We start from the raw sequence: 44930 nt of genomic DNA on the forward strand, positions 1-44930 counted from the left end.
CTGTTCTGGTGTGAGTCGGATAAAAGGAGTTCATCGGTTAATTCATAAAGAAAGCAATAGGGCAGAAGCGATTTATGAAATGCTGAAGAAATTAGGTTTAAAAGTTGAATTTGAAGGAGATGAAATGCTTATTGAAGGAGGAAAAGTAAGGGGCGGAACTGTTTCTTCATTTCACGATCATAGGATGGCGATGATGGCTGCTTTGTTAGGCTTAACGGCAAAAGATGCGATACAAATAACAGAAGCTGAAAGTATCAATAAATCCTATCCTCAGTTTTATGAGGATATGCAGAGCATTGGGCTTCAAATTAAGACAATTACATAAAAATATCAATGCCGAATTTTGTTGTTGTTTTTTAAGCCTTAGCTTTGTGTCTCCGTGACTCTGTGGTTATTTGTTTTACCACGAAGGCACAAAGACACAGAGAATGTTTAAAGTGAACCTAGATTATTCACTTTTACATTTATCCAAAACGTCTTTCAGAAATTCAGAAGTAAAGCCTTTGTTCGATTGGCAAACTTCTTCAGGTGTTCCACTGGCTAAAATCATTCCGCCACCAGCACCACCTTCTGGACCGAGATCAATAATATGATCGGCTGTTTTTATTACCTCCATATTGTGTTCAATTACAATAATGGTATTGCCTTTATGCATCAGTTTATTCAATACATCCAATAATACTTTTACATCTTCAAAATGGAGTCCAGTGGTAGGTTCATCAAGAATATACAGCGTATTTCCAGTTGATTTTTTTGAAAGTTCAGCCGCTAGTTTTACTCTTTGTGCTTCGCCACCCGATAGAGTTGTAGATTGTTGTCCAAGTGTAATATAACCTAGTCCAACTTCTTGCAATGTTTTAATTTTACGAATGATAAATGGAATGTTCTCAAAAAATTCTACGGCTTGATTGATGGTCATATTTAGCACATCATTTATTGATTTTCCTTTGTAACGAACTTCCAGAGTTTCTCGGTTGTATCGTTTCCCTTGACATTCTTCGCATTCTACCGAAACATCGGGTAAAAAATTCATTTCAATAACCCGAATACCGCCACCTCTGCAACTTTCGCAACGTCCTCCCTTAACATTAAAACTAAACCGACCAGCTTGATACCCTCTTATTTTGGCTTCGGGTAAGTCGCTATATAATTTCCGTATATCATCAAATACTTTTGTATAAGTAGCAGGATTAGAGCGTGGTGTCCTGCCGATTGGTGATTGATCGATTTCTATAATCTTATCAATATGTTTTAAGCCTTCTATGCTTTTGTAAGGCAAAGGCTTTTTTACACCTTGATAAAAATATTGGTTTAAAATAGGGTAGAGGGTGCCGTTAATCAAACTCGATTTTCCACTCCCAGAAACGCCAGTAACACAAATAAATTTTCCTAATGGGATATGTAAATTTACATTTTTCAGATTGTTTCCTGTTGCTCCTTTGAGAACTATTTCCAGATTATTTCCTTCACGGCGTTTTTGGGGAATTGGAATGCTTTTGCGTCCACTAATGTATTCGCAAGTCAGACTATTGCAATTTTTCATTTCTTCCGGACTGCCTTGTGCAACAATTTTTCCGCCATGAACACCGGCTCCGGGTCCTATATCTAAAACTTCATCGGCAGATAAAATCATTTCCTGATCGTGTTCAACAACAATTACCGAATTCCCAATATCTCGTAAATTTTGTAGCGATTTGATTAAACGTTGATTATCTCTCTGGTGTAGTCCAATACTTGGTTCGTCTAAAATATATAAAACTCCAATAAGCTGAGATCCGATTTGAGTTGCTAAGCGAATACGTTGCGATTCGCCACCGGAGAGGGTTTTACTTGTTCTGTTGAGGCTAAGATAACCGAGTCCCACATCCAAAAGAAAGCCCAATCTGTTTTTAATTTCTCTTAAAACTTCTTTGGAAATTACTGCGTTTTTCTCGCTCTCAGGAAAGTCGAGTTTATCAATCCAATCGTAAAGACTGATAAGATCCAATTTGGCAATATCGGAAATGGATTTTCCAGCAATACGAAAATGCAGTGCTTCTGTTTTAAGACGATCGCCATTACAGGTCGGACAGTCTTTAAAATTCATAAAGCTTGAAGCCCAACGTTTAATTCCTTTAGAATTACCGTTGCTGTCTTGGTTCTGAATAAAATTGATAATGCCTTCAAAGTTCAGAGTGTATTCCGAGGTAACACCTAAATATTCCTTTTTTACGCGAATAGTTTCGCTAGAACCGTATAAAATGGTTTGTATCGCTGCATCGGGAAGCTCTTCAATAGCAGAATCTAAGGTGAAATTATATTTCTCTCCAATGGCTTGCAATTGATTAAAAATCCAATTGTTCTTGTATTTCCCCATTGGAGCAATACCACCTTTACGGATACTTATTTTTTTGTCTGGAAATATTTTGTTGATATCAATTTCCGAAATTGTTCCTAAGCCATTACAGCTTGGGCAGGCACCGTAAGGCGAGTTGAATGAAAATGTATTAGGTTCGGGTAAAGCGTAGGCAATACCACTCGTTGGACACATCAATTGCTTGCTAAAGAAGTGTGTTTCATTGCTTTCAATATCCAATACAGATAAACTTCCTTTTCCGTGTTTTAAAGTTGTTTCGATAGATTTTGCTATCCGCTCTTCGTATTTTTCTTCAACTTTTAGTTTATCGACTACAATTTCAATATCGTGAACTTTATACCTATCGAGTTGCATACCACGATACACATCTTCAATCTTTCCATCTATACGAGCTGTTATAAATCCTAGTCGAGCAATTTGATCAAAAAGTTCGCGATAATGCCCTTTTCTTCCACTTACAACGGGAGCCAAAAGCATTATTTTTCGATTGGCAAATTTGTTATAGATAAGCTCCAGAATTTGCTTTTCGGTGTACTGCACCATCGCTTCTCCAGTGTTGTATGAATAGGCAGTAGCGGTTCGAGCATAAAGTAGCCGTAAGAAATCATAAATTTCAGTTACCGTTCCCACTGTTGAACGCGGGTTTTTGTTGGTTGTTTTTTGTTCGATAGAAATTACGGGACTCAGCCCTTTTATTTCATCCACATCAGGCCGTTCAAGGTTTCCGATAAACTGACGGGCGTATGCCGAAAAGGTTTCCATATAGCGGCGCTGACCTTCGGCATAAATGGTATCAAAAGCTAATGAAGATTTTCCGCTTCCGCTTAAGCCCGTGATAACCACCAATTTATTGCGTGGAATCTTAACGTTCATATTCTGGAGATTATGAACTCTTGCTCCGTAGATTTCAATAAAATCTTCTTGAGTACTTGTCGTATTATTCTCTTCCACTTCTTAATCCATCAAACCGTAAAAAATTAATCTGCAAAGGTGCGAAAAATATAAGTTAAAAGTAAGAGGTGTTTGAAAAGAAAACTTGAAAAGAGCAAAGTTGTTGTTTTTTCTTTTAAGTACTCACATTTAGAACTATTTCTATTACCTTTGCCATCACAAAAATTTAAAGATTTATGGATCGGAATACAATAACGGGAATAGCACTTATTATAGTGATTTTTGTTTTCTTTAGTTGGTGGAATGCACCTACTGAAGAAGAAAAAGCCAAAATGCTACATGAGCGTGATTCAATTGCTCAAGTAATTAAGGAGCAACGTGCTACCGACTCTCTTCGGAATGTTGTACAAGCAAAGTTGACAAGTCTTAAGACAGATAATGTTGAATCTTCTAAGGTTTATACTGAAGAAGTTACTGCTATTGATGAGCAATCAATAAAAGATAAATTTGGTGTTTTTGCAAACTCTTCAGTAGGAGAAGAAAAACTTATTACTGTTGAAAGTGATGTGCTAAAATTAAAGTTTAGCAATAAGGGAGCTAGGATATATAGCGCAGAATTAAAGAATTTTCAGACTAATGATTCTATGCCTCTAATCCTTTTTCAAGGAGATACGGCTCGTTTTGGATTTGTTTTTAATGCTGCTAATCGTTTAATAAATACACAAGATCATTACTATAAAGTATTTATAAACGGAAGAGAGTCTGATGCTCAGAATAATATATCTATAAGTGACCAAGATAGTATTAATATAGCATACCGTCTTTATAGTGACTTAGAGTCAGGCTTTAATCCTAATCAATATATTGAATTTACTTATAGCTTAAAGGCAGATTCTTATATGTTCGATTTTGATATTAGCTTTGTAGGTCTTGAAAATATTATTGATAATCGATCATCTTTTATCGAGTTTAACTGGTTAGAAAACCTAAGAACTCAGGAGCAGATTGTGGATAGATACAATGGTTCGGGTATTTATTATAAGTATATTAATAATGATATTGATAATCTTTCTGAGAATAAAGATGAGGAAGAATCTTTAAAAGGAAAATTATCTTGGGTTTCATTCAAACAACGCTTCTTTACTTCAACACTTATAGCAGATGACTATTTTGTAGGAGCCAATATTGAGCAAGTTCATGGCTTATCAAAGGATCCTAAATATCAGATTACAATGTCGACAGATATAGGTTTGCCTGTTGATAACATGAGAAATTATACTATTGGGATGCGAATGTATTTGGGTCCAAATGAATTTAAGCGTTTGAAATCTTTTGATTTGGATTTAGAGCGTCAGATTCCTATTGGTTGGGGATTCTTCCTTTTGGCTTGGATTAACGAATATATAGTAATTAATGTTTTTAATTTCTTAGGTGGAATGGGTTGGAATTACGGAATTGTAATTTTGGTTCTAACCGTTTTATTAAAATTATTTCTATTTCCAATTGCATATAAAACATATCAGTCGAGTGCAAAAATGCGAGTATTAAAGCCTGAGATTGACGAAATAAACGAAAAATTTAAGAATAAAGATGCGGCTAAAAAGCAGCAAGCCACTATGGATTTATACCGAAAAGCCGGTGTAAACCCAATGGCAGGTTGTATTCCTATGCTTCTGCAAATGCCTATTTTATTTGCAATGTTCCGTTTTTTCCCTTCCTCTATTGAGCTTAGACAAAAAGCATTTCTTTGGGCACACGATTTATCTACTTACGATTCGATATGGCAATTTCCTAATGGTTTTGAAATCCCATTTTATGGCGATCATGTAAGTTTATTTACTCTGTTAATGACGGTTTCTACCATTATGTATACCAAGATAAATAATGATATGATGGGTAGCGGTTCTCAGCAGATGCCGGGAATGAAAACAATGATGTATCTGATGCCTATTATGTTTCTTGGTATTTTTAACAATTATGCCGCCGGATTAAGTTATTATTACTTTTTAGCAAATGTTATTACTTTCGGACAGATGTTTTTTATTCGTAGATCAATTAATGAGGAAAAGATTCATGCTCAGATTGAAGCAAATAAAAAGAAACCGGCAAAGAAAAAGTCTGGTTTCCAGAAACGTTTAGAGGAAATGCAAAAGCAACAACAAGGAAAGAAGAAATAATATTTCTACTGTGTTCAATGTTGATGCTCAGTAAAAAATAGATTTATAAGATTAAACTAAGGCTCGGTTGAATTTCAATCGAGCCTTTTTAGGATATGTGGAAATAGTATTGAAAAAAATGTTAGAATTATAATATTTTTAGAATCTCAAGCAAGCTATTCACTTCGTGAAGTGGTTTTTCCGTATGTGGCTTTTTTTCAAAGTTGACATAGATTTGATCTAAACCAACATTTTTGGCTCCTAAAATATCGGCTTCCAAATCGTCACCTATCATCAGGGTTTCTTCCTTTTTAGCTCCTGTTTTTTCTAATGTGTATTGAAATATTTTAGGATCTGGTTTTTGTGCTCCAGCCATTTCGGATGTGATAATGGTGCTAATATACGGTGCTAATCCGGAATTCTCTACTTTGATAAATTGGACTTCAGAAAATCCATTAGTAAGAATGTGTAATTTATATTTTTTGCTCAATTTGGCGATTACTTCAACAGCATTGGGGTAGAGTTTTGTTTTGGTTGGACTGATTCTGATATATTCGGAAGCTATAGCTTTTGCCAAATTAAGATCGTTAATTCCAAAGTTTTTTAAACTGCCATTAAAACGCTCGACACTTAAAAAATCTTTTTCTATTTTCCCTTTTCGGTATTTTTGCCAAAGGGAATGGTTATATGCTTTATAGTAGGTTAAAAAACAATCGAAACTATTTATTCCTTTTTCCTGTAGATGATTGGCATCAAAAATTTCTTTGAGAGTGATAATAGCATTGGAGTCGAAATCCCATAATGTTCTGTCAAGATCGATAAAAAGGTGTTTATATTTAGTCATTAGTTTCTAGTTTTTCTTTGTGTATCCTTTTGTTTCTCCTTGCTTAGTACATTTAGAATAGAATTTGATTATTAATAACTAAAAGGTTTTCACAAAGTATATTACTAAGATTTGCATTATTTGTTTTTACGATATTATGAAATAAAGGCTGTTTTATTCTTTTTAATAGTAAGACTAAATGTTTTTAGCATTTTTAATTAGAGCAATTGCTTCGGTTGGATTTTTGGCTGAAAATACGGCATTTCCGGCTACTAATATATCAGCACCAGCCTGATAAAGAGCTTTAGCATTGTCTGTATTTATTCCACCATCCACCTGAATAAGTGCTTCCGATCTACTTTTGTTGATTAGTTTTTTGAGTTGTTTGGTTTTTTTATAGCTGCGTTCAATGAATTTTTGTCCGCCATAACCCGGATTAACTGACATCAATAAAACATAATCTAAGTCTTCAATAATATCTTCTAAAAGAGAGACTGAGGTGTGAGGATTAAGTACAACACCTGCTTTAACACCTAACTTTTTCAGTAGTTGTACGGAGCGATGAAGGTGAGTAGATGCTTCTATATGAAAACTAATATAATCGGCACCGGCTTTAGCAAAAGCTTCAAAATAATTTTCGGGTTTAACAATCATTAAATGTACATCCAATGGTTTGTTGCTAAGCTTTTTTACCGCAGAAACAATTGGTAAGCCAAAAGAAATATTAGGGACAAAAACGCCATCCATAACATCTAAATGAAGCCAATCCGCTTCACTATTATTGAGCATCTTAATATCTTTTTCCAGATTGGCAAAATTGGCTGAAAGTAGGGAAGGTGCTATCATTGTTTTTGTTTTAGAGTGTAAAGATATTCAAATATTACGGTAAATAAAAAAGGGTAGCCAATTGACCACCCTTTTTATATTATCCCAGATAGGTTTTTAATATTTTGCTTCGCGAAGTATGCTTGAGTCGGCGAATGGCTTTTTCTTTAATTTGGCGAACACGTTCGCGAGTTAAATCAAATTTTTCACCAATTTCTTCTAAGGTCATTGGGTGACTATTCCCTAAACCAAAGTAGAAACGAACAACGTCGGCTTCGCGAGGAGTGAGAGTAGAAACAGCTCTGTCGATTTCTTTTCGTAAAGAATCGTATAATAATTCCGTTTCCGGAGTTATGTTTTCATCATTACGTAAAACGTCGTAGAGGTTGTTATCTTCATCCTGAATTAGTGGAGCATCCATAGAAACATGGCGCCCCGTATTTTTCTGCGATTCTTTTACTTCAGCAAGTGTAATTTCAAGATAATTTGCAATTTCTTCAGGTTTAGGCTCACGCTCTAACTCTTGCTCTAAAGCAGCATAAGCTTTGTTAATCTTGTTTATAGATCCAATTTTATTTAATGGTAAACGAACAATTCTTGATTGCTCTGCTAATGCTTGTAGGATTGATTGACGAATCCACCAAACCGCATAAGAAATAAATTTAAATCCCCTTGTTTCATCAAAACGTTGTGCGGCTTTTATAAGCCCCATATTTCCTTCGTTAATCAAATCGGGCAAACTAAGTCCCTGATTTTGATATTGTTTTGAAACAGATACTACAAAACGGAGATTGGCTTTTGTCAATTTTTCCAAAGCAAGTTTATCCCCTTGCTTAATTTTTTTTGCCAACTCAACTTCCTCATCAGCAGTAATTAAATCAACTTTTCCAATTTCTTGAAGATATTTATCCAGAGATGCTGTTTCGCGATTTGTAACCTGTTTAGTAATTTTCAGTTGCCTCATATTCTATTTCCTCACTAATGGCTATTATACGTACAATTAATTTTCTTGTTTCAAAATATGTTAATTCCTATCACGATTTGAAGGTCTGCGATGATTGTCGTTGCGATTATCACGTCCGCGATTACGATCATTACGAGATCTATCTCTTGGTGGACGTTCAACATAACCTTCAGGTTTTGGTAATAAAGCTTTTCTCGATAGTTTTAATTTACCTGTTGTTGAATCAACTTCTAAAAGTTTTACTTCTATTTCTTCACCAACTTTTAAAACGTCTTCTACATTCTGAACGCGTTCCCAAGCAATTTCTGAAACATGTAATAAACCTTCTTTACCTGGCATTATCTCAACAAAAGCACCAAAAGTGGTGATTGATTTGATAAGACCTTTATAGGTTGCTCCGGCATCAGGAACGGCAGTAATATTTTTAATGCGTTCAACAGCTGCATCAAGTGCGGCTTTGTCAACGGCCATAATATCTATAACTCCTGTTTCTCCAACTTCTTCAATAACAATAGTTGAGTTAGTTGTTTTTTGAATTTCTTGAATAATTTTTCCGCCAGGACCAATAACAGCACCGATAAACTCTTTAGCTATGATCATTTGAACGATACGAGGAACGTGAGGTTTATAATCTTCGCGAGGCTCAGAAATAGTTTTCATCATTTCTCCTAAGATGTGTAAACGTCCGGCTTTTGCTTGTGCTAAAGCTTCTTCAAGAATTTTGTATGAAAGGCCGTCAACTTTAATATCCATCTGACAAGCAGTAATACCATCCTCAGTTCCGGTTACTTTAAAGTCCATATCTCCTAAATGATCCTCATCGCCTAAAATATCAGAAAGAACTGCATATTTTCCGGTTTCAGTATCGGCAATTAAACCCATAGCTATGCCAGAAACGGGTTTTTTAATTTTTACTCCGGCATCCATTAACGCAAGTGTACCTCCACAAACAGAAGCCATAGACGAGGATCCGTTTGATTCTAAGATATCGGAAACAATACGAATGGTATAAGGAAGAACGTCTTTTCCGGGAAGAACTTCTTTTAGGGCACGCATAGCCAAGTTACCGTGACCAATTTCGCGGCGACTGGTTCCTCTTAAAAAGCGAGCTTCACCAACGGAGAAAGGAGGAAAGTTATAATGTAATAAGAAATCGTTATTGGCATCATAAACGGCACCATCAATTCTTTGTTCATCGAGTTTAGAACCTAAAGTAACGCTGACCATTGCTTGAGTTTCACCACGTGTGAAAATTGCTGAACCATGAGCCATTGGTAAATAGCCAACTTCTGACCAGATAGGACGTATTTGATCTAAATTACGACCGTCTAAGCGTTTACGCTCATCTAAAACGAAATTTCTAACCGCTTTTTTCTCAACATCGTGAAAATAACGATTAAACATTCCTGCTTTTGATGCTTGATCTTCTTCAGATAAAGTAGCTAAAAATTCTGCTTTTATATCGGCAAATTTCTCACTACGTTCGTGTTTTGCAGATGCGGAAGAAGCTACGGCATATAATTTGTCGTAAGTTGCTTCATAAACAGCTTTCTCTAAATCTTCGTCGTTAGATTCATGATTGTATTCTCTTTTTGGATTTGCTTTCTCTACCATTTCTGCTAATTCCAATTGTGCTTGACATTGGATTTTAATGGCATTATGAGCAAATTTCATAGCGTCTAGCATTTCAGCTTCAGAAATTTCTTTCATTTCACCTTCAACCATCATAATATTGTCAGCAGAAGCTGCAACCATTAAATCAATATCCGATTCTTCCAACTGTTCAGCTGTAGGGTTTAGAATAAACTCTCCATTTATACGTCCGACTTTTACTTCTGAAATAGGACCTCCGAAAGGGATATCAGATGCTGTTAATGCTGCCGATGCTGCAAGAGCTGCAAGTGTATCCGGCATAGTTGTTTTGTCAGAAGATATTAGGCTTATAATAACTTGAGTTTCAGCATGATAATTTTCAGGAAATAAAGGACGTAATGCACGGTCAACAAGACGAGCGATTAGTATTTCATATTCTGACGGGCGAGCTTCGCGCTTGAAAAATCCACCTGGAAATTTTCCGGTAGCGAAGTATTTTTCCTGATAATCTACCGATAATGGCATAAAGTCAACATCTTCTCTAGCTTCTTTACTGGAAACTACAGTAGCCATCAGCATGGTGTTTCCTTGTTTAACGACAACGGCTCCGTCTGCTTGTTTGGCAAGTTTTCCGGTCTCTAAAGTAATTTCTGAACCATCAGCCATCGTAAACGTTTTGGTAATACCAATTTTTGACATAATTTTTTTGTTTTAATTAGATAAACAGTAATATTTTGTGTGGTATATAAATACCAAAAAAGGCAATTGTACGAATTGCCTTTTTCTTAGGGTCTTTCAAAAAATCAAAATGATTATTTACGAAGACCTAATTTTTTAATAAGCGCTCTGTAACGCTCAATATCTTTTGCTTTTAAATAATCAAGCAATTTTCTTCTTTTACCAACCATAAGAACCAAAGAACGTTGAGTTGCTTTGTCTTTTTTATTTTGCTTCAAATGCTCCGTTAAATGGGCAATACGAAAAGTAAACAATGCTACTTGACCTTCGGTTGATCCGCTATCAAGTTCTGATTTGCCGTGATCTTTAAAAATTTCTTTTTTCTTGTCAGTTGTTAAGTACATATTCTATGTATTAAATAATTTTCTTTTTTCGGGCTGCAAAAGTAATGTAATCTTTTGTTTTACCAAAATTTTTCAATGCTTTTGTTGCTCAATTTTTTTTTCTTTTTCGTGTTAATTTGGCGGCAAAATTACAACAATTATTTTTGCGTTTTACTTTTAGGTAAAAAAAATATAAAAAATGTTTTATTTGTCATAATCGTTTAAACATCCTTGGGCTAACCATTCGGCTAAAACTTGTCTATTGCTACTTTTTATAAATCTTAATTGATCTTTGGTGTTTTGAATATTTCCCAGCTCTAAGTAGGCAGTTACCGGATGAGTATATTTTAGCATATACAATCCATCTCGGCTTTTTGAAATGCCATCAAACATGCGCTTAGGTTGATATTTTTTGTAGTTTGTTTTTAGTGATGAAATTAGTCTTTCGGTAAATAATTTCCCCGATTTGCTCTTTGAGTTATAATATCCAAAAACGTCTACTCTTTCGTTTATGGAACGGGAATCAATATGTAAAACCATTAAGCGTTGATAACGACCTTTGTTTTTTCTGTAAAGTTGATTTATAACTTGAGTTCGTTGACGTAGTTTCTTATTAAGGTTTAATGGGATTTTTTTGTCTTTCCAAACGGTTTCGTGTTTATCATTTTTCAGGTAAGCATTGTCACGTATACCGTCATCAGAATCACGAACAATAATATATACCGTAGCTCCATGTTTGATTAATTCTCTAGCCAATCTTAGGCTAATATCGTAAGCATATTCGTCTTCGGTAAGTATATGTCCGTTTCTTTTACCTACAGCTCCGGGATCTGGACCTCCATGACCGCTTACAACGTAATAAACAGCTCCTTTTAGACGGTTGTCAGTAGGGTTGATTTTACCATATTTTTCTCCGAAGATGGTATAATAATTAGTTTTTTTGTTCTTCTTTTTCTGTGGTAATGTGTATGTTTTCCCTATAACTAATTGGTTTCCTTTTATCAATTTCCCTTTGTTTAACTGTATAAATGCTTTATAATATTCATTGGTATTTATATTGTGTTTTTGTAAAATCCGATGAATACCATCTCCGGATTTGGCTGTAAACTCTATAAGCTGCTGAGCTTGAAGTTGAGAATTTAGAGTAAGAACAAGTAAAATTAGTACGTAAGAGAAATTTAGTTTAATCAATTTTTTATGGTATTTCAAAATCAGGCTCAAAAATAAATAAATTCAGGAGCTTTTACACCAAACTATTTCATATATTTGTAAGAATATTATGTGATTTGTTACATTTGTTTTTTATGAGAACTCAGAATTTAACCCATATTCATTGTTAATCGTATGAAAAGAAATAATTTCAGCTTTATTTTAACAGCACTAATAGTTTTAAGTAGTCTATATTTATTTGGTCAAAGAAACTCTTTTGATAGGTGGTATGTAGATATTAATGTCGGACCTACAGTTTTTATTGGTGATATTCGTTCTGCTGATTATTTTCCATCATTTGAAAGTCCCGTAGAGATTGGATATGCATTTGGTGGTATTTTTGGAAGAGAAATGGGTGATTATTTTAATGTACGTTCACAATTTTTATACGGAAGGGTAAATGGTGTAAAACCTGCCGGAGATTATGATTTTAAGACTAATTTTTTTAGTGCCGGACTTGGTTTGGAGTTAAATCTTAATCAGTTATTTATGAATGATAATCGCTCTGATTTACGTGTTTTTGGAACATTTGGGGCAAGTTATTTAATGTGGGATGCAGATTTATCAAAAGCATCAACATCAACTCTTATTACTAACGATAAGGAGGGAGCAATATCTATTCCTTTGGGTTTAAAACTTACTTATGAATTATCACCTAAATTGTTTTTAAATCTTGAAGGGGCTCTGTTTATTGTTACTTCAGATATGGTTGATGCTAAATCTGGAGGAATTGCTCATGATGATATTAATTATAATTATATAGGTTTAACATATAAGTTTGACAAAAAGCGTAAAAGGCGTAAGCCAATAACTCGTTCAAGAGTTGTTCAATCTACGGCTTCAGAAAAAGTTGATGTAAAAGAGGAAGAGGCGGCAAAAGTAGAGGTGGCTGAAGAAGAGCAAGCAGGAACAATTGCTCAGGAAGAGGAGGCTATTGAGTTAAAAGAAGAATTAAAAGAGGATACTGAAACTAGGACTGAAAATAAGGTTGAAGAAACTATTATATCTAAGGTGATTGAAAAGGAACGTACTGCCGAAATCATTGGTATTAAGGGCGTAAGTGTAGATTATAGGGTAAGCGTTTATTCCAGTAAAACAAAGACTAATCCAGTTGCGCTTAAAAAGCAGTTAGATATTCCTGAAACTATTGTCGAAAAACAATCTTCTGATGGGACATATTGTTATTTGGTTGGTAATTTCAACAAAATGTGGAAAGCCAAAGAGCTTAGAAACAAGTTGATTACCATAAATAATGTGAAGACAGCAAAGGTGGTTTTGTGTAAAGGTGATAAAGCCATGCATTTAGTTGATGCTTATAATTTTGCTGTAGCTGCTCAACGAGAAACTATAGATGAAAAATTATTTGAAAATACTATTTATAAGCCTATTAAACTTGAAAATACTGTTCCTGAAAAGGGGTTAGTATTTGGAGTTCAGATATTATCTGTGAAAAAAGAGACTTATCCTGTACAAGTTATTATCGATTTATACGATATTCAACATAATGTTATGATCGATCGTAAAACAAGTTGGTCTAAATTTATTGTTGATGGGTACAATTCACTCGATGAAGCTATTAAAGCTAAGTTTGAGTTACGTAAGAAAGGATTTACAGATGCCTTTATTGTAGCTTATTATGATGGAAGAAGAATTCCTCCTTCAAAAATTAAAGAGTATATGAAAAAATAAATTGAAAAAAGGCTATCTGTAATTTACAGATAGCCTTTTTTATGTTAGTGATTATGATGTAGATTTTAAATCCCAAGCGATATACCTAAGCCATTACAAGTTTTTACCATAGCATTATCCAAAGTTACCAAATTAGGTCTCCCTATGGCTTCTTTAAGAGAAACGGAAGTAATCTCCGGATGTTGGTAGGATACCATACGTCCAAATTCTTTTTTAAGAACCATCTCGAAAGCTTTAACTCCAAACTGAGACGCTAGTACCCGATCGTAGGCAATTGGAATACCGCCGCGTTGAAGATGACCAAGCATAACGTTACGCATATCGGCTTCACATCCAGCTGCTTTTAGCTCTCTTAATACTTGTGATGAAATACCGCCTAATTTAAGATTTTCGTAGCCGACTTCTTCGTTTTTAGTAAAAGCCATTTTACCGTTTTTAGGGCGAGCGCCTTCAGAAACGACCATAACTGCAAAGCCACGATCTTTTACAAAACGACTTTGTACTTTTTCAAGTACTTTTTCAATATCGTAAGGTATTTCAGGGATTAGGCAAACATCGGCTCCTCCTGCAACTGCTGCATTTAGTGCAATCCAACCCGCATATCTTCCCATTACTTCCATAGAAAAAACTCTATTGTGAGAAGCAGCCGTCGTTACTAATTTATCTACAGCATCAGTAGCAATTTCTACTGCAGTTTGATATCCGAAAGTAGAATCTGTTGCCGAAAGGTCATTATCAATAGTTTTAGGAACGCCAATAATATTCATTCCTTTTTCATAAAGCCGTTGCGAAATTTTTTGAGATCCATCTCCGCCAATATTAATTACAGCGTCAATTCCCATAAATTGTAATTTTCGCATCAACTCATCAGAGCGATCAACTTCAGACCAGCTACCGTCTTTATTCTTTACCGGCCAAGCAAAAGGGCCTCCTTTATTTGTTGTTTCTATAATTGTTCCGCCTTGGTAGTGAATGCCGGATACGGCTTTATTATCAAGTATCTTAATTTCGGCAGGTTCCCAAAGTACTCCGTTAAAGGCTTGGATACTACCTACTACTTCCCATTCTTTCTCTTGGGAAGCACGTTTAACAATTGCACGTATTACCGCATTTAATCCGGGACAATCGCCCCCTCCGGTTAAAACTAAAACTCTTTTCATATTTTTTTTCCGATTGAAACCAATCTGTATTTTAATTCCTAAATTTAAAGTATTACCCAAGCCTTTTACAGCAATATTTTTGAAGCAGCAAAATTACAAATATTATCTGCTATTTTCTCTTTTTAACTAGGTTTATTCACGCTATCGTTTGCGGAAAAAATAAAATTTAAGCCCTGTTTTTTTTATAATTAAGAAATTAAAACGGCTAAATAGCTTATAATCAGAATGATTTGTGAGTCTGTATATATTGATAAATTGAACTATAATCTTAATTCAATATGTAAAATCATTGTATGATTTTAGCTAGTAAGTTGAGGTAAATATTTTGCTTTATATTGATTGTATGCTTTTATTGAGCAATTATTATTCTATATCCTTTTCCCCCACCCGGATATTGAATCCATCTATTTCCATTGTGATAATAGATCCCATTATCGCTACCAATAACCCAAGGATTACCAAAAGTATCAATAGCAATATCTTTACCAATACCTCCTCCGGGTTGTTCTACCCATTTTGTGCCTGTGCCGCGATAAATATGATTGTCCATTCCAATTACCCAAGGAGTTCCATCTTGACTAATACTTATAGCCAAAGCTCGTCCGTTACCCGGATATTCAACCCATTTTACACCATTATGATAGTAGATTCCATTATCGCTACCAATAACCCAAGGATTGCCAAAAGCATCAATAGCAATATCTTTGCCAATACCTCCTCCGGGTTGTTCTACCCATTTTGTGCCTGTACCGTAATAAATATGGTTGTCCATTCCGATAATCCAAGGAGTCCCGTTTGCAGTAACAGAAATAGCAATACCTTTACCTGACCCGGGATATTGAATCCATCTGTTTCCGTTATGATAGTAGATTCCATTATCGCTACCAATAACCCAGGTATTACCAAAAGCATCAATAGCAATATCTTTACCAATACCTCCTCCGGATTCTTCTACCCAAACGGATCCTGTGCCATAATGAATTCTATATGTTAACCCAATAACCCAAGGTTGAATATTTTTAGATATTGTATTATTTGTAGAATAAGTATTGTTATTAGGTGAAGAAACGGATTTAAGAGCATTCCAATTTGCTGAAACGCCATTATTGCCTTTTACCGTTCCATTAATAATTCTGATTCCGTTTTGAGTCAAAGTTCCCTTATATAATCCTATATCTCCACTGGGATAGTTGATGTTGAATTCAATAGCATTACCTAGTATTTTACCGTTTATTGTTCCTTTCAAATAACCATTCCATATGGCTGTTCCGCTTAATTTGCCGAATTGGTTTTGTTGTAAAGTCATAGTTCCCGTATAGCCATTATCTTGAGTAAGATTCCATTGTCCGGCTACGGATACGAAATTTGTTTTATGTTTAATATCAGGACAATTAGCCATAAGATTAATGTACTCCTCGGAGTTAAAGAACTTTCTTAAAATATCGTTTCTATTAATATCCGGCCAAAATTTAGTTTCTTTAGTTTTTGCTTGTCTACCAAGTATAGATTGATAGGCATCTTTTATAAATTCTAAATGGCTTTTGTGTTTGTTTAAATATTCAGGAGAATTAAAAAAGCTCCAAATAATTTTCCAACGTGATTCTCCATTCTGTAGAGATTGTAAATGTACTGCACCTTGTCCGGGAGCAAATGATACTTCAATATCTCTTTCGAGAATAGATTGGTATAATGAACGAACAAACTCCTTATCTGTTCCGCAAGGTTTGCTAACAGAGTTTTTGAACGTCTTTGAATTTTGTGCATTTGTAGGAATTAAAAATACAATAAACAATAATCCCACACTAATAAATCTTTTTACAAATTGAATAGCGGTATACATTTTTAATAGGTTTAAATTTCTTATAAAAAAAGGGTTTTACATTTTTTAGCTCCAAAAAACCGACCCTTTTTTATATCACATAAAAGTTCATTTTAAATCAACCCAACAATTTACTAATTAATATTTAAAAAAACAACAGAGTTAAATAATTGGGCATTTTAATATTTGAAGTTAATAATCTTGAATCGACACATTAAAATGTAATTTAATTATTATCAGTATATTATACCACTTTTTTATATCGCCAAGTGGCTAAACTAATAGAAAGAATAGCATAGATAGTAATACTAATAATATGATACGCAACATCAAACAGATGCGCTCCTTTAAGCATAACCATCCGCATAAAATCGATAAAATAAGCAATGGGATTAAGAATATTGATGGCCTGTGCCCAATCGGGCATATTCTCTACGGCTGTAAATAAACCACTGAGCAGGATAAAAATCATAATAAAAAACCAGGCAATCAACATCGCCTGTTGCTGAGTATCGGCTAAAGTACTTATGAACAAACCTATTCCGAGAACCAAGACAAGGTAAATACTTGCCACAGCAATGATTAGCCCAACACTTCCAACGATAGGAATTTGAAAAACGAATTTAGCCAAAACAAGTCCGAAAAATAAATCGAACATAGCAATAATCCAAATGGGAGCCAATTTACCGATTACAAAATGATGTTTTTTGATGGGTGTAACGTTAAGCTGCTCTATGGTTCCTATTTCCTTTTCTTTTACAATGTTTAAACTGGATAAAAACAAACCGATAATACTCACCAAAAGAACAAGAATACCCGGAATCATAAAAGTTTTATAATCCAAATCAGGATTATACCAATAGCTTGATCGCGTTTCGATAGATTTAATATTTAACGGTAAAGTCTTGGATTCCATCAAAAGATCTTGATTAAAATCTTTAATAATGCTTAAAGCATAAGTATTCATAATTCCGGCAGCAGCTCCATCAACAGCATCTGTTATCAACTGAATTTTAACGCTTTCTTTCTTTTCGAGTTGTTTATTGAAATTGGAAGGGATATACAAAATTTGTTCAATACGACCATTTTGCATTTCTTCCGAGAGTTTATCAAGTGAAAAACTACGAGCAGTAATTCTAAAAAATGTAGAGGATTCAAATTTCTGAACTAAAGCTCTAGAAGCAACAGTCTGATCAAGATCGATAAGACCCATTTCGATATACTTAATTTCGAAAGTAGCTGTATGTGCTAAAATGAGCAACTGAAAAATAGGAATAATAAAGAGCATAGGCAGCATCATCCTATCGCGGAAAATCTGCAGAAATTCTTTTTGTATAATGTATAGTATCGTCTTCATTATATTATTCCAATCTTGTTTTAAACTTTTTCACACTCAAGGCAATAAAAAAGACTGTAAAGCCTAAAATAATAAGTGTTTCTTTCCAAATATTTTCTATTCCATTTCCCTTAATCATTATATTTTTAATGATGATTACAAACCATTTTGGAGGTATTATATGACTCAGATACTGCAAAATATCAGGCATATTCTTAATGGGAAAAATAAATCCAGATAATAGGAGTGAGGGGAGTAATAAAGCAAACATAGAGAGCATCATAGCTGTTTGTTGCGTGCTGGCAACGGTAGAAATAAAAATACCAAGTGATAGTGCCATTACGATAAATAAAAGACTTTCTGCCAAAAGCAAAGCCAGATTTCCAACAATTGGCATTTGAAACGCAGTAAAAGCCATAATGAGAATAATTATTGCACTGATAAATGAAAGTAAAACATAAGGCAGCACTTTTCCCAAAATTATTTGGATTGGTTTTACCGGCGAAACCAATAAAACTTCCATTGTTCCAAGCTCTTTTTCACGAGCAATAGAAATGGAAGTCATCATAGAAGAAACAAGCATTAAAATAATGCTAATTACGCCGGGAACAAACATAAAAACACTACGCAATTCCGGATTATAACGCATTTGGGTTTCCGGAATAATCATCGGAACCCCGACAAGTGAAGGGTTTATTTCACGCTCAAAGCTATTCAAAATAGCCATCGTATAACTTTCTATTATACTGGCTGTATTGGGGTTAGAAGCGTCTAAAATCAATTGAACAACTGCCCGATTCTCTTTTTCGAGTTTAAGAGAAAAATCATTTTCAATGACGATAAGTTGCTTTATTTTTCCTTTCCGAAACGCATCTTCAATGGCTTTCTCGTTTTGTAAATCTTCTTGCAAAACAAAATAATCAGATGATGTGATTTTATGTATTAATTGCCGACTATACACATCTTTTGATTGATCGAGGATGGCGATGGGAATATCTCGGATCTCATTTTTTAAAGCGAAACCAAAGAGCAAAACTTGTACAATGGGAATTCCAAAAAGGATAATCAACGAACGAGTATCGCGAAAAATCTGTAAAAACTCTTTGATTAAAAAATTCTTCATCTTATCCCCTCGCTAATTGAATAAATACCTCTTCCATAGTCTTAGCACCATAGTATTTTTTTAATTTTTTCGGTTTATCGAGTGCTTCAATTTTACCGTTGACCATAATCGAAACCCGATCGCAATATTCTGCCTCATCCATATAATGCGTGGTTACAAAAATGGTTTTTCCTTCTGAGGCTTCTTTATAAATCAACTCCCAAAACTGTCGTCTGGTAATTGGGTCGACACCACCCGTTGGCTCATCCAGAAACACTATGGAAGGATCGTGGACAATAGCCACAGAAAAAGCCAGTTTTTGCTTAAAACCAAGCGGAAGCTCTTTCACTTTGGATTTCAAATACATTTCTAAACCCAGTTTCTCAATATACTCTTCTGTTTTTTCTTTTATTTTTTTTCGTGAAAGGCCATAAATACCGCCATAAAATCGGATATTCTCCTCTATGCTTAAATCATCATAAAGCGAAAACTTCTGACTCATATAGCCGATATTTCTCTTAATCAAATCACGCTGTTTATAAATATCAAATCCTGCTACATTTACTTCGCCCGAACTTGGGTGTGAAAGTCCACACAAAATCTTTATTGCCGTTGTCTTACCTGCTCCGTTGGCACCTAAAAAACCAAAGATTTCTCCTTTTTCCACTTCAAAAGAAAGATGATCGTTAGCCACAAAACTGCCAAACTTTTTGACAAGATTTTTTACGATTACTGCCTTTGTATATTCTTTATTTTCCGCCATTTACAGCTGTTCTCCTTTTTCTGCCTTTTGCATTAAATCCATAAAACTATCTTCAATATTAGCTTGCAAACGAATCAGCTCAACATTCTCCATTCCATCGTGAATAAGTTCCCCTTTTAGTTTCTCTATATCGACTTCGGTTGCACTTGCATAATGCACATATTCACCAAATAAATAAGCTGAGAAACACTGCGGATGTTTTCGCAATTGATTCACCAAATCATACATTCGCTCTGCTTTTATACCGTACAAATGATGAGGATAGCGATTGATAATATTTTGAGGGATATCAATATCTAAAAGTTCTCCTTTCTGGATCAAGGCGATCCGATCGCAAAGCGCAGCTTCATCCATATAAGGTGTGGAAACTACTATGGTAATTCCTTGCTTCTTGAGTGCTTGTAACATCTCCCAGAACTCTTTTCGAGAAACGGCATCAACTCCCGTAGTAGGTTCATCTAAGAGTAAAACTTTGGGCTTATGAATCAAAGCACAAGACAAAGCCAGCTTTTGTTTCATTCCTCCTGAAAGAGCTCCTGCACGCCTTTTCTTAAAAGGTTCTATATGTTGATAAATGGGTTTTATCAATTCATAATTCTCCTTTAAAGTTGTTTTAAAAATACCGGCAAAAAAGTTAAGATTCTCTTCCACACTTAAGTCCTGATATAAGGAAAATCGTCCGGGCATATAACCCAATTGTGTACGGAGCTTTTTATAATCGCTGACAACATCTAAATCAATTACCGTTGCTTTCCCCTCATCAGGAATTAAAAGGCTTGTAAGGATGCGAAAAAGTGTTGTTTTTCCAGCTCCATCAGGACCAATAAAACCAAATAGTTCGCCTTCGCCAATTTCGACGGAGATATTTTTCAGGGCTTGGATATCACCAAAGGATTTATATAGATTCTGAATTTGAATCATTTTTTATTCGGCTGTATCAATTAGGTGAAGACTTGGAAAAATAACCTCTCCGGGCATTCCTACTTTTATTCTGCCATCATTTTTTACCTTAATTTTAATAGCATAAACCAAATTAACACGTTCTTCTTTAGTCTGTATTGTTTTGGGTGTGAATTCTGCTATTTCGGATATCCAACTAATACGTCCGCTTAATAATTGATTTTCTTCTTGGTTCTTATCAATATAAACCTCTACCTTATCACCAATATTTATAAAAGGCAACTGTGCCCCACTAACATAAACTTTTAAATCTAAGAGATCGAGATTAGCGATGGAAAACATTGGTTTTCCGATGACTGTCATTTCGCCTTCGTGAGTAAGAGTATTTAAAACACGTCCTTTTATAGGGCTTTTAATATTACATTTTTTGATGGAAAGATTTAATAAATCCACTTGGCGATTAAGAACTTCTACTTGATCGTATAGTTTGATTTTTTGTGTTTGTATTGCAGCTCTTTGTTTTTTTAGTAAGTCGGCTTGTGCCTGAATATCATCAACTTGTTTTTGAGTAGCTGCCTTGGCTTTAAATAAACGCTCTATTCTATCAATATTTATTTGGAGATTAATTTGTTGCTGATCTATAACATCCAATTGTGCATCAATATCGTTTAAGCCCGATAATGTAGCTTTTTTTTGTGCAAATAGTTGTTCCTTTTGTAAATATAGAGCTAAAGTATCTATCTGACCTATTGACTCTTCTTTTTGTAGTAATTGTCCGTCTCTAAGATTAAAACTTAAAAGTTTCCCATTGCCTTCGGCAGAAACTATTGTTTTCTCTACTTCAAAATTACCATAAGCGTCTGATGTATTTATATTATTGCTGCAAGAGCTTAGACAAATCATCACAATTGAGGCTAGTCCAAAATATTTTAATATATTCATATTTTATAATTTTCCGAGTGTTTCTATATACGATAACTGATTGTTAATTAAGCTTATTTGGTGTAATTCAAAATTCAATTCTGCTTGATTTAGCTTTTGCATTTCTACTATATAATCTGTGCTGCTTAATGTTCCGTTTTTAAATTGTGCTTCGGCAGTTTTAACTACATTTTTTCGTAAAGCAATAATTTCCGGATCATTTTCTAATAGAGCCCTTTGCTTTTCGATTTCTGATTGTAACTGGTTTAAAGTTAGCTGAATATTTAAGTCAAAGGCTTGTTTTTGTGTTTCAATTAATTCTTTATTTATATCTACTATTTTCTTTTCATTCCGGTTTTTATTCCAATCCCACAAACTCCATTTTAGATTCAGCCCAATCATATAAAAATCTTCAAAATCATCAGAAAGCATATTAAATCCGGGGCGACCAACTCCTGCTGTTGCAAAAGCATAAAGCATTGGTTTGGTCTTTACACTTAAAAGTCCCTTAGATGTTTCTAACTGTTTTTGCTGTAACGCCATAAGGTGGTATTCGAAACGATTTTGATTAGCAATTGGTAAATCGTTTATTACGGGAAGTGATAAATGGCTTGTTTCATTTAATTCTAAGCGTGTTATTTTATTAAGATTTTGAAGTAAAGCTTTTCGTGTTGCATTAATATTTAATAGCTCTTGTTCGGTATTTAAAAGTTCTAATTTTAAGATATCGAGATTTGAAGCCAAGATAACACCTTCATCGACAAGAATTTTAGCTTCATTGTGTTTTTGTGTGATGATTTCGCGATAGCTATTCACAATTTGTTTTTGTTTATCTATTAAAATGATTTGGAAAAACAAATTCTTAGTTTGTGCTTTTAAAGCATACAATTCTTTATCGATTAGTATATTGGCTATTTCCAAAGTATTTTGTTCCATAGCCTGCTGTTGATTGATTAATCCACCTCGATAAATAGGCTGATTTATATCTAAACTTAGACGATACTGATCTTTGCTCACGCTTGGAATACTCACACCGGGTATTGAAATTGGCAATTCAACAACTTCGTTTTGCAAACTTGCTTTTCCATTCAAAGATATTTGCGGTAATAAGTCGGAATGAAAATTACCCAACTTCAAATTTTTAAGTGCTGATTGCAATTGATGTTGACCATAAAGGGGATGATGTATTACAGCCTGATCCATACATTCTTGCAAACTTATTAGTCGCGATTCCTGAGCGAAAGAAAATGCAAAAAATAAAGTTAAGAGCAATGTAAATAGTTTCTTTTTTTGTATCATTTTAAAAATTCTTAATCTGTAATTTTGATAGCCGAAATAACAAAGTGAGCCACCTCTTTTTTACGCTTTTCCAACATCAGTTTATACTTTTCTTCCGATCCTTTAAAAAGAATTCCTTTTATCATAGGTTTAGCTACGATGGGAAAAATACAAAGGGCTAAAACATTAAGTATTAGCTCCGAAGGCTCTATAGGTCGAATTGTCTTTTTTTCAATTTCATCTTCAATTGCATTATAAATGGGCTGGAAATCAAGGTTCATAAGTGTCACCATCGTTTCCAAACGGTCGGGATTAGAACTAAGTTCATTTATAATGAAACCCGGAATATGTGGATTCTTATCGATGATGGTTAGATAAGAAGAAACAAAGTGTTCTATTTTTGTAAAGAAGTCCTCCGGTCCGTTAAAAGCTTTAAGGAGGTTTGGTGCTAATGCTCTAAATGCTATCTTAAAAACCATCTCGAATAGTTTTTCTTTAGAGCGGTAATAATAATGTAAAAGGGCTTTATTTATACCGGCTTCATCAGCAATTTCTTGCATACGCGCACCCGCGAGCCCCTTTTCTATAAATACCTTTTCAGCTGCTTGAACTATTTTCTCTTCTGTATTTTTTTTAACCATATATTTTAACTGTTTAATTTAACTATTTGGTTAAATCGTTCGGCAAATATATTATACTTAATAAGTTTTGTCAAGAAAATTCTGAAATAAAATCCTGAATAAATTATAACTACCTGATAATGTTTAAATTATAAGGAAATAAACAATGTGGATTTTTTGTGATTGTTTTAATAAGAAAATTATTAGAACTTAAGTTTTGTTTTTAATTCACATATAGTAGGGTATACTTCTCTTTAAAGAAACCAAAGATTTATAATAATATAATAGCCTACCCAAATAGAGAAAACTAATTTTAGGAGTGTTCCCGTAAGAAAGCCCAAAAAGCTGCCAAAGCCCGCTTTTAATGCCGAATTAAATTCTTTTTCACCGATAAGCTCGCCAATAACAGCACCAATAAAAGGTCCAATTAATATTCCGAAAGGTCCCATAAAGATTAACCCTATAAATAAACCGATAATACTACCCCAAACACCTTTTTTAGATCCTCCCATTTTTTTTGTACCAAGAATGGGTACAATATTATCTAAGGCTGTAATGCCAATTGCAAGTGCTGCCCAAAGTAACATAAAACGGTCGGTAAAAGGTTGGTAACTGCTAAAATATAAACTAACTAAGCCGAGATAGCTAATGATTGGTCCGGGAATAACGGGAATTATGGCTCCAATTAAACCGACTAAAAGTAGAATGACCGCTAAAACAGTGAGAAAAATATCCATATTCAAAAATATATTTTATTTGTTAGTAATTAAAAATAAAGCCTATATTTATGATTAGTAAAACGGTATTTGGTTACATTAACTATTACTTTTTTGCGTGAAAAAAAAGGATAAAAACGGTATAACCTAATGTATTAAACAATATTGTAGCTTATTAATTGTAATTAGATCTTATAACCTAAGTTGGTATAAGGAATGTCTATTCTTTATATTAAGCTCAGGTTTATAAGTAAGTTATGAAGAATAGCCTGTTAATTCATTAATTATTGAAATAGATTTTATATTGTAAAATTATTATACATTTACTGTTTTAGATATAGAAATATTTTTAAAATCATGCGTTTAAACCTCAAGACAAAATTAAATCTGTATATCCTCGGTATTGCGACAGTAGTTTATGGCATTGCTATTGGATACATCAGTTTTCAATTAAAAAAATCGACCTATTCTGATTCTGCTGCTTTAACAAGTGCTTACGCTCGTGAGTATAGAAATAAAGTCCAAGATGACTTGAATAAGATTATGGTTTCTACCAGAACATTAAGTGATGCATTAGGCGATCACAAAAATTACAGTAGAAAAAGCGGAGATATTTTTTATAACGATCTAATGATTAATTGGATGGAAAATAATGAACATTATTTGTCTGTTGGATTATCGTGGGAAAAGAAAGCTCTTGATGAGAAATATGATAAAATAAATGGAAGGCTACGAAGTGTTTATTTCCGAAAGGATAATTCCATACAATCAAAAACTGAAAGTATAGAAGAAAATAATATGCATCTTACATCGGCTTATTATGTGATAAGAGATTTGAATGAAGAAACGATTGTTGATCCTTATTATGATGTCACAACACCTGAATTAGCAGGCGTTTTAATGACAACGATAGCTTGTCCCATTAAAAATAAGGATGGCGAATTTGATGGCTTGCTAGGAGTTGATATTTCCTTGGAAACTATGAAGGATATTATTGCAGATATTCATCCCTTTACCGGTACGGTATCATACATAGTGGCAAATAATAGGTTAATGGTGGCTCATTCAGATAACTCTTTAATTGGAAAGGATTTCTTTTTAAATCTTCAAGGAGATAGCGTAGATTTTAAACGAGGTTTAGAAGAAACCCTGCTTAATAAAAATTTTGAGTTTGAATATGTTAATAAAAAAGATCGTAATAGATATTTTGTAGCAATTGCACCTATTTCCATTGGTAACTCACAGAAAAGATGGATGATAGGAATAGAAGTTCCTGTTCATATTATTATGCAAGAAGCAAATCTTGTTTTTCGTAATGCAATAATTGTAGGAATTATCGGTTTGTTAGTACTTTATATTCTGATTTATTTTATTTCTACAGCCATCAGTAAACCAATAGTTGATAGTGCTAATTTCGCAAAGACAATTTCATCGGGTAATTTAGAAGGTAAATTGATAAGTGATAAAACTGATGAAACCGGCGATCTTGCTTCATCTTTATCTGAAATGGCCGAGAAGTTAAAAATTATTATCACAGAAGTTATTATTAGTTCTAATACTATTTCTAAATCAAGTGCTGACTTATCTCGTTTTGCGGAAGAATTATCAGATGGATCAAATAGCCAAGCTGCTTCTTCTGAAGAAATATCCGCCTCTATGGAGGAAATGGTATCAAATATTCATCAGAATTCACAAAATGCTCTTGAAACAAAGAAGATTGCTTTAAAGGCTGTTGATGGTATCCGAGAAGGGAATGAATTTACACAGTCATTATCACACTCTATTAATGATATTGCACAAAAAATCTCCATTATTGATGAAATAGCTCGTCAGACAAATATTTTGGCTCTTAATGCTGCTGTTGAAGCAGCTAGGGCAGGAGAGCATGGAAAAGGATTTGCCGTTGTGGCCGATGAGGTTCGTAAATTGGCTTTACGTTCGCAACAGGCAGCAAATCAAATTGATGAGCTGTCAGCTAATGGTGTTGAACTAGCGGACAAAACTACTAAAAAGCTAATGGAAATTATTCCCGATATTGAAAAAACTGCCGTTTTAGTTCAGGAAATTACAGCTGCTAGTTTAGAACAAAAAATGGGTGCCGATCAAGTAAGTGAAGCCATTAATCAATTAAATCTGATAACCCAACAGAATGCAAGTTCATCTTCGCGTTTTTCTAAAAATTCTGAGGCTCTTGCTCAACAAGCTGAAATTTTAAAAGATCTGATAGCTTACTTTCATGTAACTAAAGAGCTGGAGTAGAAAAGCTTGATATTTTATCATATTGGGGATGATTGTTGCTTTGCTGCCAATAGATACAGGCCATTTTTTATTCTCCATTGGAAAACTTAATTTATCTTAGCGTCTTGGTATTTGATAAATAGATTATGATAACAGCTAAAGGAATATACAAATCATATGGCGAAATAAAAGTGCTTAGAGATATTAATCTGAGCATTCAATCAGGAGAAATAATTGGGGTTACCGGCACTTCAGGTGCGGGGAAAACAACTTTGCTCCAGATTTTGGGAACCCTCGATCGCCCCGATAAAGGAGAATTGGAAATTGCAGGAGAAAATGTCTTTGCTTTAAGTGATGATGCAATGGCCGATTTTAGAAATAAACATATTGGTTTTGTTTTCCAGTTTCATCACCTTTTACCAGAGTTTTCTAGTTTAGAAAATGTTTGTTTACCGGGTTTTATTGGTAAACGGCAAAAAAAACAAGTCGAAAAAAGAGCTGCCGAATTACTGGATTTCTTACAAATGAGTCATCGTTTAAATCATAAACCCAATGAGCTTTCAGGAGGAGAACAACAGCGAGTAGCTATTGCTCGCGCGTTAATTAATACTCCTCAGCTTATTTTGGCTGATGAGCCTTCGGGAAATTTGGATAGCGAAAATACTCAGGAGTTAAATAAATTGTTTTTCGCTTTGCGAGATGAGTTTAAACAAACTTTTGTTATAGTAACTCATAATACAGAGCTTGCAAATATGTGCGATAGGAAATTGATTTTAAAAGATGGTGTTTTTGTTTCTTGAAGTTTACAAATTAAGCACACAAAGAGCACAAAGAAATACTGTATACTATGAGTAGAGGAAAAGACATAAAGCCACATATTGGAATTTTTGGCAGACGTAATTATGGTAAAAGCAGCTTGATAAATACATTGGCAAATCAAGATATTGCTATTGTTTCTGATATTGCCGGAACGACTACCGATCCTGTTAAGAAATCAATGGAGATTGCTGGTTTGGGTCCTGTAATACTTGTCGATACTGCTGGTATTGACGATGATAGTAGGCTCGGTCAGGAACGAATCAAAAAAAGTATCCTTCAAATAAGTCAAATAGATTTGGCTATTCTTGTAATTGTAAATAATGTTTTTGAGTCTTTTGAAGATGATTTAGTAGAGCTGTTTTCAAAGCAAGATGTTCCGTTTTTGATTGTTCAAAATAAAACAGATATTTTTCCAATTGATAAAATCAAATCAAATGCATTAGCGGCTCGACTACAAGTACCATTGATTAATTTCAGTTGCTTAAAGAAGGATAATACATCGCTTCTTCATCAGGAAATTAATAAAATGATGCCTAGGAATGCCCTGCATTTTAATAGTCTGATTGGAGATATTATAAAAAAAGATGATGTAGTTTTATTGGTAACTCCAATTGATAGTGAAGCTCCTGTTGGACGTATGATTTTGCCACAAGTACAGCTTATTCGCGATATATTAGATAATCACGCTGTTGTTGTTACTTTGCGCGAAACAGAATTGGAGAAGTATATCAAGATTATGCATCCAAAACCCGTTTTAGTGGTAACAGATAGTCAGGCTTTTAAATTTGTAGATTCGGTAGTCCCGACAGAAATTCCACTTACAGGTTTTAGTGTTGTTTTAGCTCGACAAAAAGGTAATTTTAAGGCTTATTTGGAGGGAACACCAAAGTTGGCAGAACTAAAAAATGGCGATAGAATATTATTGCTTGAGTCTTGTACACATCATGTTTCTTGCGATGATATAGGACAAGTAAAAATCCCAAAATGGGTAAACGATTTTACAGGTAAAAAAATAGAATATGAAATGGTTTCCGGATTAGAAGCATTGAAGAAACCAATTACGGATTACGCTCTGGTTATTCAATGCGGTGGTTGTGTGATTACTCAAAAACAAGTAAAAAATCGTTTACGCCCTGCCATTGAAGCAGGAGTTCCGGTAACGAATTATGGTTTAGCTATCGCATTTATGCATGGCATTTTTAATCGAGCTACGGCTCCATTTATAATAGATTAGGCTGTAAAATTAACAGATATAGAAAAATCTTAGTGTAACTTTATGAAAGATTATTGTTAAAAAAACAAGACAATGAATATAATTATAACAGGTGCCAGTAAAGGAATAGGGTATTATGCCGCTATAAAATTAGCCGACAGATGTGGAAATAATATTTTGGCCATTGCTCGTTCCGAAGAAAAATTGTTAGCATTAAAAAATAAAGTTGAAGCTGAACACCCTAGTTCGAACTTAAACTATTTGGTTTTTGATTTTTATAATGATGATTTCAAAACATTAGAAAATGCGATAAAGAATCATTTTAATCAGATAGATATTTTAATTAATAATGCCGGTTTTTTGGTAGCAAAACCTTTTTTGGAAATTACTTCTAAAGATTTTGATCAATCTTTTGGTGTAAATATAAAAGCTGCTTTTCGCCTGTCTCAGATTGTTGTTCCTTTGATGAAAGAAGGAGCGCATATTGTTAATGTGAGCAGTATGGGTGGAGTTCAGGGGAGTGTAAAATTCCCGGGTATGAGTGTGTATTCTGCAAGTAAAGGCGCTGTTTCTATTTTTACTGAAAGTTTGGCTGCTGAACTTACGGAAAAAGATATTAAAGTGAATGCTTTAGCCTTTGGTGCTGTAGATACTGAAATGTTACGATCTGCTTTTCCCGATTATAAAGCTCCTATAAATGCCAACGAAATGGGGGAATATTTAGCTGAATTTGCTTGCTCCGGAGCAAAATATTATAATGGTAAAGTATTGCAAGTTTCTGTTTCAACACCATAAATTTTATACCTGAAATTAATGAAATCTTTATATCGAACTTAGGATATCATTTTTTTGCTAAACGCTTTCTTGTTTTCTTTTTCATAACGGAATAGCCAAATTTGCCAATAAATTTTCCAACTTCATGATATTCGCCATGTGAGTAAACAATAGGTATGCTTTTGTTAAAATCAAATTTTCCTGTTGTCGGGTTTAATAATGCTTTTGTAGCTTGAACGTGTACTACTTCGGCTAAGAACATATCATGAGAGCCTTGAGAAATTATTTGCTTTACTTTACATTCAATATTTATTGGCGATTCGGCAATAATAGGAGCATTAACTTTTTCGCCTTTTATGGGAGTTAGCTTCATTTCTTTAAATTTATCAAAATCACGACCCGATTTTACCCCACACCAATCTGTTGCAAAAGCTAGGTCTTTATTTGTGAGATTAATTACAAACTCGCCACTTTCAGCTATTAAATGATGAGAATGTCTGCTTTTTCTGATGGAGACATAAGCCATTGGAGGTGTGGTGTTTGTAGTCCCTGTCCAAGCAATAGTTATAATATTGTAGTTATCAGGACTATTCCCACAACTGACCATGGCGGCAGGAAGTGGATATACCATAGTCCCTGCTTTCCAATGTATTTTATTCAATTTTTTCTCCATACTTCAAACATACATAATTTTTTAAAAAATGAACATAATTATTGCAATTTTGCTTTTGTAGAATTTCCTACTTTTACATTTTCAAATAGAGATAAGAAATAGAATGGAAGATTTAAGTTTACGGATATGCCGAAGTGTACATTTTAATTCGTTGGAAAGTGCCAATGAGATATTTAGTACACCTAAGTTATTTGCTGAACTTCGTTTTGATCTATCGTCAATTTCTTTGGAAAGTATTTCTAAGTTGATATTACCGGAAAAGTTGATATTTACTTGTCGACCAAATTCTTGGAGTTATAATAAACGATTAAAAGCTTATTCATTGGCCTTGGAAAGTGAGGTTGATTATATTGATTTGGATTTTGAAACTGATTTTGATTTGATTCGTGATTTAAAATCTGAAATGAGTTTGTCTAACACACAACTTATTCTTTCTCAGCATAATTATGCTTTAACACCTAACTATATGCAGTTGCAAGAAAGTGTCTATAAGGCTTTTGATTTAGGAGCCGATATAGCTAAAATTATCACAACAGCGAGTGTAACTTCTGATGTGGATAGGGTATATAGTTTATATCAACGTTTTGACGATATAGTTGCCTTTGCTATGGGTGAAAAAGGGAGGGAATCAAGAGCTAAAATATTAACCCTTGGGGCTCCATTTACTTATGCAGCTTTTTCAGAACAAGAAAAAACGGCTCCCGGACAAATGGATTTTCAGCAAACAGTAGATCTATATCACCGTATTAAAACAGGTAGAATATGAAACTAGCTGTCGTTGGAAATCCTATTGAACATAGTAAGAGCCCTATTATTTTTCAGTTTTTGTTTGATACTTTAAAATTTAATGCGAGCTATGAGAAAATTCTTCTCAATACTGCTGACGAAATCCCGAATCTTTTTGAAATGGGGTATACAGCTATAAATATTACTGCACCTTTCAAACAAAGTATTTTGCCGTTTTTGGATAAATTATCAGATGATGCCAACAAAATAGGTAGTGTAAATACGGTGGTTTTTAAAGAAGGAAAACTACTTGGATTTAATACTGATTATTTAGGCGTATTACACGCTCTGGAAGAAAATGGAAATGACTTATCTTTAAAAAAATGTTTGGTATTAGGTGCCGGTGGTGCCGCTAGAGCAGCTATATTTGGTTTAAAGAAAAGAAATGTTAGAATACAAATTTATAATCGAAGCGAGGATAAAGCAAAGGATTTAGCCGAGGAATTTGATGTGAATTTTATAAAAATAAAAGATTTGCAAAATGCTGTTACTGAGGCAGATATTTTGATTGACACTTTGCCGGCTAATATTCAGTTACTTAAATTGGAAGATTTACATTCGGGCTTAACAATATTAGATGCTTCTTATCCTCATTCAGTTTATGAAGGAAGTAATATTAGGCAATTGATAGGAGGTGAACATTGGCTGTTACACCAAGCCATCCCTGCTTTTGAATTGTTTACAGGAATAAAATTAAGTAAAAATGATTACAATCAGGAAGTACTTTTAGATTTGCTGATTAAATCATAAAACATAGATTATGAACACATTTGGTAGAAAATTTAAACTGTCTATTTTTGGCGAATCGCATGGCGAAGGAATTGGAATTGTTATTGATGGCTGTCCGGTTGGAATTTCTTTAAAAGAAGAAGATCTTAAAGCCGATTTTGATAGACGTAGAAGTGGAGCGCGAGGAACAACGCCTCGGATAGAACCCGATTTGCCAAAGATTCTGAGTGGCGTTTATCAAGGAAAAACAACTGGGGCTCCAATTGCTATCGTTTTTGAAAATACAAATACGCGGTCACACGATTATAATGAAACTCAAGAAATTCCACGCCCTGGTCATGCTGATTTTACCGCTAATCAGAAATATCAAGGGTTTAATGATCCTCGAGGTGGAGGCCATTTTTCAGGGAGAATAACTTTAGGTTTGGTTGCTGCCGGATATATTGCTAAGCAAATACTCAAAAATGTACATTTTGATGCCAAAGTAATGGAAGTGGGAGGAAGTACTGATATTGAGCTGATGGTGGATAAAGCATTAGCTGATGGTGATTCCGTTGGAGGTTTAATTGAATGTAAGGTAAATGGACTCCCTATTGGTTTGGGAGAACCTTTTTTCGATTCGATAGAATCAATGATTAGTCATTTGGTATTTGCTATCCCTGCTACTAAAGGCATTGAATTTGGTTCCGGTTTTGCTGCTGCAACTATGAAAGGTAGCGCGCATAACGATGAAATTTTAGATGCTACAGGAAAGACAAAAACGAATTATGCCGGAGGTGTAAACGGAGGTATAAGCAATGGCAACGAATTGGTTTTTCGTGTTGCTGTTAAACCAACATCCAGCATTAGTAAAACGCAACATTCCTTTAATCAAACAAAGAATAAAACGGAAGATTTTAATATTGTCGGTCGCCACGATGCTTGTATCGCTCTTCGAATTCCTGTAATTATTGAAGCCGTAGCGGCTATTGCAATAGTAGATTTATTTTTGACTCAGAAGTAATAGCATCTTTATTTTGTAGAGGCGATTGAAAAGTTTTACTAACTTTACGTGAGCGTAATCGTCTGTCCCGATATTTTTTTGATTTGTATAATGTGGACATCAAATGCATATTTAGAGGGATACTAGGAAATAAATTTTTGTTAAAAAAGAAAAAAATCAACTCACAGGTTTATTTTATGCGTAATTATAGTATATTTGCAGTCCAAATCATTATTGAAGATAGTTTATATGCTGTTAAATATAAGGATACTGAAGACAATGAATTTAGCCGATTATTTGAAGATTGGTCTGACATTGAGATTTTGGAATCCTTTTTCGAAGAACATGAACAAGATTTACAAAGTGGTTTTTACAAAAATATTTCAGTAGAAGATGCCGTTGAACAAACACTTGTAGAAGCAGAGGGGCTAGAACAATTAATAAAGGAGATTGCAGAAAAAGGAAAATCAGATGATTACCAAAATTTACAAACTCTTTTTAAACCATTAAACAATAGAGATGAATATCCAATTCCCAGTTATCAAAAAACTAAAGTATATGGCTCCGCTAGAAATAGTTGGTTGCGCATGTACGCTATAAGGTTAGAAGCCAATACATTCGTAATAACGGGAGGAGCAATTAAATTAACTAGAACAATGAATGAACGAACGCATTTGTTAGAAGAATTGGAAAAATTAAAAAGCGTAAAGCAAGCCTTGATTGAAGAAGGAATAATTGATAGTGATAGTTTGATAGAATTCTTTGAGATATAAAGAAATTATGAGCGAGATAAGAGATAATTTAAATAGTTTGGCAACTAAGTCCGATTGGATTGAGAAAGCTAACAAAAGGCAAGAAAATAAGGAATGGCTAAAACATTCTCAAAAAATTGCTCTAAAAGTGTTGAGAACACTTCGTAAAGAGAAGATTTCACAAAAAAACTTAGCAGAAATAATTGGTGTTTCGCCACAATACGTTAACAAGATTGTGAAAGGGAAAGAGAACCTTACTCTGGAAACCATTTCAAAATTAGAAAAAGCTTTGGCTATTGATTTAATGGGTGTTTCGAAAACTTCGGAAAAGACAGAGTACATTTATAAAGAAAAGTATGTGTATTTCAATATCTATTCTTCAACAGGAACTGATGCTAAATCCGGAGTCATCTATTCAGAAAGTGATGTCTACGTTGAGGAGAAATTATTAAATGAGAGCACTGTAAGTTATGGCTAAAAAAGGAAAAAGAAAAAATAATCCAATAGGGTTTTCATTGCGGAAGATAAGTACAGAACAATTTGCAGTTATTGAAGAAGCATATTTAGGTTCTGATAAGGAAATACAGTTAGGTATCGACTTAAGGTTTGGTCTTGATGTGGAAAATAAAGGTCTTGTTGCTTTTGTTAAAGTTCGTTTTGAACAAGAGAAATCTCCTTTTTTAGTTGTTGAAGTTGGGAACCATTTTGCCATTGATAATACAGCTTGGGAAAGTTTTCAAAAAGAGGATAAAGAAATGGTTTTACCAAAAGGATTTGCTTCTCATTTGGTAATGTTAACTATAGGCACTTTACGAGGCGTTCTTCATAGCAAAACGGAAAATACAAAATTTAATAAGTTTTTGTTGCCAACAATAAATGTTACAGAATTAGTAAAATCTGATGTAGAACTATCAGAATAGAAATAGGTTTAAAGTTGATTTTTTATCCAAATTCGTAACAAATAATTCCTCAAATCTTATATCGAATTCTCCTTAATGTTATAGGAAAGCTGTATATTTGCAGCCGCAACATTACCTATTCCTTTTTGCAAGAATAATAATTTGTCCTTGCTTTAAACTAGCCTGAAACGACTAAGATTCTGGAGATGTTAAAGTGTTGGAAAGTAGATAAATACGAATTATTATTCTAAGAATACATTATGAAATTTAGTAATTTAAAAGGAGACATTTTTGGTGGCCTAACTGCTGGAATTGTTGCCTTGCCATTGGCTCTAGCTTTTGGTGTGCAGTCGGGATTAGGAGCCAGTGCAGGTTTGTATGGCGCAATGATATTGGGGCTTTTTGCCGCTATCTTTGGAGGAACTAAAACACAAATAAGTGGACCAACAGGACCAATGACGGTTTTATCAGCCTCTATTGTTGCTTTAGCAATTTCTAAATACGGCAATATTAATGATGCAATGGGACTGATAATCCTTACTTTTTTATTGTCTGGTGTATTTCAAATCATTTTTGGCTTCCTGAAAATCGGAAAATATATAAAGTATATTCCTTATCCTGTACTATCAGGTTTTATGAGTGGAATAGGCGTAATCATTATTATTTTTCAAATTTTCCCCGCCCTAGGTTTAGCATCACCAACCAGAATAATAGATGTCTTTCTTGAACTTCCTCAGGCTTTATCCGTATTAAATTTTGTTTCTGTAGCTTTAACAATTGGGACGGTATTGATAATTTATATTTTCCCAAAAATCACTAAAATTGTTCCCTCAACATTGGTTGCTCTTGTCGTAATTTCGTTAATCAGCGTGTTGTTTCCAATGGATACTCCTCTAATTGGTCATATGCCAAGTGGACTTCCCACTCTGAAAATAGCTTCGCTCTCGGGGCTTCAGTTTTCCGACTTAAATCTGGTTCTAATTCCTGCCATAACTTTAGCCGGTTTGGGAATACTGGATTCCTTATTAACATCAGTTGTAGCAGATAATATCACCAGAACAAAGCACAATAGCAATAAAGAATTAATAGGTCAAGGGATTGGAAATATTGCGGCTTCATTTTTTGGCGGAATTCCAGGTGCAGGAGCTACTATGCGAACTGTAGTTAATATTAAATCAGGTGGTAAAACAAGGTTGTCTGGTGTTATTCACGCCTTGTTATTGATGCTTATTATCTTAGGATTAGGGAGATATGTGGCATATATTCCTTTGTCTGCTCTTGCAGGTGTACTGTTTACAGTAGGGATTGGTATTGTTGATGTGAGAGGATTGAAGAGTATAGTAAGCATTTCTAAATCAGATGCTTTTATTTTAATTTTAGTCCTTCTTCTTACTGTTTTTGTAGATTTATTACAAGCTGTTGGTATAGGAATGGTTATTGCCTCTGTAATATTTATGCGAAAGGCAAGCGATATGGTTGAAGGGAATACCTCTTTAAGCAAAGTCGATAAATACGATAGAGAAGTAGCCTGGGACGATGAGCTTAACTTATCATTTAATAAATGGGATTATGTGTATATAAAGCGTTTTGATGGGCCTATATTTTTTGGCGTTGCGGCTAAGATTTTGGAACGAATAAATAAAATACCTTCCAATGCCAAAGTGATTATTTTTAGAATGAAAAAGGTTCCTTTTATTGATCAATCTGGTTTATACGCGCTTGAAGAAGTGATTAAGGAAATGCAAAAAATGGGGATTACTGTTGTTCTTACGATGACTCATCCCCAGCCTCTTTACTTGTTCAAGAAAAATAATCTAATTCCCGATGTAATTCCCGAAAAATATTTATTTAAGAGTATTGATGACTGTGCTATTTGGTTAAAAGAATATTGTGAAAAATGCGATGAATAAGGAATATTGAGTTTTCTATTTAGAAATACGAAGGTTTGCTTCTGTATCTTTAAGTATTCTCATTTTCCAGATTAGGACGTGTAAAATTTATCCTTACTTTTATCCCCTTGTAATTATAAAATTTTTAACCAAAAAAATTAATTATGCAAAAGCCTAAACTTAGTTTTTGGCAAATCTGGAATATGAGTTTTGGATTTTTAGGAATTCAATTTGGATTTGCTCTTCAGAATGCTAATGCTAGTCGTATTTTATTAACTTTTGGTGCCGATGTTCATCATTTGAGTTGGTTTTGGCTAGTGGCTCCAATTACCGGAATGATTATTCAGCCTATTATCGGTTTAATGAGCGATAAAACTTGGAATCGTTTTGGTCGTCGGAGACCTTATTTTTTAACTGGAGCAGTTTTAACAACCATAGCTCTAATTTTAATGCCAAATGCTCCACATTTTGCGGGTTATATTGCCCCTATGTTTATAGGTGGTGGTTTACTGATGATAATGGATGCTTCGATTAATATTTCGATGGAACCATTTCGTGCTTTGGTAGCAGATAAATTACCCGACGAACAGCATACTCTCGGATTTTCGGTTCAAACCTTATTGATTGGTATTGGAGCCGTTGTGGGGTCTTGGTTGCCTTATATTTTAAGCAATTTCTTTGGTTTTGCAGGAGATTCTGACGTGAGTGGGATTGTGCCTCCAAATGTGGTTTGGTCTTTTTATATAGGTGCTGCCGTATTAATTAGTGCCATTGTTTGGACAGTGGTCACCACAAAAGAATATCCACCTGAATTTTATGAAGATAAATCAGCCAAGGAATTTGGAAAAAAGGAGAAGTTTAAGATTCCTACTTTAATGTGGCAACTTTTGTTAGTTCAGTTTTTTTCTTGGTTTGCCCTTTTTTCTATGTGGGTATATACTACTCCAACTGTTGCTCAGCATTTCTTTGGAACAACTGATCCTAACAGTATGGCTTATCAAGAAGCCGGAAACTGGGTTGGAATATTATTTGGTATTTATAATGGCGTATCGGCAATATTAGCATTGTTATTGCCTGTTATTGCAAAGAAAGTGGGACGACGATTAACGCATAGCTTGGCCTTGACTTTAGGTGGTTTGTCTTTTCTGTCGTTTTTTATCATTACCGACTACCATTTCTTAATTGTTCCAATGATAGGAATTGGCTTTGCTTGGGGTTCTATTTTAGCGATGCCTTATGCTATGTTAGCTAATTCTATTCCTGCTAATAAGATGGGTATGTTTATGGGATTGTTTAATATGTCAATTACAATTCCGCAAATTATCAATGGTATTTTTGGAGGTTTAATCTTAGAATATTTCTTCCACGATGATCCTATATACTCCATTATGATGGCTGGTATTTTGATGCTTCTTGGCGCAGTATCCGTTGTTTTTGTGAAGGATAAAGATAAGACAGCACAGTAATTATTTTGTTTTCATCCTTTTTAGCTACTTGTTTTTTCTAATAAAAAAGAGAGAATAAAAGCTACCTTTGCAGCCGATGAATAAATTTGATGTAATAGTTGTGGGAGGCGGTCCTGCAGGTTTAATAGCAGCTGGAAGAGCTGCGGAATTGGGCGCTAAAGTTCTTATCCTTGAGAAGATGAGGCATCCCGGACATAAGCTTTTAATTACAGGAAAAGGGAGATGCAATATTACCAATGACGCTTCTGTGGGTGAGTTTATCAAATATGTATATCCCAATGGGAAATTTCTAAGAAATGCTTTTGCTCAGTATTATTCTCGCGATATTATAGATCTTTTGGAGAAATATGGAGTTGAAGTAAGCTTAGAAAGAGGTGGTCGATATTTTCCTACAAACAACAAAGCTAAAGATGTTTTAGATGCACTTTTGCATTGGATTAACGATTTGAAAGTGGAAATTCGGACTAATTTTAAAGTTGAGAAATTACTGGTAGATAATAATACGATAGAAGGTGTAGTTGCAAACGGACAAGAATTTTTGGCTAAGAGTGTTATTCTTTCTACGGGCGGAAAATCTTATCCCGCAACAGGATCAAATGGTGAAGGTTATGAGCTTGTTAGAAGGGTAGGGCATACCATTGAAAAGCCTATGCCCGCATTGGTTCCTGTTGAAACCGAAGGGGGAATAGCACAAAAATTACAAGGTTTAAACTTAAAAAATGTAAAAGCTGTTGTTTGGGTAAATGGTAAAAAAGCGGGTGAAGATTTTGGAGAGATGATTTTTACACATTTTGGTCTTTCAGGTCCAATTATTCTTACCTTAAGTAGAATTATGGTGGCAGAATTACAAAAGAATAATAAAGTTGAAATCAGCATTGATTTAAAACCTGCTCTTGATGAGCAAAAACTAGATAAGCGATTAATCCGTGACTTGAATGAGCATGGTAAGAAAAAAATTATTAATATTTTTCGAAACTGGTTACCGTCTTCTATGATTCCTGTTTTTATTGAGCTTTTAGAATTTGATCCCGAAAAAGAATGTCATCAGATTTCCTCAAAAGAACGTAAGAAAATCCGTAATTTGTTGAAAAATTTGCGTTTTAAAGTAAGCCATTCTCGCTCTTTTAAAGAAGCTATTATTACGGCAGGAGGTGTTTTAACTAAGGAAATATATCCTAAAACAATGGAATCTAAATTGATATCAGGATTGTATTTTGCCGGTGAAATGATAGATTTAGATGCTAAAACGGGGGGGTATAATTTGCAAATAGCTTATTCTACAGGTTGGTTGGCAGGAGATTCCTCTGTGAAGAATTGTAAAAAAATATAATTTAAGCCAAAGGCACAGACTAAAAAAATCAATGCCTTTGGTTAAATACGCTAATTATTCTTGGATATTCATAATCTCTCTTTATTTTCTTTTGTTTTTATCGTATTCCTCTCTTGTTATCTCAACTATTTTAGCAAAGTCTTCCATATTTCTAGTGGCTTTGTTTTGCCAACTACCAAATGCTTCATATTCTGTTCCGGCAGTTAATAGCACACTTTTAAAATTTGTTGCGACAGTTGTAGAGTTTGGTATATAATTCCCTTCAGAATCTACGGCTTTGAAATAGATGAATAAGTTTTTGTTAGTTGAACCATATTTACCTTTTATTTCTTCATTGATAGTTATTAAAAACTTAATATTTAGATTACCTGATGTAGCTTTGTTAACTACCACTTTGTTAATGGTGTATTTATTGTTGGGAAGAGCCTGAAAAGGTAAATCTTTAATTAATGGGTGAGATGCAACATATTCTTCAATTGCTTTTTTCTTTTCTTCCTTAAGTAATTTTTTCTCTTTATCAAGTTTGAATGCATCTTTCATATCAGTACATTCTTCAATTTCCTTGCTCTTTTTATCTATTTGATTTGCATATTTTTTTTCGATTGAAGGAAGTTCGCCTAGATATTCGTTATTCTTAGAGGAAGAGCCTCCTCCACAGCCCATTAAAAAAATGATAATAAAAATCATGATGCCTGATAATAATTTTAAATTTTTCATAATAATTTTATTTAATTATTTAACCTACTCATTTGGCTTTTCGGTTTCCGCCCTGTTTATTCAAGTGGGTTCAAGTCTCCACCTTGTTTGTATATCTTATAAAACTATCTTTCAATAATAAGCCTTTTGCTTGCTACTCCTTTTTCGTAGGAGAATAGAACAATGTAAACGCCTTTTTTTAGGGCTGATATATCTATATTCCCATTTAAAAAATTATTTATTTCTATAATTTTTTGTCCTGTTATAGTAACAATAGAAAGATTTACAATTTCAGAAGAAGAAATATAAATATGCTTACTTGCCGGATTTGGATACAGAGAGATTAAGCTGCCATAATCTTTATGATCTATTCCGGTTTCTGTGTTTTCGAAACTACGGACGACATTGCTTATTCTTAGTTCATCTATATAGCCTTTAAATGCTTCTCCTATTCGGATATCTTGAGAAGATAACAGCATATCGTTTCCAGAATAACTTTTTGAGCTTGAAGATACCTCGTTCCAATTCTCATCATGAACAATTATACTAATCTCAGAGTTTGATGCATCTCTTAAAAATGCAACATGATACCATTGATTTAAACTTGGCGACATTTCGGTAATATTCACACGTGTTTGTTCATCGGAAAAATAGAGCCCGTGTAAAACATTTCCCCACCAAGGTTGTAATTCTAAAGCATAATTAGAATAGTAATCATCTGTATCTCCTGGTTTTCTCACAATAATAGAGCTAGCATTTGAAAAATACTCGGTAACTTTAATCCATGCTTCAATTGTCCAATCACCACTGAGGTTTAGATTTTCATTATGAGGAATTGTTATATAAGAATATCCATCAAGATTAAGATTCTGATTCTGGTCTGTGAGCGCATCAGAACCATAAGAAATTTCATTTCCGTGAGGAGACCCATCAGTAGATAATGTAGAATTATTAGTTAGGTTTCCATTAAAGTGCATTAATAAAACTGTATTGTCATCCGTAAGATAAGGGCCACCTGCATTGTTTGCTTCAATAATGTTAAACGTATTTTCACTGATATCTGAAACAGAGGCATCTGCGATATCCGTTATTTTTATTAAACATTCATTTGATATTTCATTCGGGATAGTCCAATCATAACTTCCGGAAACTGTGGCTGTATTACCGGTTACTTCGCTCCAGTTTGCCCCATTATTACTAGAATATTCAATCTTAATATTCTCAACAGGAGTACTTTCCCAAGTAATCTCTGTTACATCACCTGCAATAAAAGATTCTCCACCGTTTGGAGCTTTTAGTACTAATTCGTAGAGTGAGATAGAGAAGGCTTTATTGCTTTTATCGTATACATTAATTTCGTCTACATCTGTTAGTTTTATTTTGCATTCATCAGAGGTGATATTGGGTGTTGTCCAATTATAGCTTTCCGTTGAAGCGGAAGTACTACCAACTATTTCAATCCAATTTTGTCCATTATCTATAGTGTATTCTATTTTTAGATTTGAAATAGCTGTGCTACTCCAATTTATTTGAACGGCTTGTCCTGCTTGAATACTTTCTCCTGCGTTATAAGTTAATAAAGAAAGCTCTTTTCCATTTAGGTTTGGCTCAAGACCAATTAAGACTCCATTATTTACCGAATAATTAAATAATTCTTCAATATCGAAATAACCATCTTCATCTGAAAACCCAAGAATGCCATGAAACAGACCTTCTTCATTATATCCATCCACATGGAACCAATGTCCTGCAACCCAGTTGTTCACATGCCAGCCTCCAAGTACCTCTGTTGTCATACCATCAATCAGAAGAACTCTTCCATTATCAAGTTCATGCATTAATAACTGAATCCATTTGGCTTTTGTAAAGCCAGTTCTTATGGTTGGTGTACTCACTTTGTAATTAAAATAATGGCTCAATGCATAAGACATATTAGCTAAGTCTCCTCCGCTTCCCCAATAATCATTCATTGACGTTGCGGCGTGATAAGTAAGTGTTGCAACATCTTTATATTCTTCTTCTGTACTGTTTGGTGGCAGATAATTTGGCATATTATCGTAATTATAAGTCGTAGCAGCAAAATTTGCTGTCCAACGATGTCCTGCATTATCGGTAAAATCTAATGCGTCATTTCCTATAATAGGAAACTCCCAATAATGCATTGTTCTTGCCAATGTTGCGTGCCCGCATGCACTTCCAACACGACCGTTTATTCCATTAGGATCTTCTGGAAAATAGGCATTATAGGGCCATTGATAATTCTTCCAAGTATTTGGAATAAGAGGCTCAACACCTGTTAAAGGTGCCGAAATTGTAAATACACTTTCACTAATATCATTTAAGGAAGAATTTCCTGTTTCAGATATTCTAATCAAACATTGATCAGAAGGTGTTGCAGCAACATTCCAAGCATATGAGTTTGAGTTAGCCGATAAATTTGTTGCAATTGAATTCCAACTGCTACCGTTAGTGTTGCTATATTCAATATCAATATTTGTAATTCCCTCGCTTACCCAGTGAATATCTGTTGTTTTGTTATTGATGCAGAAATCACCTCCGTTTGGATCGATTAGGGCGATGTAATCCGCAGAATATGACGTTGTTTCGCTCGACAAAGTAAGTGTTCCCCAAGTTGAAGGATCGGAGTCATAGTTATAATCTGCTACCCAATATAATCTTTGTGGAACATTGTGCTGGTTGTTAGGGTATTGATCATCGTTAATTATCATATTGAAGCCTATATCCATTCCTGCTGATGGATTTACGTTGAAATTATCCCAAGGAATAGCAAACTCCATAGTATAGCCATTGGCATTTTCAATATATTTATGAATTACACCTTCATAACGTTCTTCCATTTCTTGAATCCAATAACTTCTGATTGGTTTTACAAATAATCTGTCGTAGTCGTCAAAAGTTGTTCCTTGATTGTTACCATCTATGTAAATTTCAACTCCATCGTCGTAATAGCCTTGTCTTTTGTTTGTACAGAGGAGTGCATCTGTAACATTAACTCCCACATATAAGTAGGTTTCGTCCCACAATACTCCGAAAGATGCTGTACTTGTTGAATTTTCGTTGGCTGTGATTTCATTTGAGATATCCCAGAAAGTTTCTTCAAGTAATCCGTCAAGTGCAAGTTCTGATGATACTTTTTTTACTATTAATTGCGAATAGGCCATTCCTGAAATCAGAAGTCCAATAATTAAGAGATAAATAGTTTTTTGTGTCATAATATTAGACTTATGTATTTTTAGTTTTGTTATATTCTGTTTGGCGTTGTACATTATAGTGTATTTTTCTCATTTGTAGCTTTGATTGTTAACTAAAGCAAAGTAAATAAGATAGTAATCTCAATACAATATTTGTATGTCTTGATTTATAAAATAGGACAAGTAGATTTGTTTATCTGCTATTTCGGTTAATTTATGAGGTAGATTATATATTAATGCCGTTTTCGGCTTCTTCTATATCATCAGAGTATTGTTCAATTAATCTGTAATTTTTAATATAAAGGCTAGGGGTTAAACCTGTAATTATTTTAAATGTTTGGTAAAAACCAGAGCGGGATTTGAAGCCAACTTCACTGGCAATCCCTTCCATACTATAGTGTTTAAATTCCTCAGATACCAGCATTTTTCTAGCTTTGTCAATCCGGTGTTTATTAAGGAGGCTTCTTAGATTACTATTAAAATGATTATTTACAATAGCTGATAAGTAGGAGGTGTTTGTTTCTAGTTCTTCTGCTAAGCTTGAGAGTGATATATTGGAATTTTTAAATATTTCATCTGTATACAAAAGCTTTTTCAGCTTTTGAATAATGACATCTTCATTCTTAATGTTTTCGTGTTTAGCTTTTCTTGTTGGTCTTATTTCGCATTCATGCAATTGATGATTTAATTTATCGAGTTCTATATTTTTCTTAACCAGATTAACGTATGATTCTTGTGTTTGTTTAAGTCGTTTTCTAATTATGATAGCAGAAAAAATACTTATAACTAAGGCGATTGTTATACTAATAACAGTTATTGAAAGTTGTTTACTCTTTTCTTTTTCTATTATGTTATTAGAAACTAATTCGTTTATTCGGGTTCTATGAATATAATAATCAGATTCAATTCTCAACTCTGCTAGTTTGTTATCATTTGTTTCTGTAATAAGTTTAGTATATTTAATATAAGAAGAATCAAGATATGCCACGGCCGCAGCATAATCCTCAATTTTGATACATACATTGGACAGCTGTTTATACAAGTTTACTAACCTATTCTTATTATCCATATCTTTAGTAAGCCTTATAGCATTTTGTAGGTATATTTTAGCTGAGTCATTTACATTCATCTTTATATAGCAATTGGCTAGCCTTATACTTGATTGATATACATAATTGTATGCATCTATCTTCTTTGATATTTGCATGGATTTTTGGGCATAAGCATAGGATTGTGGAATACTATCCAGCTCAAAATAGGTAGAACTTAAACTAAGTAGGTTGTATACATATCCGTAGGTGGTAAAGTAATCTTTATATTTGTAAGCATCAAGTAAATAACTTAAAGCCTTTTTTGGATAACCTGCATCACGATAGGCATTGCCTGTATTAATTAAGTTATTTCCAATACGTCTTTGTATCCTAGATCTTCTAGCCATACTATTTGCCAAATGAAAATACTCGAAATAGTTTGTGTCTGATTCTATAAATGCAGCCATTCGCCCCATTTGAATTAATTTATAGGAGGCCATGTTGTAATCGTTTTTTTCGAGAGCGTAATTATAGAGTTGTAATGATAACTCCATAGCTTTTTGGTATTCTTTCAGGTATTCATAGTTTTCTGCCATTATACGAAGACAATTTATTCGTTCAGCAGTGTCTTTTTGCATTATAGGTAAGTCTAAAAGTTCTAAAAAAGTCTCATTTGATTTTTTTTTCTTACCTACCATCCGATAAGCATCTCCTAATTCTATTTTAAGGTATTTATAGGCTCTTGGATTATTTTGCTTACTTGTAAGTTTTAAAGCTTGTTCAAAAGTTTTAATAGCTAAATCGATTTGATTTAGACTCGCCTGAATATATCCAATTTCATATAACCAAATGATATTACGTGCTTTATTAAGAGAATCATCTTGGCTTTGATATTCTTTTAAAAGTAGGTTATAATACTTAAGCAATGTATCCTGATTATATGAGTAGCTTTTTGCTCCAAGGTTTAATTTCTGAACAAATAATTTTCCAAGCTTGGCACTTGCATAGAAATCTTGCCTACGCTGCGCTAGTTTGCCCTGTGAAAATGTAATTGTAGGAAACAGGAGCAATAAAATAATCGTAAGATGTGAAATAACAAATCTGAGTTGAATTTTCAAAATGAAGAAATTAAATGCCTATTGATATTTAATGTCTGATAAAGTTACAATATATTAATAGATAAGCCAAAGTATTTTTTGTATATATTTTAATCAGAACTCCGTATAATAAATAATTGAAACTACAACTTGTTTAGTATA

At 33.9% G+C, this 44930-nt stretch carries 37 protein-coding genes; 16 read left to right on the top strand and 21 right to left on the bottom strand.

What is annotated here, in order from left to right; translation table 11 throughout:
- Window positions 1-325, top strand: a 325-nt coding sequence (locus tag J7K39_10945; GenBank protein ID MCD6180407.1) for a 3-phosphoshikimate 1-carboxyvinyltransferase, incomplete at its 5' end; no start/stop codon positions are given.
- A 123-nt stretch (window positions 326-448) separates the two neighbouring features.
- On the opposite strand, the gene uvrA is transcribed toward J7K39_10945, so the two are convergent.
- Window positions 449-3307, bottom strand: a complete 2859-nt coding sequence (uvrA, locus tag J7K39_10950) for an excinuclease ABC subunit UvrA (protein ID MCD6180408.1) — start codon at window positions 3305-3307, stop codon at window positions 449-451.
- 176 nt (window positions 3308-3483) lie between these two features.
- On the opposite strand from uvrA, the gene yidC reads away from it, so the two are divergent.
- Window positions 3484-5424, top strand: coding sequence for a membrane protein insertase YidC (gene yidC / locus J7K39_10955; GenBank protein MCD6180409.1), 1941 nt, complete (start codon window positions 3484-3486; stop codon window positions 5422-5424).
- Window positions 5425-5551: 127 nt separating this feature from the next.
- On the opposite strand, the gene J7K39_10960 is transcribed toward yidC, so the two are convergent.
- The 6 genes from J7K39_10960 to J7K39_10985 form a co-directional block, all read right to left on the bottom strand.
- Entirely contained in the window at window positions 5552-6247 is a 696-nt protein-coding gene (locus tag J7K39_10960) for a YjjG family noncanonical pyrimidine nucleotidase (protein MCD6180410.1), read from the bottom strand.
- 174 nt (window positions 6248-6421) lie between these two features.
- Window positions 6422-7072 carry a ribulose-phosphate 3-epimerase gene (locus J7K39_10965; protein ID MCD6180411.1) on the bottom strand — a complete coding sequence of 217 codons (651 nt, stop codon included), beginning with the start codon at window positions 7070-7072 and terminating at the stop codon, window positions 6422-6424.
- A 79-nt stretch (window positions 7073-7151) separates the two neighbouring features.
- Window positions 7152-8015, bottom strand: a complete 864-nt coding sequence (locus J7K39_10970) for a sigma-70 family RNA polymerase sigma factor (protein MCD6180412.1) — start codon at window positions 8013-8015, stop codon at window positions 7152-7154.
- A gap of 60 nt (window positions 8016-8075) precedes the next feature.
- A complete protein-coding gene (pnp, locus tag J7K39_10975; GenBank protein MCD6180413.1) occupies window positions 8076-10307 on the bottom strand; it encodes a polyribonucleotide nucleotidyltransferase in 2232 nt (743 codons plus the stop codon).
- A 113-nt stretch (window positions 10308-10420) separates the two neighbouring features.
- Window positions 10421-10690: a 30S ribosomal protein S15 gene (gene rpsO / locus J7K39_10980; protein MCD6180414.1), complete on the bottom strand. Its 270-nt coding sequence runs from the start codon at window positions 10688-10690 to the stop codon at window positions 10421-10423.
- A 183-nt stretch (window positions 10691-10873) separates the two neighbouring features.
- Window positions 10874-11860: an N-acetylmuramoyl-L-alanine amidase gene (locus J7K39_10985; GenBank protein ID MCD6180415.1), complete on the bottom strand. Its 987-nt coding sequence runs from the start codon at window positions 11858-11860 to the stop codon at window positions 10874-10876.
- Window positions 11861-12013: 153 nt separating this feature from the next.
- Between J7K39_10985 and J7K39_10990 the strand changes: the two genes are divergently transcribed.
- Entirely contained in the window at window positions 12014-13567 is a 1554-nt protein-coding gene (locus J7K39_10990; GenBank protein ID MCD6180416.1) for a hypothetical protein, read from the top strand.
- A gap of 65 nt (window positions 13568-13632) precedes the next feature.
- Here J7K39_10990 and J7K39_10995 read toward each other — a convergent pair whose 3' ends face one another.
- From J7K39_10995 to J7K39_11040, 10 genes are all read right to left on the bottom strand, one after another.
- Complete coding sequence (locus tag J7K39_10995) at window positions 13633-14727, bottom strand: ATP-dependent 6-phosphofructokinase (GenBank protein ID MCD6180417.1); 1095 nt, start codon at window positions 14725-14727, stop codon at window positions 13633-13635.
- A gap of 349 nt (window positions 14728-15076) precedes the next feature.
- Window positions 15077-16567, bottom strand: coding sequence for a DUF4214 domain-containing protein (locus tag J7K39_11000; protein MCD6180418.1), 1491 nt, complete (start codon window positions 16565-16567; stop codon window positions 15077-15079).
- Window positions 16568-16790: 223 nt separating this feature from the next.
- Window positions 16791-17903: an ABC transporter permease gene (locus tag J7K39_11005; protein MCD6180419.1), complete on the bottom strand. Its 1113-nt coding sequence runs from the start codon at window positions 17901-17903 to the stop codon at window positions 16791-16793.
- 4 nt (window positions 17904-17907) lie between these two features.
- A complete protein-coding gene (locus J7K39_11010) occupies window positions 17908-19005 on the bottom strand; it encodes an ABC transporter permease (protein ID MCD6180420.1) in 1098 nt (365 codons plus the stop codon).
- Window position 19006: 1 nt separating this feature from the next.
- A complete protein-coding gene (locus tag J7K39_11015; protein MCD6180421.1) occupies window positions 19007-19747 on the bottom strand; it encodes an ABC transporter ATP-binding protein in 741 nt (246 codons plus the stop codon).
- On the bottom strand, window positions 19748-20668 hold the full coding sequence (locus J7K39_11020; GenBank protein MCD6180422.1) for an ABC transporter ATP-binding protein: 921 nt from the start codon (window positions 20666-20668) through the stop codon (window positions 19748-19750).
- A 3-nt stretch (window positions 20669-20671) separates the two neighbouring features.
- On the bottom strand, window positions 20672-21589 hold the full coding sequence (locus J7K39_11025; protein ID MCD6180423.1) for an HlyD family efflux transporter periplasmic adaptor subunit: 918 nt from the start codon (window positions 21587-21589) through the stop codon (window positions 20672-20674).
- Window positions 21590-21592: 3 nt separating this feature from the next.
- Window positions 21593-22867 carry a TolC family protein gene (locus J7K39_11030; protein ID MCD6180424.1) on the bottom strand — a complete coding sequence of 425 codons (1275 nt, stop codon included), beginning with the start codon at window positions 22865-22867 and terminating at the stop codon, window positions 21593-21595.
- Between the two features lie 11 nt (window positions 22868-22878).
- Entirely contained in the window at window positions 22879-23487 is a 609-nt protein-coding gene (locus tag J7K39_11035; protein MCD6180425.1) for a TetR/AcrR family transcriptional regulator, read from the bottom strand.
- A 233-nt stretch (window positions 23488-23720) separates the two neighbouring features.
- Complete coding sequence (locus J7K39_11040) at window positions 23721-24203, bottom strand: DUF456 domain-containing protein (protein MCD6180426.1); 483 nt, start codon at window positions 24201-24203, stop codon at window positions 23721-23723.
- Window positions 24204-24539: 336 nt separating this feature from the next.
- On the opposite strand from J7K39_11040, the gene J7K39_11045 reads away from it, so the two are divergent.
- The 4 genes from J7K39_11045 to J7K39_11060 all read left to right on the top strand — a co-directional run bounded on the left by J7K39_11045 (window position 24540) and on the right by J7K39_11060 (window position 29247).
- On the top strand, window positions 24540-26441 hold the full coding sequence (locus tag J7K39_11045; GenBank protein ID MCD6180427.1) for a hypothetical protein: 1902 nt from the start codon (window positions 24540-24542) through the stop codon (window positions 26439-26441).
- 125 nt (window positions 26442-26566) lie between these two features.
- Window positions 26567-27220: an ABC transporter ATP-binding protein gene (locus J7K39_11050; protein MCD6180428.1), complete on the top strand. Its 654-nt coding sequence runs from the start codon at window positions 26567-26569 to the stop codon at window positions 27218-27220.
- A 47-nt stretch (window positions 27221-27267) separates the two neighbouring features.
- Window positions 27268-28473 (top strand): [FeFe] hydrogenase H-cluster maturation GTPase HydF, encoded by a 1206-nt coding sequence (gene hydF, locus J7K39_11055; GenBank protein ID MCD6180429.1) that lies wholly within the window; start codon window positions 27268-27270, stop codon window positions 28471-28473.
- A 72-nt stretch (window positions 28474-28545) separates the two neighbouring features.
- Window positions 28546-29247: an SDR family oxidoreductase gene (locus J7K39_11060; protein ID MCD6180430.1), complete on the top strand. Its 702-nt coding sequence runs from the start codon at window positions 28546-28548 to the stop codon at window positions 29245-29247.
- 46 nt (window positions 29248-29293) lie between these two features.
- Here the strand turns inward: J7K39_11060 and J7K39_11065 are convergent, their stop codons facing one another.
- Window positions 29294-29899, bottom strand: coding sequence for a flavin reductase family protein (locus J7K39_11065; GenBank protein MCD6180431.1), 606 nt, complete (start codon window positions 29897-29899; stop codon window positions 29294-29296).
- 103 nt (window positions 29900-30002) lie between these two features.
- On the opposite strand from J7K39_11065, the gene J7K39_11070 reads away from it, so the two are divergent.
- From J7K39_11070 to J7K39_11110, 9 genes are all read left to right on the top strand, one after another.
- Entirely contained in the window at window positions 30003-30665 is a 663-nt protein-coding gene (locus tag J7K39_11070) for a type I 3-dehydroquinate dehydratase (GenBank protein ID MCD6180432.1), read from the top strand.
- Complete coding sequence (locus J7K39_11075) at window positions 30662-31435, top strand: hypothetical protein (GenBank protein MCD6180433.1); 774 nt, start codon at window positions 30662-30664, stop codon at window positions 31433-31435. The genes J7K39_11070 and J7K39_11075 overlap by 4 nt, the downstream gene beginning before the upstream one ends.
- A gap of 10 nt (window positions 31436-31445) precedes the next feature.
- Complete coding sequence (locus J7K39_11080) at window positions 31446-32417, top strand: chorismate synthase (protein ID MCD6180434.1); 972 nt, start codon at window positions 31446-31448, stop codon at window positions 32415-32417.
- Window positions 32418-32554: 137 nt separating this feature from the next.
- On the top strand, window positions 32555-33169 hold the full coding sequence (locus tag J7K39_11085; protein MCD6180435.1) for a hypothetical protein: 615 nt from the start codon (window positions 32555-32557) through the stop codon (window positions 33167-33169).
- Window positions 33170-33176: 7 nt separating this feature from the next.
- Window positions 33177-33626, top strand: a complete 450-nt coding sequence (locus J7K39_11090) for a helix-turn-helix transcriptional regulator (protein MCD6180436.1) — start codon at window positions 33177-33179, stop codon at window positions 33624-33626.
- Entirely contained in the window at window positions 33619-34068 is a 450-nt protein-coding gene (locus J7K39_11095) for a hypothetical protein (GenBank protein ID MCD6180437.1), read from the top strand. Before J7K39_11090 ends, J7K39_11095 begins: the two co-directional genes overlap by 8 nt.
- Before the next feature lie 239 nt (window positions 34069-34307).
- Window positions 34308-35957 (top strand): SulP family inorganic anion transporter, encoded by a 1650-nt coding sequence (locus J7K39_11100; protein ID MCD6180438.1) that lies wholly within the window; start codon window positions 34308-34310, stop codon window positions 35955-35957.
- Window positions 35958-36097: 140 nt separating this feature from the next.
- Window positions 36098-37402, top strand: coding sequence for an MFS transporter (locus J7K39_11105; GenBank protein MCD6180439.1), 1305 nt, complete (start codon window positions 36098-36100; stop codon window positions 37400-37402).
- Between the two features lie 76 nt (window positions 37403-37478).
- Entirely contained in the window at window positions 37479-38732 is a 1254-nt protein-coding gene (locus J7K39_11110) for an NAD(P)/FAD-dependent oxidoreductase (protein ID MCD6180440.1), read from the top strand.
- Window positions 38733-38813: 81 nt separating this feature from the next.
- Here the strand turns inward: J7K39_11110 and J7K39_11115 are convergent, their stop codons facing one another.
- From J7K39_11115 to J7K39_11125, 3 genes are all read right to left on the bottom strand, one after another.
- Window positions 38814-39449: a hypothetical protein gene (locus J7K39_11115; GenBank protein MCD6180441.1), complete on the bottom strand. Its 636-nt coding sequence runs from the start codon at window positions 39447-39449 to the stop codon at window positions 38814-38816.
- 104 nt (window positions 39450-39553) lie between these two features.
- The gene (locus J7K39_11120; GenBank protein ID MCD6180442.1) at window positions 39554-42715 is read right to left on the bottom strand and encodes a C10 family peptidase; all 3162 of its coding nucleotides are present in this window, start codon (window positions 42713-42715) and stop codon (window positions 39554-39556) included.
- A gap of 151 nt (window positions 42716-42866) precedes the next feature.
- Complete coding sequence (locus J7K39_11125) at window positions 42867-44789, bottom strand: AraC family transcriptional regulator (protein ID MCD6180443.1); 1923 nt, start codon at window positions 44787-44789, stop codon at window positions 42867-42869.
- Window positions 44790-44930 lie beyond the last annotated feature (141 nt).

Source organism: Bacteroidales bacterium (genome assembly GCA_021157585.1).
Classification (GTDB): domain Bacteria; phylum Bacteroidota; class Bacteroidia; order Bacteroidales; family UBA12170; genus UBA12170.

Excerpts from the sequence above, each read along its gene's own strand:
- J7K39_11120 (MCD6180442.1), bottom strand. The coding sequence starts at position 42,715 with ATGTACAACGCCAAACAGAATATAACAAAACTAAAAATACATAAGTCT.
- J7K39_11035 (MCD6180425.1), bottom strand. The coding sequence starts at position 23,487 with ATGGTTAAAAAAAATACAGAAGAGAAAATAGTTCAAGCAGCTGAAAAG.
- J7K39_11065 (MCD6180431.1), bottom strand. The coding sequence starts at position 29,899 with ATGGAGAAAAAATTGAATAAAATACATTGGAAAGCAGGGACTATGGTA.
- pnp (MCD6180413.1), bottom strand. The coding sequence starts at position 10,307 with ATGTCAAAAATTGGTATTACCAAAACGTTTACGATGGCTGATGGTTCA.
- J7K39_11025 (MCD6180423.1), bottom strand. The coding sequence starts at position 21,589 with ATGAATATATTAAAATATTTTGGACTAGCCTCAATTGTGATGATTTGT.
- J7K39_11110 (MCD6180440.1), top strand. The coding sequence starts at position 37,479 with ATGAATAAATTTGATGTAATAGTTGTGGGAGGCGGTCCTGCAGGTTTA.
- J7K39_11100 (MCD6180438.1), top strand. The coding sequence starts at position 34,308 with ATGAAATTTAGTAATTTAAAAGGAGACATTTTTGGTGGCCTAACTGCT.
- J7K39_10965 (MCD6180411.1), bottom strand. The coding sequence starts at position 7,072 with ATGATAGCACCTTCCCTACTTTCAGCCAATTTTGCCAATCTGGAAAAA.
- J7K39_11080 (MCD6180434.1), top strand. The coding sequence starts at position 31,446 with ATGAACACATTTGGTAGAAAATTTAAACTGTCTATTTTTGGCGAATCG.
- J7K39_11115 (MCD6180441.1), bottom strand. The coding sequence starts at position 39,449 with ATGAAAAATTTAAAATTATTATCAGGCATCATGATTTTTATTATCATT.
- J7K39_11015 (MCD6180421.1), bottom strand. The coding sequence starts at position 19,747 with ATGGCGGAAAATAAAGAATATACAAAGGCAGTAATCGTAAAAAATCTT.
- J7K39_11010 (MCD6180420.1), bottom strand. The coding sequence starts at position 19,005 with ATGAAGAATTTTTTAATCAAAGAGTTTTTACAGATTTTTCGCGATACT.
- J7K39_10970 (MCD6180412.1), bottom strand. The coding sequence starts at position 8,015 with ATGAGGCAACTGAAAATTACTAAACAGGTTACAAATCGCGAAACAGCA.
- rpsO (MCD6180414.1), bottom strand. The coding sequence starts at position 10,690 with ATGTACTTAACAACTGACAAGAAAAAAGAAATTTTTAAAGATCACGGC.
- J7K39_11030 (MCD6180424.1), bottom strand. The coding sequence starts at position 22,867 with ATGATACAAAAAAAGAAACTATTTACATTGCTCTTAACTTTATTTTTT.
- J7K39_11050 (MCD6180428.1), top strand. The coding sequence starts at position 26,567 with ATGATAACAGCTAAAGGAATATACAAATCATATGGCGAAATAAAAGTG.
- J7K39_11090 (MCD6180436.1), top strand. The coding sequence starts at position 33,177 with ATGAGCGAGATAAGAGATAATTTAAATAGTTTGGCAACTAAGTCCGAT.
- J7K39_11040 (MCD6180426.1), bottom strand. The coding sequence starts at position 24,203 with ATGGATATTTTTCTCACTGTTTTAGCGGTCATTCTACTTTTAGTCGGT.
- J7K39_11020 (MCD6180422.1), bottom strand. The coding sequence starts at position 20,668 with ATGATTCAAATTCAGAATCTATATAAATCCTTTGGTGATATCCAAGCC.
- J7K39_11070 (MCD6180432.1), top strand. The coding sequence starts at position 30,003 with ATGGAAGATTTAAGTTTACGGATATGCCGAAGTGTACATTTTAATTCG.
- J7K39_11075 (MCD6180433.1), top strand. The coding sequence starts at position 30,662 with ATGAAACTAGCTGTCGTTGGAAATCCTATTGAACATAGTAAGAGCCCT.
- J7K39_11000 (MCD6180418.1), bottom strand. The coding sequence starts at position 16,567 with ATGTATACCGCTATTCAATTTGTAAAAAGATTTATTAGTGTGGGATTA.
- J7K39_10995 (MCD6180417.1), bottom strand. The coding sequence starts at position 14,727 with ATGAAAAGAGTTTTAGTTTTAACCGGAGGGGGCGATTGTCCCGGATTA.
- hydF (MCD6180429.1), top strand. The coding sequence starts at position 27,268 with ATGAGTAGAGGAAAAGACATAAAGCCACATATTGGAATTTTTGGCAGA.
- yidC (MCD6180409.1), top strand. The coding sequence starts at position 3,484 with ATGGATCGGAATACAATAACGGGAATAGCACTTATTATAGTGATTTTT.
- J7K39_10990 (MCD6180416.1), top strand. The coding sequence starts at position 12,014 with ATGAAAAGAAATAATTTCAGCTTTATTTTAACAGCACTAATAGTTTTA.
- J7K39_11095 (MCD6180437.1), top strand. The coding sequence starts at position 33,619 with ATGGCTAAAAAAGGAAAAAGAAAAAATAATCCAATAGGGTTTTCATTG.
- J7K39_11060 (MCD6180430.1), top strand. The coding sequence starts at position 28,546 with ATGAATATAATTATAACAGGTGCCAGTAAAGGAATAGGGTATTATGCC.
- J7K39_10960 (MCD6180410.1), bottom strand. The coding sequence starts at position 6,247 with ATGACTAAATATAAACACCTTTTTATCGATCTTGACAGAACATTATGG.
- J7K39_11005 (MCD6180419.1), bottom strand. The coding sequence starts at position 17,903 with ATGAAGACGATACTATACATTATACAAAAAGAATTTCTGCAGATTTTC.
- J7K39_11045 (MCD6180427.1), top strand. The coding sequence starts at position 24,540 with ATGCGTTTAAACCTCAAGACAAAATTAAATCTGTATATCCTCGGTATT.